This window comes from Pseudomonas sp. ES1, assembly GCF_050586605.1.
Lineage (GTDB): Bacteria > Pseudomonadota > Gammaproteobacteria > Pseudomonadales > Pseudomonadaceae > Aquipseudomonas > Aquipseudomonas sichuanensis.
Genome location: NZ_JBOBDM010000053.1, coordinates 1 through 42,248 on the forward strand (window position 1 = coordinate 1; position 42,248 = coordinate 42,248).

Consider the following 42,248-nt stretch of genomic DNA (forward strand, 5'->3'; position numbering starts at 1 on the left):
AGCAAGCTCAGCGTGGTCTACAGCTACGACGCCCTGGGCCGCCGCCTGCATAAACACTCGAGCGCACGCTATCAGGACGATTCCCGTTCGGGCAGCGGCTGGAACCGGATGCAGCGGGCCAAGCGCCAGCGTGAACTGGGGTGTGGCTACACCCTGTATGGCTGGGATGGCGACACCCTCGCCTGGGAAAGCTCGCCGCCGCAAGACGAAGGCGAGACCGGACGGACCGTGCACTACCTGTACGAGCCGGGCAGTTTTGTGCCGGTGGTCCAGGCACTGCGCAAGGCGCCGATTCGCCTGCTACGCCAGCCGGACTGGAGCAGTCGGGAATACGACTTCGATCAGGACCCGTTGTGGCACACCGAGGTCAAGGCGCAGCCGTTCGATTTGATTGCTTGGTACCAGTGCGATCACCTCGGTACACCGATGGAGCTCACCGACCACAACGGTGAGGTGGCGTGGACGGCGCAGTACAAGGCTTGGGGTGAAGCACGCGAGGCGCGTTCGGAGTGGGCCAGGCAGGTCGGGATGACTAACCCGATTCGATTCCAGGGCCAGTACCACGATCACGAGACGGGGCTGCATTACAACCGCTATCGGTACTATGATCCGAGGGTTGGGCGGTTTATCAACCAGGACCTGATCAGTTACGCAGGGGGTATAAATCTCTATTCCTATGGAGATAACCCAGTTTATTGGTCTGATCCGTTAGGGCTGGCTGGGAACCCCGCGACTGCTACCCACATAACCTATAGAGGCCTAGATGCTGAAACTGGCAAACCTTACCTTGGATATGCCAGCATGCAAGGCCAACAGTCTCCAGAGAAGGTGTTGAATTACCGATACAGTAGCTTTGACAGGTTCGGTGGCAATGCACCTGAAATCCTATACAGCGATTATGGACAGCAGGGGAAGGACACTGCCCGAGGTCTGGAGCAGCGCTACTACGAAAGTTACGAGAGCGTGAAAAAAGGCTCTACAGCGAATAGACAGAACCCGGTTGGCGCGCAGAACCAAAGGCGAGATGAGTACCTAGCCGCTGCAGACTTGCACCTATCGGGTGCTTCGAAAGGTTGTCCTATTTAAGGTGGAGGAATGAGCGTGGGAAAGCGAATTACTTGGAGAGACGGTGATTTCATTGTTCTCAAGCTGAGAGACGATCTTTTTACTGCCGCTCGTATGGAAAGGCAGGCGGAAATGTGTTTTTTCAATATTTTTCAATCTCACGATGATTGGAGCAATGTTGATTGGGATGGCGTTCTACCAATATTTCATGGATTTGTTGGGTCAGTTGTATTAAAGCGGCTTGGTTACAGAAAGCTTGATGTGACCGGCTCGATTTTAGGATTCCGCCCCCAGGACCTTTGGATCAAATCATATTCCATCTTTGATCCTGGGCATTTTGAGGGCGACATTGAATCGTTCCCGATGCTAGGGGGGAGACTGATTGACTTAAGAGGCGGCATGTTTGATACGAATAGCGCACCTGTTGTTAAGCATGACCTGAAAGTCTTGCAGGACAGGCAACAGATCGAAAAGTATGAGCTTGTGAATATGTGGGGAGATCTAGATCTTACAGATCGCCTTATCCGCTATCACGAGACTGGCATTAATAGAGATGATCTTAAGTTTGAAGTATTCCCGGGACTTTGGGATGACAGGGAAAAATTGCGCCCACTAACAAGAAGATTGCCTGTTCCATTTCGTTAGATATTTACATCTGAGATGAATCTGAAAATGGTAGGCGGCAGTAAAGTTATGTAACCTTCACAAGCCGAGTTGTAACTTTTTCGTAGTTTTGCCATTGATCGATCAAGGCCGTGGGCAACGTGGTCAAGAGCAAGGAACGCCAGGTGCTCGACTGCAGCGTGCCTAGCGCCAGCGCGAACGGGGCTGTAGCTACACCCTGTACGGTTGGGACGGCGAGACCCTCGCCTGGAAAAGCTCGCCGCCGCAGGATGACGGCGAGACCGGGCGCACCGTGCACTACCCGTACGAGCCGGGCAGTTTTGTGCCGGTGGTCCAGGCACTGCGCAAGGCGCCGATTCGCCTGCTACGCCAGCCGGACTGGAGCGGTCGGGAATACGATTTCGATCAGGACCCGTTGTGGCACACCGAGGTCAAGGCGCAGCCGTTCGATTTGATTGCTTGGTACCAGTGCGATCACCTCGGTACACCGATGGAACTCACCGACCACAACGGTGAGGTGGCGTGGACGGCGCAGTACAAGGCTTGGGGTGAAGCACGCGAGGCGCGTTCGGAGTGGGCCAGGCAGGTCAGGATGACCAACCCGATTCGATTCCAGGGCCAGTACCACGATTACGAGACCGGGCTGCATTACAACCGCTATCGGTACTATGATCCGAAGGTTGGGCGATTTGTAAGTCAAGATCCAATTAGCTACGCGGGTGGGATTAACCTCTATAGCTACGTGGATAACCCAACGGAATGGTTTGACCCGTTGGGACTTGCTAGAAAAAGTGCACACGGGAGCAGGCCTGGTAAAGATTTCACTAAGGCTGGAAAGAGTGACGTAAAGCAAGAAAATATTGACCGCCACGGCAGATTGACTTGTGAAAACTGCAATGTTCAGGCAGTCAATGCAATCAGACACGAACGTGGCGTGCGACCTCCTGAAAATGAGGCACATGTTGATCATGTAATTCCAAAATCGAAAAGTGGTTCTGGAACACCAGAAAATGGACAGGTTCTATGCAGGGTCTGTAATATTGAAAAAGCGACTCTTGTGACTTCTAGGTGATAACAACGGAAAAAGTCTTTATCGAGTTGGAGATTGCTGATGACTACCCCCCTGTAGGAGTGGAAAGTGTATGAGCGGAAAAATTAGATGAGAACATCTATAAAATAAAAAACATACCCTTCTACTCTAAGGAAATTTGCCTGAACGATGAAGTTATAACTTCAAGGGGCAGTAATGGTGAGGCGTTTTTTACCGACGTCATTGGTGACGAAGGAAATAGCACGATAAGGATAATATTTTTTGATGATAGTGAAGACTTGTCAGAGTTGGTCATGGCGGAAATTTTGAGCATGGGCTGCTCTTGGGAAGGTATGAGTAAAAAGTTTTTCTCTGTAAATATCCCTACCAATGTTGATTTTGATGCCATTTCTGGATATCTAGAGAAAAAAAGCGAAGCAGGGATATTGAATTATGACTATGGCATGATGCGTCAATAGTTATAGTTTTTTCTGGCGAGGCAGATGTGTTCCAAGCAGTGCTGGCTTTAAACTTACTGGAGGCGGTGCTCCATCATTTTGTAAGGCTTGGCTGAGTCTGGCGTTTGGCGAAGAGGCAAACGCGATGCAATCTCTTTGCCCGCACGCTGCATTTATCTAATCGTACTGTGGTTCAGTACTTTGCACTCAGGACGATCCCCGTTCAGGCAGCGGCTGGAACCGAATGCAGCGGCCCAAACGCCAACGTGAACTGGGGTGTGGGCGTCGATACCTTCGCCTTCGACCCGGCCGGCAACCTGCTGGACGACAACGCCCAGCAGCTCAACCGCCCGCTGGAACACGACCCACGCCGCAACAAGCGCATGGACAACCTGCTGCGCGAGTACGCCGGCACCCACTATCAGTACGATGAGCGCGGCAACCTCGTCCACCGCCTGCTTAACGGCGACCCAGTCCCTGACAAGAGCAAGGCCAAAGCTCGCTAAATAAGCTCATCGCCCGCTATTAGAAAATGCCAGTTCAGCCCTCCCCCACTGCCGGATGCCAGTCAGATAAGGTTTCATCGCCACTAATGGGGCTGCTTTGCAGCCCTTCGCGGGTAAACCCGCTCCCACAGAACTTCTCGTATAAACCCTAGCCCGAGGATGCGCTACCACAGGGCAATGTCGTAAGTCAGGTAGATGCGGTTGCTGTCCCGACCACGGGCGAAGTCCGCCCGGTACACATAGTTGCGCAGCTTCACCCCCAGGCCTTTGAAGCTGCCCGACTGCACCACGTACGCCAGCTCCATGTCGCGCTCCCACTCGCTCAGGCCCGCCGTGCCGGAGCGGCCATTGTCGCCACTCAGGTAGCGGGTCATGAACGTCAGCCCCGGCACGCCGGCAGCGGCAAAGTTGTAGGCATAGCTGGCCATCCAGGTTTTCTCTTCTTCCTCGATGAACTTGCCGATGCCGACGTTGCTGAACGAATACACCGTCGCCCCGCTGACATAAGGCAGCCCTGCCTCGCCGTCGAGCACCTGGTAGCCCGCGCCCAGGGTGTGGCCGCTGTGGCTGTAGGCCAGCTGGCCGCTGAACATGTCGTTGTCGATGCGGCCACCGTAGGCCGCACCGCTGTCGTGGCTCTTGAAATAGCGCAGGTCGGTGGTCAGCACGCCGCCCGCCAGCGCCAGGTCATGCTGGACCCCGCCGAAGTCCTGGCGATAGAAGTGTTCCAGCTCGCCGTGGAAGTAGCTCAAGCGCAGCTGCTTGCTGACCGCGTACTCGGCGCCGGCGTAGGTGAAGTCACCCGATTCGCGACCGCCGTAGCCGTCGGCATACAGCCCGGTGCTGTCGGAAGAGTCGCGCTGTTTGAAGCGGTCGAGGTGGCCGGCGCTCAGGGTCAGGCCGCGGATGTCGGTGCTGACCAGCTGGGTGCCCTGATAGGTCTGCGGCAGCAGGCGGGCGTCGTTGTAGACCAGCACCGGGGTTTTGGGCAGCAAGCTGCCGTGCTTGACCACGGTGGCGCCCAGCCGGGCCTTGGCGGTGACCCCGGCACTGGCGAATTGGTCCGCCGCACGGCCATCGTCATGCACCGGCAGCAGGCCGGTGCCACTGCGCCCGCGCCCCGAATCGAGCTTGACCCCGACCAGTGCCAGGGCATCCACCCCCAGGCCCAGCGGGCCTTGGGTGAAACCGGACTGGTAGTCCAGCAGGAAACCCTGCGCCCATTCCACCCGCTCGCTCTTGGCGTTGGCGGCGGCGCGGGCGCTCAGGCCCTGCTCGTCGCGAAAGTTTTCGTTGAAGTACACATTGCGCAGCTGCAGCTTGAGGCTGGCGTCATCGATGAAACCGGCCGCCTGGGCCGTAGGCAAGGTGCAGAACAGCAGGCCGCAAGCGGCCCCACGCTGAAGGGCTCGTGTCATGTTCGGGGACTCTTTTATTGTTATTGGCGCGTAACCGGGCGGCCGCTCGGCCACCCGTCAGGGAGGGTCAGACGAAGAAGGACAGGGCCCCGGTCAGCAGGGCCAGCGCGGTGATCACCAGCGAAGTCAGCACCGCCCACTTCACCGTGGCTTTCTGGAACTCGCCGATGTCGCGGTCGACCATGCCGACCAGCAGCAAGGTGGACGCCACCAGCGGGCTCATCAGGTGCACCGGCTGCCCAAGCACCGAGGCGCGGGCGATCTCCACCGGGTCGATGCCATAGGCGGCGGCCGCGTTGGCCAGGATCGGCACCACGCCGAAGTAGTAGGCGTCGTTGGACAGCACGAAGGTCAGCGGCATGCTGGTGATCGCCACCACCAGCGGGAACCAGTGGCCCCAGGCTTCAGGGATCCAGTCGACCAGGGTCTGCGCCAGCGCATCGACCATCTTGGTGCCGGAGAAGATGCCGGCGAAAATACCGGCGGCGAACACCAGCAGCACCACGGTCATGGCGTTGCCGGAGTGCGCGAGGATGCGTTCTTTCTGCAGCTCGAGCTGCGGGTAGTTGATCATCAAGGCCGCGACGAAGCCGATCATGAACAGGATTGCCGCATGCATCAGGCCCATCACCAGCGCGACCATCACCGCGATCACCAGCACCAGGTTGACGTAGGCCAGGCGCGGGCGCTTGTGCGGAGTGTCTTCCAGGATCGCCTTGATGTAGCAGTTGCCGCCGCCGGATTCGAGCTTGATGTTACCGATGCGCTTGCGCTCGGCGCGGCCCAGCAGGAAGGCGGTGAACACCACCCAGGCCGCGCCGCCGACCATGGTCGGCAGCATCGGGATGAAGTACTCGCTGGCATCCAGGCCCAGGGCGGCGATGGCCCGGGTGGCCGGCCCGCCCCACGGGCTCAGGCCGCTCATGATGCTCAGCGACAGCATGGCGATGGTCGCCAGGATCATCGGGTTCATGCCGATGCGCTTGTACAGCGGCAGCATGGCGGCGCAGGTGATCATGTAGGTGGTGGTGCCGTCGCCGTCGAGGGCCACCAGCAGCGACAGCAACGCGGTGCCCATGGCGATCTTGATCGGGTCGCCGTTGACCCGCTTGAGGATCTTGCGGATCAGCGGGTCGAACAGCCCGGCATCGATCATCAGGCCGAAGAACAGGATGGCGAACAGCAGCAGGGCGGCGGACGGCGCGACCGTTTTCAGGCCGTCGAGCATCATCTTGCCAAGGTCCGGGGCAAAGCCACCGATCACGGCGAAGACAATGGGCACTACGGTGAGCGCAACGATCGGCGACAGGCGTTTGCTCATGATCAGGTAGGTGAAGGTCACCACCATGACCAGGCCAAGCAATGCGAGCATGGGAATATTCTCTTGTTTTTATGAGGTGTGGCCGCCGCGAGCGCGAACGGCCCCTGCCCCACCCGCGCCTCGCGGCGCTGGGTGGAAGTTTATGTCATTGAGTGCTTGTAAGCGGGTGGGCTAGCTGTGCTGGCGCGGCTCACCGGCCGGCCAGTGGGCTGGGCTGTCAGCGCTGGCGGCGGGCTGCGGGCCTTCGGCCAGGGTGCGCATCAGCGTCTGCCGGTCACAGGCGTTTTCCGACAGCGAGATCACCACCGTGGCTACCGCGTTGCTGGCCAGGCTGGTCAGCGCCCGCGCCTCGGACATGAAGCGGTCGACACCGATCAGCAGCGCCAGCCCCGCCAGCGGGATGTCGTGAATCACGGTCAGGGTCGAGGCCAGCGCAACGAAGCCGCTGCCGGTCACCCCCGCCGCGCCCTTGGACGACAGCAACATGATTGCCAGCATGGTCAGGGTCTGGCCCAGGGTCAGGTCGATGTTGCAGGCCTGGGCGATGAACACCGCAGCCAGCGACAGGTAGATGGCCGTGCCGTCGAGGTTGAACGAATAGCCGGTGGGCAGCACCAGCCCTACCACGCCCTTCTTGCAGCCCAGGGCTTCCAGCTTCTGCAGCATGCGCGGCAGCACCGGCTCGGTGGACGAAGTACCGAGCACCACCAGGAACTCTTCGCGCAGGTAGCGCAGCAGCTTCCACAGGCTGAAGCCATTGGCCCGGCACACCCCGCCAAGCACCACCAGCACGAAGAAGGCGCAGGCGATGTACAGGGTCATGACCAGCTTGGCCAGCGCGCCGAGCGAGCTGATGCCGTACTGCCCCACGGTGAACGCCAGGGCGCCGAAGGCACCCACCGGGGCGAAGCGCATCAGGTAGCCGAAGATCTTGAAGACCATCTGCGATGCTGATTCCAGCACATTAAGCACCGGCTGGCCGCGCTCTCCCATGGCCGACAGGGCAAAACCGCACAGCACGGCGAGGAACAGCACCGGCAGCACTTCGCCTTTGTTGAAGGCGCCGATGAAGGTGTCGGGGATGATGTGCATGAAGAAGTCGACCACACCCAGCTTGGCCGCCGAGTCGGTGTACTGGCTCAGGCCTTGGGTGCTGAGGGTCGACGGGTCGATATTCATGCCCTCGCCCGGGCGGAAGATATGCACCGCCGCCAGGCCGATCGCCAGGCTGATCACGGTCAGCACCAGGAACAGCAACAGCGTCTTGCTCATCAGCCGGCCCAGCGAGCGCCGATCGCTCATGCCGGCGATGCCGGTGACGATGGTGCAGAACACCACCGGTGCGATCATCATCTTGATCAGCTTGATGAAGGCATCGCCCAGCGGCTTCAGGGCGACTGCCTGTTGCGCCCAGAAGTGCCCGACCACCACGCCCAGCAGGACGGCGCAGAGGATCTGGAAGTACAGCGATTTGACCAGTTTCATGAGGCATCACCCATTGTTGGATTTGTGCGGATGCGCTGTGTCGTCCTTGGGTACAGCGGCTCAGCCAGCCAGCCGCCGTGCCGTTGGCGCGTAGACGAAACCTGAGAACAGCCGGCGGGCGGTACGCACCACGGACGCCTGGATCGTCTTGCCACCCGGCCCGCTGCGCGTAAGCGCCACATCAATGCCGCCGCTGGGGTGCTCGAGGCGCACTTGCTGCAGGCCTTGGGCCGCATCGCCAAGCAGGTTAATGGTGACGGTGCCGGGGCTGACGCAGGCGGTCGCCAGCCCGATTGCTCCGGTGATGGCCAGCGCCCGGTGGCAGTTGTGCGGCATGAAGTAGCGCACCTGCAGCGTGCCGCCGAACTTCGCCGGGCTGACCAGCACCGGCTTGGGGATGACCATGCCGCTGACATCGCCCAGGCCCATGGCTCGCCCGGCTTTGAGGCGCAGCGCTTCCAGGCGTTTGAGCAGGCGGCTGTCGGCATCCAGCTCGGCGGGGCTTTCGCCGCCGTCCAGGCCCAGCTGGCTGGCCTCGACGATCATCATCGGCATGGCCATGTCGATGCAGGTCACTGGCACGCCGTCGATCACATCGCAGGCTTGGCCGGTGGGGAACAGCTGCCCGGTCTTGCTGCCGACCGCGTCGAGGAAGGTCAGGTGGATCGGCGCCGCCGTGCCCGGCACGCCATCGATGGCCGTGCGGCCTTCGTAACGGACGATGCCGTTGGGCGTCTCGACCAGGGAATTGACGAAGGTGTTGGTGTTGAGATTGCGGATGCGCACCAGGGTCTTGCCCTCGACGGCCTTGACTAGGCCCTGCTCGATGGCGAACGGGCCCACGGCGCAGAGCATGTTGCCGCAGTTGGGCGCGGTGTCCACGCGGCGCTGGGCCACCATCACCTGGACGAACAGGTAGTCGACATCGGCGTCGGCGTGCAGCGACGGGCTGACGATCGCCACCTTGCTGGTCTGCGGGCTGCCACCACCGATGCCGTCGATTTCCAGCTCGTGGCCGGAGCCCATCAGGCGCAGCAGCACTTCATCACGCTCGACCACATTGGTAGGCAGATCCCAGGCATGGAAGATGGGGCCTTTGGAGGTGCCGCCGCGCATGAGCACACAGGGGATTCGTTGCATGTCTAGTGACTCTTGTTGATCAATCGGCTGAATTGATGTTGTGATCGAAAGAGTGACAGGCATGGATAAATCAATCCAATGCAAAGATCGTAGCTATTATTGCGTTTGGCAAATCAATCAAACGTTGCTGTTGATCCCGTGTGAAACCCCTGTTTTGTGTGACGAGCACTGGCCTCATCGCCGGCAAGCCGGCTCCCACAGGGTTAGCGCATTGCTTGAGCTGGCGCGATCCATGTGGGAGCCGGCTTGCCGGCGATGGGCTGCAAAGCAGCCCTGATCGCTATATCAAGAACTAAACCGAGAGTCGCCATGGAATACGAGCTCCAAGACATCAGATCTTTCGTGAAAATCGCCGAACTGGGCAGCTTCCACGAGGCCGCGGAAGTGCTGCACCTGTCGCAGCCGGCGCTGAGCAGGCGTATCAAGAAGCTCGAAGAGGGCCTGGGCACGCCGCTGCTCGAACGCACCACCCGGCGCGTCAGCCTGACCAGCGTCGGCCGAGATTTTTTGCCCAAGGCACGCCGCCTGCTCGATGATTTCGAGGACTCGATCCTGAGCATCCGCGAGCTGGCCGAGCGCCAGAGCGGCCAGGTCACCCTCGCCTGCATCCCCACGGCGGCCTTCTACTTCCTGCCCTCGGTGATCCGCCTGTACAACCAGCAGTACCCGAAGATCCGCATCCGCCTGCTCGACCTCAGCGCCAACGACGGCCTGGAGGCGGTGCTGCGCGGCGAAGCGGACTTCGGCATCAACATGATGAGCGGCCAGCACTCGGACATCGAGTTCGTCTCGCTGGTGCAGGAGCCGTTCGTCCTGGCCTGCCGGCGCGACCATGAACTGGCATCGCGCAAAGCGGTGACCTGGTCGGAACTGGCCGACTACCGGCTGATCGGTGTTGGCCGCCTGAGCGGCAACCGCATGCTGCTGGACCACGCATTGAGCGGGCTGAGCCTCAGGCCCAAATGGTTCTACGAGGTGCAGCACCTGTCCACGTCGCTGGGGATGGTCGAGGCCGGGCTGGGGGTTTCGGCCATGCCCAGCCTGGCGATGCCCGGGCCCGACCACCCGACCCTGGTCAGCGTCCCGCTCACCGAGCCGGAGGTCACCCGCACCCTGGGCCTGGTGTACCGGCGCGGCGCCTCGCTGTCGCCGGCGGCGGAAAAGTTCGTGGCGATACTGCTGGAGAAGTGGCGCAGCGGCTGAGCCTTTACAGCTCCAGTGCGCCCCTGAGCAAGGCCGCAAGCTTGGGCCCGGCCTCGGCGCCCTGCCCCTCCAGCAGCGCCAACGGGATGCCCTGCAACAGCGAGGCAAACTCGGCCAGGCCGTCGCCCAGCAACGCCATCGGGCAGGCGACCTCCATCTGCAGGCTACGCAAGCGCGTGGCCAGGGCTGGGCTGATCGGGCCCTGCACCTTGATCACCAGTGCCGCCGGGCGCATGGCCACGCACAGCAGCGGCAGCTCGTCCAGCGGCTGGCCGTTGCCGAGCACGTCGATACGCTGCTGTTCCCCCCCTAGCAACAGGGCGCTGCACAGCAGTTCCAACTCACTGACACCACCGACTGCGCTCAACAGCACGCGCGGGGCGGCGGCCTGGTTCAGTTGCAGGCGCAGTAACAGCCGGGCGCGCAGGAATGTATCGAGGAACAGCCACTGGCTGCGCTGGCCGAACGCCGTGCCAGCGGCCAACTGGCGCCACACCGGCATCAGCACTTCGCGCAGCGCGACAGTTTTGGGGAACAAGGTGAACACCTGGCCATGCAGCGCTTCGAGCGCCTGCCCATCGAAGGCCTGGGTGGCACGCAACACGGCAGCGCGCCAGTCGTCGAAGGCCTCGCTGCCCTGCTCGACCGCCCGGCCCCCCTGCTCGTGCTGACGGGCCAGCAATTCGCCGACCTTGCTGATCGGCAGACCGCTGCCCGTCCAGTGCAAGATGTCGCGGATGCGCTGCACATCCTCGGGCGTGTACAGGCGATGGCCGCCTTCGGTGCGCTGGGGGCTGATCAGCCCGTGGCGGCGCTCCCAGGCGCGCAGGGTCACCGGGTTGATGCCGGTCAGGCTCACCACATCGCGCATGGGCAGCAAATCAGGGGAAATCGCTTCGGTCATCGGGCACGTGGGGGTCTAGGGGCCGGGGACGCCATTCTAAACCCATCCCCCGCCTTTTGCGCCGAGCGTTCGTGCGTCATCATGGCGGCCAGCGCGCACGCCACCATTACCCGAGGTTCACATGATCGACGCAAAGCTGCTGCAACTGATGGTCGAGACCTCCAACGACGGCATCGTCGTCGCCGAACAGGAAGGCAGCGACAGCATCCTGATCTACGCCAACCCGGCATTCGAACGCCTGACCGGCTATGCCGTCGACGACATCCTCTACCAGGACTGCCGCTTCCTGCAGGGCCAGGACCATGACCAGCCGGGGCTTGCGAAGATCCGCGAGGCGATCCGCGACGGCCGCCCTTGCCGCGAAGTGCTGCGCAACTACCGCAAGGACGGCAGCCTGTTCTGGAACGAGCTGTCGATCACCCCGGTGCACAATGAGGCCGACCAGCTGACCTATTTCATCGGCATTCAGCGTGACGTCAGTGCTCAGGTATCCGCCGAGCAGAAAGTCCGCGAGCTGGAAGCCGAGGTGGCGCAGTTGCGTCAGCAGTTGGCCACCAGCAACCACTGATGTACACGCCTGTGGGAGCGGGCTCCTCTAAAACTGTACAAGAAGGTTGACTTGTACAGTTTTAGACATAGGCTTCAGGTATACCTGTACAAAAATCGTTCCGTGTACAGGATTGCCTGGAGCCGCGCATGTCCGACTACCTGCAAACCTTCGCCGAACGCTTTGCCGGCTTGAACGCTGGCAACCTGCAGCGCCTCGACGAGCTGTACAGCGAAGCAGTGACCTTCCGCGACCCCCTGCACCAGATCGACGGCCTGCCTGCCCTGCGTGCCTACTTCGCCACGCTGTACGCCAACGTGCAGGACATCCGCTACGATTTCCACGGCGCCGACCAGGTACAGCCGGGCCACGGCTACTTGCGTTGGACCCTGCATTTTTGCCACCCGCGCCTGGCCGGCGGCAGGGCGATCAGCCTTGACGGCTGCAGCCACCTGCGCTGGCGCGAGCACGTCGAATTTCACCAGGACTACTTCGATGCCGGCGCGCTGCTGTACGAGCACGTGCCCGTGGTCGGTGGGCTGATCGGCTGGCTCAAGGGCCGGCTGGCATGAGCCGCTGCTGGTTGACCGGCGCCAGCAGCGGTATCGGCGCCGCCCTGGCGCTGCGCTTGCTGGAACAAGGCCATCAGGTCGCGCTGGGTGGCCGCCAGGCTGGCAGCTTGCAAGCGCTGGCCGAGCGCTTTGCAGGCCAGACGCTATTGGCCGTCGGTGATATCAGCGAGGCGCCGCAAGTGGCGCAGATCGCCGTGGATATCGAGCAGCACTGGGGCGCCCTCGATCTGGTGATCCTCAACGCCGGCACCTGCGAGTACCTGGAGCCCGGCCACTTCGACCCGGCCCTGGTCGAACGGGTGATGCGCACCAACCTGCTGGGCCTGTGCCACTGCATCCAGGCCGCCCTGCCCCTGCTACGGCGCGGCCAGCGGCCACATCTGGTGGTGGTGGGCAGTTCGGTGAGCTGGCTGGCGCTGCCACGGGCCGGTGCCTACGGCGCGTCCAAGGCGGCGGTGCGCTACCTGGTCGAGTCGCTGCGCATCGACCTGATCAACGAAGGCATCGATGTCACCCTGGTCAGCCCCGGCTTCGTCGATACGCCGCTGACCCGGCGCAACGATTTCGCCATGCCGCAAATGTGGAGTGCCGAGCACGCCGCCCGGTATATCGCCGCACGCCTGGCGCAGCGGCCACTGGAGATCAACTTCCCCGGCCTGTTCACCTGCGTGTTGCGCCTGCTCGGCGCGCTGCCGGTGCGCTGGCGCCTGAAGCTGGGCCAGCGCATGGCCCGCCGTGAACAGGGGTAGCCGACCATGCGGATCGCCATCATCGGCAGCGGCATCGCCGGCCTGACCTGCGCCCACCTGCTGTCGCGCCGGCACCAAGTCACGGTGTTCGAGGCCGCCGACTGGATCGGTGGCCACACCCACACCGTCGATGTGCAGTGGCGCGGCCAGCACTATGCCGTGGACACCGGGTTCATCGTGTTCAACGACTGGACCTACCCCAGCTTCATCCGCCTGCTGGGCTATCTGGGGGTGGCCTCACGGCCCACGCAGATGAGCTTTTCAGTGCACGACCCAGTGACCGGCTGCGAGTACAACGGCCACACCCTCGACAGCCTTTTCGCTCAACGTCGCAACCTGCTGTCACCGGGCTTCTGGGGCATGCTGCGGGACATTTTGCGCTTCAACCGCCAGGCCCTCGCCGACCTGGACAACCAGCGCATCGAAGCCACCACCACCCTTGGCGACTACCTGCGCACGCAGCGCTACGGCCAGCGTTTCATCGACCACTACATCGTGCCCATGGGGTCGGCGATCTGGTCGATGTCACGCAGCGACATGCTGGGCTTCCCACTGCAGTTCTTCGTGCGCTTTTGCCGCAACCACGGCTTGCTGTCGGTCAGCCACCGCCCGCAATGGCGGGTGGTCGAAGGCGGTTCGCGCAGTTACCTGGCGCCGCTGTGCCGGCCGTTCGCAGAGCGCATTCGCCTGAACTGCGCGGTCAGCCGGGTCTGCCGTGACGAGAGCGGCGTAACGCTGAACAGCACGGCCGGCAGCGAACGGTTCGACAGCGTGGTGTTCGCCTGCCACAGCGACCAGGCCCTGGCGCTGCTGGAGGCCCCCAGCGCCGAGGAACGCGCGGTGCTCGGCGCCATCCGCTACGCCAGCAACGATGTGCTGCTGCACACCGACACCCGCCTGCTGCCAAGGCGGCGCAAGACCTGGGCCAGCTGGAACTACCGCCTGGGTGGCAGCGAACAGGCCCCCGCCGCGCTGACCTACGACATGAACATCCTGCAGGGCATCGAGGCACCGGTGACGTTCTGCGTAAGCCTGAACCAGACCGCCCTGGTGGACCCGGCGCAGATCCTCGCCCGCTTCCAGTACGCCCACCCGCAATACAGCCTGGCGGCGCTGGCCGCCCAAGCCCGCCAAGGCGAGTTGCAGGGGCGCCAGCACAGCTATTACTGCGGTGCCTACTGGGCCAACGGCTTTCACGAGGACGGCGTGGTCAGCGCGCTGCAAGTGGCCGAACATTTTGGAGAGCGCCTGTGAACAGCAGCCTGTGCCGCGGCTGGGTCAGCCACCGGCGCCTGACCCCGCGCCCGCATGCCTTTCGCTACCGCATCGGCATGCTCTACCTGGACCTGGCCGAACAGCCCTGGCTGCTCGGCCTGTCGCGCTGGCTCGGGCACTCGCGCCTGGCCCCGCTTTGCTGGCGTGAAAGCGACTACCTGCCGGCCCTCACCCGCAGCGGCATGCCGCTGGCCCAGGCCGCCCGCCAGCTGGTCGGCCAGGCTACCGGGCAGGCACCCGAGGGCGCCGTGCACCTGCTCACCCAGCCACGCTGCTGGGGGTTGTCGTTCAACCCGGTGAGTTTCTACTTCTGCCATGACCGCGAGGGCCAGCTCGCGGCGATCCTGCTGGAGGTGCGCAACACCCCTTGGCGCGAACGCTTCCACTACGTGCTGCCGGTGCAGCCAGGCCAGCCCAGGCAGTTCTGCGTGGCCAAGGCCTTCCATGTGTCGCCGTTCATGCCGCTGGACATGGAGTACCGCCTGCGCTTTTTCCTTGATGCCCAGCGGCTGCGCATCCACATGGAAAACAGCCGCGAAGGCCAGCCGGTGTTTGCCGCCGACCTGGCCCTGGAGCGCCGGGTGCTGAACCGCAGCACCTTGCACCAGCACCTGCTGGCCTTCCCGTGGATGAGCCTGCGCACGCTGTCGGCCATCTACTGGCAAGCCCTGCGCCTGCTGTTCAAGCGCACGCCCATCCACGATCACCGCGCAAGCCAGGGCAACCTGCGCCTTGGCCAGACCACCTGCGAGGAGCCCAAACATGCCCGAACCCACGTTGAGCGTTAGCAAATCGGCGGGCCTGACACCGCTGCTCGGTGGCCTGGTCAGGAGCGCGGTGCTGGCCCAGCTACGCCGGATCAGCCGCGGCCAGTTGCGGCTGATCGGCAATGACCAGCAATGGACCTTCGGCGAAACCGGCAGCGCGCTGTACGCCGAAGTCGAGATCCTGGACGAGGCCGCCTGGGGCATGGTTGCCGGCAATGGCTCGATTGGCGCCGGCGAAGCCTATATCCACGGTTACTGGCGCAGCCCTGACCTGGCGGCAGTGACCCGTCTGTTCGTCGCCAACCTCGACGTACTCGATGCCATGGAACGCGGACTGGCGCGCTTCGGCCGCCCGGCCCTGCGCCTGCTGCACAGTCTGAACCGCAACAGCCGGCGCGGCGCGCGGCGCAATATCCTGGCCCATTACGACCTGGGCAATGCCCTGTTCGAACGCTTGCTCGACCCGACCATGATGTATTCCGCGGCGCAGTTCGACAGCGCCGAGCAAAGCCTGGAACAGGCGCAGTTGAACAAGCTCGAACGCATCTGCCAGAAGCTCGAGCTCAAGCCCCACGACCACTTGCTGGAGATCGGCACGGGCTGGGGCAGCCTGGCCATCCACGCCGCCACCCGCCATGGTTGCCGGGTCACCACCACCACGCTGTCGCAGGCGCAGTACAGCCATACCCTGCAGCGGGTCAAGGCGCTGGGCCTGGAGCGGCGCATCAGCGTGCTGTGCGAGGACTACCGAGACCTGCGCGGGCGCTTCGACAAGCTGGTGTCGATCGAGATGATCGAGGCCGTGGGCCACCGCTACCTGCCAGCCTATTTCCGCCAGTGCGCCGCGCTGCTCAAGGACGACGGCCTGATGCTGCTGCAGGCCATCACCATCCGCGACCAGCGCTACGCCCAGGCGCGCCGTTCGGTGGACTTCATCCAGCGTTACATCTTCCCCGGCGGCGCCTTGCCCTCGCTCAGCGTGCTGCTCGACACCGCCAGCCGGCAGACCGCGTTGAACCTGCTGCACATGGAGGACTTCGGCCAGGACTATGCACGCACCCTGCGCCACTGGCGCGACAACCTGCGCCAGGCGCGCGCGGCGCTCAGCGAAATGGGTTACGACGACACTTTCCAGCGGCTGTGGGAGTTCTACTTGTGCTACTGCCAGGGCGGCTTCGAGGAGCGGGTCATCGGTGTGGCGCAATTGCTCTGGGCCACACCCCAGGCACGCCGGGCACCGCTGCCGGGCGCCTGAGCATGCCCCGCGCCTGGCTGCTGGGCAATGCGCTGTGGCTGCAGGTTGGCTGGTGGGCTTGCGTGTTCGGTGCAACGCGGCCCTGGCTGTTGCTGCTGGTGCCTGCCGGGCTGGCGCTGCACCTGCGCTATTGCCACGACCGCGTGGGCGAGGCACGGGCGCTGTTGCGCGTGACGCTTGCCGGTTGCCTGCTCGACAGCCTGCTGGGCGCACTGGGGCTCTTCAGCTTTACGCAATGGCCGCTACCCGGCTGGCTGGCCTTGCTGTGGCTGGTGCTGGCCAGCGGCTTGCGCCACAGCCTGGCCTGGGCCGCGCGACCGGCCTGGCGCGGGGTGCTGCTGGGTTTGCTGGGCGGCCCGCCGGCCTATCTGGCCGGTGCGCAGCTTGCGGGCGTCGGCCTGCCGCTGGGCTCACTCGCTACGGCCCTGGTGCTGGCGCCACTATGGGCGCTCGCCTTGCCGCTGGCCTTGCGCCTGGCCGCGTGGCGCTGAGCGACGGCAGCGCTCGGAGCAGTAGCGCACCTGCTGCCAACAACGCGCCCAGCGCTTGCGCCAGGTGAACGGCCGGCCGCAGGCCGCGCAGACTTTGCTCGGCAACAGGCTTTTGTTCATCCGCCGGCCTGGGGCAAACGCCGGAAGAACAAGGTGATCTGCCCGATCTCCACGCCGAACTTGCGCATGCTCGAGCGGTTGATCAGGGTGTCTTCATCCATCAGGTACATCCAGTCGTCCAGGTCCACCTGCCAGTGGCTGCCATCCACCGGCAGATCCAGGCGGTATTGCCAGCGCAGCGCATTGCCCGCTACCTCGCCACGGGCCTCGCCGATCACGTCCCCTGCCCGTCCGCGCCAGCGCCCGGGGCCTTCGGGAGTGAGCGTCCAGGTGCGCTGCTGGCGGGTGCCGTCGCTGTAGACAAAGTGCTCGTCGAGGATCAGCCGCTCGCCTTCACGGCGGCTGTCGATGCGCACGTGGAAGCGCTTGACCACTTCGCCGTTGCGTTTCTGGAACATGCCCCAGGCTTCTACCGGTTTGGCAAAGAACGCCGCCAGGTCCAGGCCCGGTTGCTGCCCGCGGTAATGTTCGACGCCGACATTGCCGCAACTGCCGAGCAGCAGGCAGGCAAGCACGAGTACAAGGTTACGCATGGTCAGCCTCCGCGATCTTCTTCAGCCAGCCCGAGCAGGCGTTGGCGCAACTGTGGGTCTCGGGCTCGCGGGTCCAGCCAGATGGCGAAGAACGCCTGGGCGAAGGCCGGGTCGGCGACCTCGGCGCGCAGTTGGCCATCGACATAGAAGCGGCAGCCCTGCCCGGGCAGGTAGAGCCCGGTGATGCGCATGCCCGGGCGCACGTCGACGAACGCGGCGCGCATGCTGTGTGCCCAGCGCTCGAGGGTTTGCGGGCTCGGCGGCTGCGTGGCCAGGCGGCGCATTTCGGTGAGGCTGGCGTCGACCAGGGTGTCGCGGGACAGTGCCCGGTGGTAGCGCAGTTCGAGGGCGAAGGGTTCATCCCAGCTTTGCGGCGAACCGGCACTGAACAGGCGGGCGCTGTACAGGCGCAGGCCGAACCAGCTGAAGTCGCCGCTGCCGGTCAGGTGGACCTGTGGCAGGGTGGTGCGCCAGTCTGCGCAGGCGGGCTGGGACAGGGCCATGGCCAGGAGGATGGCCAGGGTAATCAGCGTTTGCCTTGCGGGGCTGGGGGCCATTTAGCGAACACCCGGGCGTGTGCGGATACTGTACAAGTATATTTTTTGTATAGATATTCCCAGGTGAAATCTTGCTTTTGTATAGATTTTTGGGTGAGAGCCAGGCTTGGGGCCTAGTGGCCGTGTGACGCCCAAGGGCCTGTCTTGAAATCGCATGTGGGCCATCAGGTGCATGGCGACAGATTTGCAGCGCCTATGAGATCGAGCGCCGCCCGCGCGGCGCATCGCTGGCAAGCCAGCTCCCACATCTGTTTCGGGCCAATCATGCCTGTGAAGGTACCGCTGCACGCCTTGGTGCATGTCTCAAGTCGGGTGAAGCGCCAGTAGTGCCCACCTCAATACCGCGTCGTACCAACAAGGCGGACAGCGATGAAATCACAGGAGTGACTGGCCCGAAACAGATGTGGGAGCTGGCTTGCCAGCGATGCGCCGCGCGGGCGGCGCTCGATCTCACAGGCGCTGCAAAACCATCGCCATGCACCTGGTGGCCTTCGCCCAATATCCTGGCAGGCACCTTGTGTGCCCTCACCCACTCTCCCGCCATGCACCTACCCAGACATGAACGAATCTTCATCTTCGCTGTGCGCCCCTGCCAGCAGGGCTCCACGCCCCTCCCCGGCGCTGCACGCCAGCCCCCGCCTTGAGCCCCGCCGCACGCCCGCGTAGCATCGCCGCCCCGCACGTACCGCCCTGACCGACCCGCCACTGCCCATGCCACAACCCATCCCCCTCAAGGACCACGAAACCGAAAAGCACCTGGTCAACCGCCGGTTGCTGGCCTGTGCCCTACTGGTGTTCAGCCTGGTGGCGGTGCTGGTGGGCCGCCTCTATGTGCTGCAGGTGGTGCAGCATGACCAGCAGACCGCAGTGTCGGAAAACAACCGCGTGCACGTGCTGCCGATCCCGCCCGAGCGCGGGCTGATCTATGACCGCAATGGCGTGGTCCTGGCCGACAACAAACCCAGCTTCAATCTGACCATGACCCGCGAGCGGGCCGGTGATTCGGCCAAGGTGCTCGACGCCCTGGCACAGGTTCTGTCCCTCGGCGAAGACGACCGCCACCAGTTCGACAAGGACTTGCGCCGTGGCCGCAAGCCCTTCGAACCAGTCACCCTGATGGTCGGCCTGAGCGAGGAACAGATTGCCCTGATCGCCGTCAACCAGTTCCGCCTGCCGGGGCTGGAGGTGGAGCCGCAGTTCATCCGCGAGTACCCGCTGGCCGAGCACTTCGCCCATTCGGTGGGCTATGTCGGGCGGATCAACGAGAAGGAAGCCAAAACCCTCGACAGCACCGAATACCGGGGCACCCAGTCGATCGGCAAGACCGGCGTCGAGCGCTTCTACGAACACGAACTGCACGGCCAGGTGGGTTACGAAGAGGTCGAGACCAACGCCCAGGGCCGGGTGATGCGCGTGCTGCGCCACCACGACCCGGTGCCGGGCAAGTCCATCGTGCTGAGCCTGGACGCCCACCTGCAGCAGGCCGCGGAAAAAGCCCTGGGTGACCGACGTGGCGCGGTGGTGGTGCTGGACCCGGCCAACGGCGACGTGCTGGCGATGGTCAGCAACCCCAGCTTCGACCCCAACCTGTTCGTCAAGGGCATCAGCTCCAAGCAGTACTCGGCACTGCGCGATTCGATCGACCGGCCATTGTTCAACCGCGTGCTGCGCGGCCTGTATGCCCCCGGCTCGACGGTCAAGCCGGAAGTGGCCATCGCCGGCCTCGACAGCGGCGTGATCACCCCCGGTAGCCGGGTGTTCGACCCCGGTTACTACGAACTGCCCAACTACGACCACAAGTACCGCAACTGGAACCACAGCGGCGATGGCTGGGTGGACATGTACACCGCGATCATGCGCTCCAACGACACCTACTTCTACGACCTGGCGCACAAGCTGGGCATCGACCGGCTGCATGACTACATGGCCGAATTCGGCCTGGGCCAGAAGGTCTCGCTGGACATGTTCGAGGAAGCCCCCGGGCTGATGCCGTCGCAAGCCTGGAAACGCGCCACCCGCCGCCAGGCCTGGTTCCCCGGCGAAACGCTGATCCTTGGCATCGGCCAGGGCTACATGCAGGTCACCCCGCTGCAACTGGCCCAGGCCACCAGCCTGCTGGCCAGCAAGGGTGCCTGGCACCGCCCGCACCTGGCGATGACCGTCGGCGGCCAGGCCCCCATCGACCCCAACCCGATGCCGGACATCGTGCTGCACGACAAGCGCGCCTGGGACCAGGTCAACCAGGGCATGCAAATGGTCATGCACGATGCCCGCGGCATCGCCCGCGCCGCCGCCGCCGGGGCCCAGTACCGCATCGCCGGCAAGAGCGGCACCGCGCAGGTGGTGGCGATCAAGCAGGGCGAACGCTACAACCGCAACAAGACCCTGGAACGCCACCGCGACAATGCCCTGTTCGTCGGTTTCGCCCCGGCCGACCACCCGGCCGTGGTGGTGGCGGTGATGATCGAGAACGGCGAGGCCGGTGGGCGGGTGGCGGGGCCGGTGGTGCGCGAGGTGATGGATGCCTACCTGCTGGATGATCAAGGGCACCTGAAGGCGCAGTACGCAGGCGGTACTGGGCAAGCGGTTGTGCCTCATACCTAGGCCTTCAGGCTTACCCCCGTGCAGGAGCGCCCCGGCAACACCGCTCCTACAAGGGATGCCTTCCTGCGTATAATCGGCGCTTTTTCCGACGTCGATCTACCTCCATGAAAAGACTGTTGTACGCAGCATCCCTGTGCCTCGCCCTCATCCCCCCCGCCTTCGCCACCCCGCCGGCAACCTTCACCGAAGCCAAGGTCATCGCCAAGCAGAAGATCTACCTCGACCAGGCCAACAGCGCCCAGGGCGACCTGTACTGTGGCTGCAAATGGACCTGGGTCGGCAAGTCGGGCGGGCGCGTCGACCCGGCCTCCTGCGGTTATGAAACCCGCAAGCAGCAGAGCCGCGCCGAGCGCACCGAGTGGGAACACATCGTCCCGGCCTGGACCTTCGGCCACCAGCGCCAGTGCTGGCAGAACGGCGGCCGCGAAGCCTGCGTCGACAAGGACCCGGTGTTCCGCGCCATGGAGGCCGACCTGTTCAACCTCTACCCGGCCGTGGGCGAAGTGAACGGTGACCGCAGCAACTTCAACTACGGCATGGCCGCAGGCGTTGCCCCGCAGTACGGCCAGTGCACGACGAAAATCGACTTCCAGCAGAAAGCCGCCGAACCGCGTAACGAAGTCAAAGGCCTGGTGGCGCGCACCACCTTCTACATGTTCGATCGCTACCAGCTGAGCATGTCGCGCCAACAACAGCAGTTGCTGATGGCGTGGGACAAGCAGTACCCGGTTACCCCCTGGGAGAAGGAACGCGACCGTCGCATCGCGGCGGTGATGGGGCATTCCAATCCGTTCGTGACCGGTGAGCGCAGCTGGACACCGGGTTACAAACCAGCGGGTGCCGCCCCGGTGGTGAACGCCGCCGCGCAACCTGCCAAGCCCAGCCCGGCCAGCACGGCGGCGCACGGTGCCGTGCTGGGCAACCGCAACAGCCAGGTCTACCACCTGGCCAGCGGCTGCCCGGGTTATGCGCAGGTGGCGGCGAAGAACCAGGTGGCATTCGACTCCGAAGCCGCGGCGCAGGCGGCCGGCTACCGCAAAGCCGGTAACTGCAAGTAGCACCTGCGCGGGCTCCCGGCACATCGACCGCCGGGAGCCTGCAGCGGTTTCAGCTTGACGTTTACGTCAAGCTCACTTTAGGTTAACGCTGATCCCACCCCCCGAGCATCAGCATGACCAGCCAGACCTACAGCATCTCCGACCTGTCCCGCGAGCTGGACATCACCACCCGCGCCATCCGCTTCTACGAGGAGCAGGGCCTGCTCAGCCCCGAGCGCCGCGGCCTGGAGCGCATCTACTCGGCCCGCGACAAGGTCACCCTCAAGCTGATCCTGCGCGGCAAGCGCATCGGCTTCTCGCTGGCCGAGTGCCGCGAGCTGATCGAGCTGTACGACCCCACGGGCGGCAACCTCAAGCAGCTCAACAGCATGCTCGGCAAGATCGCCGAACGGCGTGCCCAGCTGGAGCAGCAGATGCTCGACATCCAGCAGATGCACCTGGAGCTGGACACTGCCCAGGAACGCTGCGAGCAGGCCCTGGCCGCCACCTTGAACCAGCAGCCCCACAACCGTTGACCTGCCACAGGAAGCCCGCCATGTCATTGCCCAAGAACGTCCGCCTGGTCGAAGTCGGCCCCCGCGACGGCCTGCAGAACGAAGCCCAGCCCATCAGTGTCGCCGACAAGGTGCGGCTGGTGGACGACCTTACCGACGCTGGCCTCGCCTACATCGAAGTAGGCAGCTTCGTCTCGCCCAAGTGGGTACCGCAGATGGCCGGCTCCGCCGAGGTGTTCGCCGGTATCCAGCAACGTGCCGACGTGACCTACGCCGCGCTGGCGCCCAACCTGCGTGGTTTCGAGGATGCCTTGGCGGCGGGGGTGAAGGAGGTGGCGGTGTTTGCGGCGGCGTCCGAAGCCTTCTCCCAGCGCAACATCAACTGCTCGATCAGCGACAGCCTCAAGCGCTTCGAGCCAATCATCGAAGCTGCCCAAGCGCAGGGGGTGCGGGTGCGCGGTTACGTGTCCTGCGTGCTGGGTTGCCCTTATGAAGGGCGGATCAGCGCCGAGCAGGTCGCGCCGGTGGCCCGTGCCCTGCACGAGATGGGCTGTTACGAGGTGTCGCTGGGCGACACCATCGGCAGCGGCACTGCCGGCGACACTCGCCGGTTGTTCGAGGTGGTTTCAAGGCAAGTGCCACGCGAACAACTTGCCGGGCACTTCCACGACACCTACGGCCAGGCCCTGGCCAACGTGTATGCCAGCCTGCTCGAAGGCATCGCGGTGTTCGACAGCTCGGTCGCAGGCCTGGGTGGCTGCCCCTACGCCAAGGGCGCCACTGGCAACGTTGCCAGCGAAGACGTGCTGTACCTGCTGCAGGGCCTGGGCATTGAAACCGGCATAGACCTCGACCGCCTGATCGCCGCAGGCCTGCGTATCAGTGAGGTACTGGGCCGCGCTACCGGTTCGCGGGTGGCACGGGCACGCAGCGCGGGCTGAGTCACACCGGTGTCACATAAGTGTGGGTGGAGTGTTACCGCCCACACCGCCGGCAGCAAAAAATCGGGTAACAGGGAAACAAATCGACAAAATTTCAGGTGCCAGGATTTCTCTAAAATCTTCAAGCCATTGATTTTAAAGGGTTTTAAAAAGTTGGCACGGCACCTGCTATATCTCAGGCACAACAAGAACAAAAAAAAGCGACATCTAATAAAAACAACATGAAACGGTTCTGACATAACAAGAACAACACGGCAGAAGCGTAGCAAGCAGATTTTTTTGGAGTCGACGTGCTTTCCAGGGAAGCTTTCGCAGAAAAGCCCCGCAGCCTGACACAGAACAATAAAACTACCTGAAGGTAGCGACAGTCACGGTTGGATCACACACGTTGCATGAACGCAGGTCAGCGCTCAAAAAAATACGTTTGCTCTTGGCCCCGGGTAGGGGCCCCGCAGTACCGAGACAAAAGCCGACAAAAACAACAACAGGCCCGTCTCCAATAATAAGAAAAGAGCAGGCAACAACGCTTATGAGGGGAGCTTCGGCTCCCCTCAGTGCTTCCTGCCCTCCTCCTCGCTTTTCTCCTCGCTCCCGCCCTCCACCTTGTCCACCAGCAGCGGCATCGTGCCCAGCACCAACAGCGCCAGCACCGTGCTGAGCAGCGCCGTGGCCTCGCGCCCCATGCCGGCGGCCGTGCCGATGGCCGCGGTCATCCACAGCCCGGCGGCGGTGGTCAGGCCCTTCACATGGCTGGTGTCCTGGCCGTGGCCCTTGAGGATGGTGCCTGCACCGAGAAAGCCGATACCCGCGACAATGCCCTGGATCACCCGGCTCAGCGCCTGTTCGTCGGCCCCGGCCATGCTCGGGGCCAGCACGAACAGCGCCGCGCCCAGGGATACCAGCATATGCGTGCGCACCCCGGCCGCCTTGCCTTTGCTTTCGCGTTCGAAGCCCAGCACCGCGCCCAGCAGCGCCGCCATCAGCAGGCGTACGAGGATGCGGGTGATCTCCTGTTCGTCTGTAATGTCGGCGAACTCAGACTGAATGGTCGAGAGGATCGTTTCCATCGGATGTACTCCTGCACTTGTCCCGCGACAAGGCCCTTACTGAAGCTGACCGCCCCCTCCCCCAGGAGTGCCACCGGGCATAAAGTTGCAGCATCCACGCCCGGCCTGTGGTCACACCCTGTAACCGCCCCAGGAGGACGCCACCATGCCCATCGAAGTCGACGAAACCACCCGCCACTGCACCTTGATCGGCGACCACATCCGCCTGGAAGGCACCGGCCCCGAGATCGAGATCGTCACCGACGAACAGCTGCGCATGTCGGTGGCCATCCTGGCCGGCGAACGCGTGCCCATCACCGAAGCCGAGGCCGACGCACTCACCGTCGCAGGTGCGGTGGATAGCCGCAGGCATCTGAAGGCCAGCGTCCCAGGCTCGGTAATCTAGGGCCCCGGGGCTTCAAAGGAGAATCTGATACGGTTTTTATCGCCATAGCTGAGTCTGTGCTGCAAACAGATCGGGGGCCATAGTGCCCGGGCCTGATCGAGGCCTGATGAGCGATGAACCATGAGTGACAGAATCCCCTTCCGAGTCATCGAGATTGCCCCCGCCGCCGTCAAAAAGAGCAAAAGCCAGCCGGACGGCGGCATCCACACCCGCAGCTTCAGCGGCTTCTACCGCAACCTGCGGATTACCTTTGCCGGTGCACTGTTCCTGCTGTTCTTCGGCACCGCCTGGCTGCAGTGGGACGACCGCCAAGCGGTGTTGTGGGACCTGGCCGACAGCAAGTTCCACATCTTTGGCGCGACGTTCTGGCCGCAGGATTTCATCCTGCTCTCGGCGCTGCTGATCATCTGCGCCTTCGGCCTGTTCGCCATCACCGTGTTCGCCGGCCGTGTGTGGTGTGGCTACAGCTGCCCCCAGAGCACCTGGACCTGGCTGTACATGTGGTGCGAAAAGGTCTGTGAAGGCGACCGCAACCAGCGCATCAAGCTGGCCGCCGCGCCCTGGGGTATCAACAAGCTCGCCCGGCGCAGCCTGAAGCACACATTGTGGCTGGCCATCGGCCTGCTCACCGGGCTGACCTTCGTCGGCTACTTCACCCCGATCCGCCCCCTGGCCGCCGAGCTGTTCAGCCTGCAGCTGAGCGGCGTGGCGCTGTTCTGGGTGCTGTTCTTCACCGGCGCCACCTACATCAATGCCGGCTGGCTGCGCGAGGCGGTGTGCATGCACATGTGCCCCTATGCGCGCTTCCAGGGCGTGATGTTCGACAAGGACACCCTGGCGGTGGCCTACGACCCAAGCCGCGGTGAAGCCCGTGGCCCGCGCAAGAAAGGCAGCATCCCCGGCGAGCAGGGCCTGGGCGACTGCATCGACTGCACCCTGTGCGTGCAGGTCTGCCCCACCGGCATCGATATCCGCGACGGCCTGCAGATGGGCTGCATCGGCTGCGCGGCGTGTATCGACGCCTGTGACGAGGTCATGGACAAGATGGGCTATGCCCGCGGCCTGATCGGCTACAAGTCCGAGCACAACCTGCAAGGTGGCACCACCCACTGGCTGCGCCCGCGCCTGCTGGGTTACGCCGCGGCGCTGGTGGTGATGATCGGCGCGCTGGTCATGGCCTTGCAACTGCGCCCCATGGTGTCGATGGACGTGATCAAGGACCGCGGCCTGTTCCGCGAGAACGCCCTGGGCCAGATCGAGAACATCTACCTGCTCAAGATCATCAACAAGACCAGCGAGCCGCAGCACTATCGCCTGCGCCTGGTCGACGCCGACGGTTTCGAGCTGCACGGGCGCACCGAGTTCAGCATCGCCGCCGGCGAGATGAGCGAGCTGCCCGTGTCGGTGGCGCTGCTGGCCGACCGCCCGAGCAGCAGCTCGCAGGAGCTGACCTTCGAGCTCCAGGACAGCGACCAGCCTGGGGTGCGCAGCATCGCCCACAGCCGCTTCGTCGCGCCGATGAACCGCTGATCCCTTACACTGCCCATGACCTTGCCCGTGCAGAACACCATGAAACGCTATGAACGCTTCGCCGACGACATTGCCGAACTGATCCGCACCGGGGTGCTTGGCCCCGGCCAGCGGGTGCCCTCGGTACGCTATGCCAGCCAGACCCACGGGGTCAGCCCGTCCACGGTATTCCAGGCCTACTACCTGCTGGAACGCCGCGGCCTGATCCGCGCCCGGCCGCGCTCGGGCTACTTCGTCAATGCCCACGCCCCGCGCCCGTTCAACGAACCACAGGTGCAGGCGCAGGCCACCGAGTCCACCGATGTGGACGTCAGCGGCCTGGTGTTCTCGATCCTCGACTCGATCAAGGACCCGCACACCGTGCCGTTCGGCTCGGCCTTCCCCAGCCCCACGCTGTTCCCCCTGCAACGCCTGTCCCGCTCCCTGGCCAGCGCCAGCCGGGCCATGGACCCGCGCATGGTGGTCACCGACCTGTCGCCGGGCAACCCGCAACTGCGCCGGCAGATCGCCCTGCGCTACATGGTCGGCGGGCTGATGCTGCCGATGGAGGAGCTGCTGATCACCAACGGCGCGCTGGAGGCTCTCAACCTGTGCCTGCAGGCCGTGACCCAGCCGGGCGACCTGGTGGCCATCGAGGCACCGGCTTTCTATGCCTGCCTGCAGGTGCTCGAACGCCTCAAGCTCAAGGCCGTGGAAATCCCGGTACACCCGCGCGAAGGCATGGACCTGGCGGTGCTGGCACAAACCCTGGACAAGCACCCGGTGAAAGCCGTGTGGTGCATGACCAACTTCCAGAACCCGGTGGGCGCGAGCATGCCCGAGGCGAAGAAGCAGGAGCTGGTCGAACTGCTGCGCCGCCACCAGGTGCCGCTGATCGAAGACGACGTCTACGCCGAGCTGTACTACGCACAGCAGGCGCCCAAGCCGGCCAAGGCCTTCGACACCGAGGGCCTGGTGATGCACTGCGGCTCGTTCGCCAAGAGCCTGGCCCCGGGCTACCGCATCGGCTGGGTAGCCGCCGGGCGCTTCGCGCAGAAGATCGAGCGGCTCAAGCTGATGACCTCGCTGTGCGCCTCGATGCCGGCCCAGGCGGCGATCGCCGATTACCTGCAGCACGGCGGCTACGACCGCCACCTGCGCAAGTTGCGTTACGCCCTGGAAGGCCAGCAGGTCAACATGCTGGCGGCCATCGCCCGGCACTTCCCGGCCCAGACCCAGGTCAGCCACCCCTCCGGCGGCTACTTCCTGTGGCTGGAGCTGCCCGAGCAGATGGACGCGCTCAAGTTGTTCCACATGGCGCTGGCGCAAGGCATCAGCATTGCCCCGGGGCCGATCTTCTCGCCGACCCGACGCTTTGGTAACTGCATCCGCCTCAATTACGGCAGCCCCTGGGGCGACGGCGCCGAACAGGCCATGGAGACCCTCGGGCGCATCGTGCGCTCGTTCTAGCGGCGCGCGGGCCGGCAGGCTACAGTGGCGCCAGGCCCGACGCTGGACACCTGCATGCCCGACCGCAATCTGCCCGCCCTGCAGCGAGAGCTGCAGGCGCTGCGCCAACGCAACGCCGAACTCGAGGCGCGCTTCGAGCAGCAGGCGCACGCCGATGGCGATCTGTACCGCTTCCTGTTCGACACCATGGACGAAGGCTTCTGCGTCATCGAGTTCTTCGATGGCCCGCACGGCCCGCTCAGCGACTACGTGCATGTCCTCGCCAACGCTGCCTACGCCCGCCATGCCGGCATCCCCAACGTGGTCGGGCAGACGCTGAGGGAACTGGTACCGGACGAAGCCGATGACTGGGTCGCCCGCTACGGCGAGGTGCTGCGCACCGGCCAGCCGTTGCAGTTCGAGCAGGAACTGGTGGCCACCGGGCATGTGCTGTCGGTGACCACCTTCCGCATAGAGCCTGCCGAGAAACGCCAGGTAGCGGTGCTGTTCAAGGACGTGACCATGCGCCATCGCGCCGAGGATGCCCTGCAACAGCTCAATGACCAGCTCGAACAACGGGTCAGCGCGGCCCTGGCCGAACGCGGGCTGTTCGCCGGGCTGGTCGAGCGCAGCGTGGCCAACGTGCATGTACTTGATACCGACCTGCGCTGGCTGGCCATCAACCAGCAGGCCCAGCGGGATTTTCAACGCCTGTTCGGCAGGAGGCCGCAGGTGGGTGACAGCCTGGCGGAGTTGATGCGCGAACGCCCCGATAGCCTGGCCGAAAGCCTGCGCCTGTGGCAACGCGCCCTGGCCGGAGAAACCTACGTGCAGACCGCCGCCTTTCCTGACGGCGCGAAGACGAGCTACTTCGAGCTGCGTTTCAGCCCAATGCGCGCCCCCTCGGGCGACATCATCGGTGCCAACCTGTTCGCCTATAACATCACTGAGCGGGTATCCGAACAGCAGCAACTGCTCAAGGCCGAGGAGGCCCTGCGCCAGGCACAGAAAATGGAAGCAGTGGGCCAGCTCACCGGCGGTATCGCCCACGACTTCAACAACCTGCTGGGCGGCATCCTCGGCGCCCAGGAGCTGGTGCGCCAGCGCCTGGAACAATCGCGTCTGGATGAAATCCCCGGCCTGCTCGACACCGCCAGCAATTCGGCCCGCAGCGCCGCAGCGCTGGTCCATCGCCTGCTGGCGTTCTCGCGGCGCCAGACCCTGTTGCCCCAGGCGACGGCGGTGGGTGGCCTGGTGCAGACGATGGAAGAACTGATCCGCCGTAGCGTCGGCCCGGCCATTCAGCTCAGTGTCCACTGTGCCGATGACCTGTGGCCCACCTTCATCGACCCGCCGCAGCTGGAGAGCGCCCTGCTCAACCTGTGCATCAACGCCCGCGACGCCCTGCCCGCCGGCGGCCTGATCGACATCCAATGTGCCAACCAGCTGGTTGACGAGGAACGTGCCGCGCTGCTCGACCTGCCCGCTGGCGATTACCTGTGCCTGAGCGTGCGCGACAACGGTCGCGGCATGCCCCTGGAAGTGGCGGAGCGCGCCATCGATCCGTTCTTTACCACCAAGCCTCTGGGCCAGGGCACCGGGCTCGGGTTGTCCATGGCTTACGGTTTCGTGCGCCAGTCTGGTGGCCAACTGCTGATCCACTCGACCTTGGGTGCAGGCACGCTGGTCGAGCTTTTCCTGCCGCGGCATTTCACAGCACCCTTGGTAGGCGAGCAGCGGGTGAGGATCGCCGATCAGGTTCGTCAGCAGGGAGCACAGATTCTATTGGTAGAGGACCAGACGGCCTTGCGCCTGGTGATCAGCGAAGTGCTCGAAGAGTTCGGCCATCAGGTGCACAGCGTGGAGAACGGCGCGCAAGCCCTCGAGGCCATGGCGCGCGGGGTCTTGCCGGACTTGCTGATCAGCGACATCGGCCTGCCCGGAAGTCTCAACGGTCGGCAGGTGGCCGAGGCGTGCCGTGCCCGGCATGCGGATCTGCCGGTTATGTTCATCACCGGTTACGACGAAAGCGCGGCGCTCAGCGACGGCGTGCTGCCGCCGCGTACGGCGGTGTTGCTCAAGCCGTTCGAACTCGGCGACATCGCCGACAAAGTGGCCGAACTGCTCACGCTCGGCGGGCTCAGCGCCCACCGCCCAGGTCGATGAAGCTGCCGGTGGAGTAGGACGCCTTGTCCGACAGCAACCACAGGATCGCCTCGGCAACTTCCTCAGGACGACCGCCACGCCCCATCGGCAGGCCGGGCTCGAGCTTGGCGACCCGGTCCGGGTCACCGCTCAGGGCGTGGAAACCGGTGTGGATGTAGCCGGGGCGCACGCCGTTGACCCGCACCCCCTCACCGGCCACTTCCTTGGCCAGGCCGACCGTGAAGGTGTCCAGCGCGCCCTTGGACGCGGCGTAGTCGACGTATTCGTTGGGCGAGCCCAGGCGCGCGGCCACCGACGACACATTGACGATCGCCCCGCCCTGCCCGCCGTGGCGGCGCGACATGCGCAGCAGCGCGTGCTTGGCGCACAGCATCGGCCCGACCACGTTGGTTTTCATCATCTTGAGCAGGCGGAATTCGGACATCTCCTCAACCCGACTCTGCTGGCCGATGGTGCCGGCGTTGTTGACCAGTGCGGTGACCGGGCCGAGTTCATGGTCGACGCGCAGGAACAGCTGCGCCACTTCGTCCTCGACACTGGCATCGGCGCGCACCGCAATGGCGCTGGCGCCTACCTCGCGAACTTGCGCCAGCACTGTTTCGGCGGCCTGGTCGTCGGCGTGGTAGTTGATGCAAATGCGGTAACCCTGCTGCGCCGCCAGCAACGCGGTGGCGGCGCCGATGCCCCGGCTGGCGCCGGTGATAACGATGACCTTGTCCATGAATCGGTCCGGATGACTGGAAAAGGCCTACGAGATTAGGGGAAAAGCGTTGAGCGGAGCAATGGTGATGGCGTAGGGGCGGCCAGGTGCATGGCGATGGATTTGCAGCGCCTATGAGATCGAGCGCCGCCCGCGCGGCGCATCGCTGGCAAGCCAGCTCCCACATCTGTTTCGGGCCAGTTACTCCTGCAAGGCCATCACTGTCCGCCTTGTTGGTACGACGCGGTATTGAAGTGGGCACTACTGGCGCCTCGCCCATCTTGAGACATGCGCCAAGGCGGGCAACGGTACCTTCACAGGCATAATTGGCCCGAAGCAGATGTGGGAGCTGGCTTGCCAGCGATGCGCCGCGCGGGCGGCGCTCGATCTTGAGGGCAACACAAAACCCCCGCCATGCACCCAATGCCCATTCACCAGACCAGCTTTTTCAAAGCCCCCCTCGTTACCCCGCACATTTGCTTGTATGGTGTTGTCCAAGAAGGATGTTTTACCCGCACAGGAACGACTTAGATGCCCCAACGCAATGTCATCAACGCCTCCGTCAGCCCCAAAGGCAGCCTGGAGACCCTGTCGCAACGTGAAGTCCAGCAACTGAGCGAAGTCGGTACCGGCAGCCTCTACACCCTGTTCCGCCAGTGCGCCCTGGCAATCCTCAATACCGGCGCCCATGTCGACAATGCCAAGACCATCCTCGAGGCCTACAAGGACTTCGAGGTGCGCATTCATCAACAGGACCGCGGCGTGCGCCTCGAGCTGCTCAACGCCCCGGCCGATGCCTTCGTCGATGGCGAGATGATCGCCAGCACCCGTGAAATGCTGTTCAGCGCCCTGCGCGACATCGTCTACACCGAAAGCGAGCTGGCCAGCCAGCGCATCGACCTGGAGAGCTCGCAAGGCCTCACCGACTACGTCTTCCACCTGCTGCGCAACGCGCGCACCCTGCGCCCGGGCGTCGAGCCGAAAATGGTCGTGTGCTGGGGCGGCCACTCGATCAGCAGCGAGGAATACCAGTACACCAAGAAGGTCGGCCACGAGCTGGGCCTGCGCAAGCTGGACGTCTGCACCGGCTGCGGCCCGGGGGTGATGAAAGGCCCGATGAAGGGCGCCACCATCGCCCACGCCAAGCAGCGCATGCACGGCAGCCGTTACCTGGGCCTGACCGAACCGGGCATCATCGCCGCCGAGGCGCCCAACCCGATCGTCAACGAGCTGGTGATCCTGCCGGACATCGAGAAGCGTCTTGAAGCCTTCGTCCGCGTCGGCCACGGCATCATCATCTTCCCCGGCGGCGCCGGCACCGCCGAGGAGTTCCTCTACCTGCTCGGCATCCTCATGCACCCGGACAACCATGAGCTGCCCTTCCCGGTCATCCTCACCGGGCCGCGCAGCGCCGAGGCGTTCCTGCTGCAACTGCACGCCTTCGTCGGCGCCACCCTTGGCGAAGCCGCGCAACGCCACTACCAGATCATCATCGACGACCCGGCCGAGGTGGCCCGGCAGATGGTCGAAGGGCTCAAGGCGGTCAAGCAGTTCCGTCGCGAGCGCAACGATGCGTTCCACTTCAACTGGCTGCTGAAGATCGCCGAAGGCTTCCAGCACCCGTTCGACCCCACCCATGAAAACATGGCCAACCTGGCCCTGCGCCGCGACCTGCCGCCCCATGAGCTGGCCGCCAACCTGCGCCGGGCCTTCTCCGGCATCGTCGCCGGCAACGTCAAGGACAAAGGCATCCGCCTGATCGAAGAACACGGGCCGTACCAGATCCGCGGCGACGCGGCGATCCTCGACCCGCTGGGCCGCCTGCTGCAGGCGTTCGTCGACCAGCACCGGATGAAACTGCCGGGCGGCGCGGCCTATGTGCCGTGCTACCAGGTGGTGAGCTGAACAACCCCGGGGCCGCGCAAGCGGCCCCGGCTGCATTCAGGCCAGGTTCCCTGGCGCAGATGAATTTTTCTTAAATCGCCGTTTGTCTATTCTTTGGCACAATCAGTCATCCCCTTTGCGCCCAGGAACCCGCATGCCACGCGTACTGACCATTGAAGACGACGCCGTCACCGGCCAGGAAATCGTCGCCGAACTCTCCAGCCACGGCCTTGACGTGGACTGGGCCGACAATGGCCGCGAGGGCCTGGCCAAAGCCATTGCCGGCGGCTACGACCTGATCACCCTGGACCGCATGCTGCCGGAGGTGGACGGCCTGACTATCGTCACCACCCTGCGCAACCTGAAGATCGCCACCCCCATCCTGATGATCAGTGCCCTGTCCGACGTCGACGAGCGGGTGCGCGGCCTGCGGGCCGGCGGCGACGACTACCTGACCAAACCCTTCGCCTCCGACGAGATGGCCGCCCGGGTCGAAGTACTGCTGCGCCGCAACAGCACGCCCATGACCCAGACCCGCCTGACGGTGGCCGACCTGGAGCTGGACCTGATCAGCCACGAAGCCCGCCGCGGCGAGCAGGCGCTGAACCTGCTGCCCACCGAATACAAGCTGCTGGAATACCTGATGCGCCACGCCGGCCAGGTGATCACCCGGATGATGATCTTCGAGGAAGTCTGGGGTTACCACTTCGACCCGGGGACCAACCTGATCGACGTGCACATCGGCCGCCTGCGCAAGAAGATCGACTCCCCCGGCCAGACCCCGCTGATCCGTACCGTGCGGGGCTCCGGCTATGCCATTGCCGAACCCGTCTAAGGGCTGGAGCTCGTCGACCAGCCGCCTGCTGGCGCTGTACAGCTTCCTCTTCGTGGCCTGGAGCAGCATCCTCATGGGGGTGCTGTACTTCGAGGTCTCCAGCTACCTGAACAAACTCACCCGCCACTCGATGATGCAGCGCCAGCACCTGTTCGCCCACATGAGCGGCAAGCAGCTGGACGACGCGCTGATCGCAAGCCAGGCCTTCGAGGAACGCAGCTTCGACGCCTACGGCCTGTTCGACCCGCAACTCAACCCGATTGGTGGGCGCATCCGCAGCATCCCGCCGGAGCTGGGCCTGGACGGCAAGATCCATGAGCTCAAGCGCTGCCTCGACGCCGACGACCCGCACCTGCCGCGCGACAGCTGCGACGCCGTGGCGATTCGGGTGCAAGACGGCCGCTGGCTGGTGCTGGTGCGCGACAACGGCTCGCTGTTCGTGGTCACCCGGATCATCCTGCATGCGCTGCTGTGGGGCATCTCGCTGACCCTGATCCCGGGCTTTGCCGGCTGGTACCTGCTGCGCCGCCGCCCGCTCAAGCGTATCCGCGCGATCCAGGCCCAAGCCGACCTGATCGTGGCCGGCGACCTGACCCACCGCCTGCCCCTGTCAGCCCGGCGCGACGAACTGGACATGCTGGCCGCCATCGTCAACGCCATGCTCGACCGCATCGAGCGCTTGATGCATGAAGTGAAAGGCGTATGCGACAACATCGCCCACGACCTGCGCACCCCGTTGACGCGCCTGCGCGCCCAGCTCTATCGCATCCGCCAGCAGAGCGGCGCTGGCTCGCCCGAGGGGGAAGCGCTGGACCAGGCGATCGGTGAGACCGACACCCTGATGGCGCGCTTTCGCGGCTTGCTGCGCATCAGCGAACTGGAAGACCGCCAGCGCCGCGCCGGCTTCGTCCAGCTCGACCCGCACGCGCTGCTGGTGGAACTGCACGATTTCTATCTACCGCTGGCCGAAGACGGCGGCATTCGCCTGAGCCTTGAGCAACCCGCGCAGCTGGCCGCGCTGCATGGCGACCGCGAATTGCTGTTCGAGGCCCTGGCCAACCTGGTGGGCAATGCCATCAAGTTCACCCCTGAAAGCGGCGCGGTGCGCATAGCTGCGAGCCAGGATGAACAGGGTGTGCATATCGCCGTCGAGGACAGTGGCCCCGGCATCCCTGCGGATGAGCGCGAGGCTGTGCTCAAACGCTTCTACCGCAGCGAGGAAGGCCACCGCCACGCGGGCTTCGGCCTGGGGCTGTCGATTGTCGCGGCGATCGTCGATCTGCATGGGTTTGGGTTGCAGGTGGATGCCAGTCCCTTGGGCGGTGCCAGGTTGGTGCTGCATTGCCCATTGGCGGGGCCTGCAAAATAGCGCCGCTGCTCAGCGTGATCTGACTTTTGACTTAAGCCCGGGTCGAGATCGGGTTCAGGCTCTCGGGATTTCCTGGAGAGCCTAGAACTCCACCTTGCCCCGACCCGCCTTGACAGTACTGCGCCTGGCCTTTCCTTCGAGGCGGCGGGTCTTCGAGCCGAGGGTCGGCTTGGTGGGGCGGCGCTTCTTCTCGGTCTTGCCGGCAGCGATGATCAACTCGGCAAGGCGCGTCAGTGCGTCAGCACGGTTCTGCTCCTGGGTGCGGTACTGTTGGGCCTTGATGATCAACACGCCGTCGCCGGTGATGCGGCTGTCACGCAGCGCCAGCAGCCGCTCCTTGTAAAACTCGGGCAACGACGAGGCGGGAATATCGAAGCGCAGGTGCACGGCGCTGGACACCTTGTTGACATTCTGCCCACCTGCGCCTTGCGCGCGGATGTATGTCAGTTCGATCTCGGCATCTGGCAGATGCACGTTATTGGAGATGGTCAGCATGGCATGGCCCTTGTGATTGCCCGCCATTATCACAGCCTTTGCCGCTCGCCCACAGGACAAAACACGTTTGACCTCGACCGCCCTGCTCCGCCATTGCCAATTCTGGACCTGGAGCGTAATCCATAGGCTCGCCTGGCACTTCGCCCATCAAGCAGCCCGCCGCACCCACCGAAACACCTGCCCTACCAGCAACAGGTTCACTAGCGCCAGGGCGATCAGACTGTACAGCACCCCATACGCCCCCAGGTGCTCGAACAGGTACCCACCCACCAACGGCGTCAACGCCTGGCCAATCAGCGCCGGCCGCGACATGCGCCCCATCAGCAGCACATATTGCGCAGGCGGCAGCATGGCCAACGGCAACAACCCCCGCACGATGGCGCGCAGGCCATTGCCGCAGCCGAAGATCAACAACCCGATCGCCGTCGCCGCCGGGGCCAGCGTCACCAGCAGCAACCCCACCAGTACCAGGCCGGTCCACGCCAGCGCGGTCCACACCGGGTGCCGCCGGCCCACCAGGATCTGCAGCAGCCGTGACGCCACCTGACTCGGCCCGAGCATCGCCGCCAGGCCGATGGCTGCTGCCAGCGAATGCCCCATGCCCTGGAGCACCGAAACCAACTGCACGGCAATCGCCGTCATGATGATCGCGCCGATGGCGAAGATCGTCGTCAGCAGCAAGTACAAGCGCCGGTCGATGCCCTCGCCCGCCTCGCCGGCCTGGGCCTTGCGCTCAACCAACTGGCCGCCGGGGGGCAGCACCTTCCAGTACAGCGGCGCCACCACCAGCAACAGCACCACGGCATACAGCGCACATGCCTGGCGCCAACCCAGCTGTTCGATCATCAGCGCCACGGTGGGCCAGGACAGCGTCGAGGCAAAGCCTGCGATCAGCGTCACCCCAGTGATCGCCCGGCCCGCGCCCTCGGCATACAGCGCCCCAAGGGTGGCGAACAGCGCCTCGTACAAACCCATGGCCATACCCACGCCGATCACTGCCCAGGCCAGCAAAAACACCCCCAGGTTGGGGCTGACGGCCATCAGCAGCAGCCCAAGCGCCACCACCGCGCCGCTGGCAGCCAACTGCGGGCGCCCGCCGTAACGGGCGATCAGGCGGCTGGAGAGCGGCGCCAACAGTGCCGAAACCAGCAGGCTCAGCGACAGCGCGCCATACACCCATTGGCTGGGCCAGCCGGTATCGCGGCTGATCGGCGCGGCCATCACCGCTATCAGGAAGAACGAGCCGCCCCAGACCAGGATTTGCAGGACACCGAGCCAGACGATGGCGAGGTTGGACGGGGATTTGACGGTGGAATTCACGGTGTTGCCTGTGTTGAAACAGTGATGTTTGGCGCCCATCGCGGGCTATGGGAGTGGTATGCACCGCTGTGGGGCTGGCGCTGGCAACGCATTCTAAATGTATTTGCCTCGCAGTCGGGCAATCGCTTCGAATGGCCTTGGCTTCACCTCGGTAGCCACAAAGGATACTGCTCGAAGTCGTACTTGCGCTGGCTCCAGTCCGGCATCTTGTGCAGCCGGATCGGGCTCTTGCACAATGTCAGGGCGACCGGGATGAAGCTAAGTGGCTAGGGTCGCGCGACCTGATAAGCAGGGTCACTCAAGCCATTTAGCAGCCGTTTCCAGAAGCTCTTGTAGATTTAGTGAGCCGCCATATGCTTGAAATGCTGTGTCGTCTGCGTTGATTATTATCCAGTCCGTGTCGCTTCTTTCAATATTGATATTTAGGTTGCTTTTGCTATTTGCGCCAGTGATTTTAATTTTCCAGCCTGGGTTGTCAATGTTGGAGATCTCAATGCCGAATGAATGTTCCCAAACATCATTGCATTGACTGCTGTACCAGCTTTGTAGTTTTTCGATCAGGTTTTCCAACCGCAAAATCCTTGCCGTCATGAGAGTTCTCTGAAGCAGCCGAAACTTGCCGGCGGCATCAGTCTTTAAACCACACCTCGGATGCAATGACATATTGTGGGGTCACGCGCCCAGATAGACCACTCAGAGCTATCGGCCGCCTCGATAAATATTTCGACATTACTGAGATTTTTAGCTTCTATTTCTTCGCGACAGAGGATTGCTCCAGCTTTTGCTGCAGTCAGTTGCAGGTCTATTGTCTGCTCCAATGAACGTGCAAAAAATCTCAGCTCAGGCCATGTCATGGAAATTCCATTACTCGAAGATCGGATGTTCTCTTCAAAATAGTCCATTGAGTTTCCTGATGGAGGGCAACCCATCCCGTAAAAATCGAATATATACCAACTCCATGAATTATCAGGGATGAACCCTAGCACATCTTCAAGTGAAATCTTCGAGCCACTCGGACTATACATAGGAAATGAGAGCATTTGCATCATGGCATCTCCATAGGGATTGCGGTGCCGTGCTGCCGTGTTCCCCCTGTAGGGTTCGGGAGCCAGTTATGCTGATGTGGGCACGGGTGGTTTTGAGGACGGCCATGATCAGTAAAATCAATGTCACGGATGGGAACAAGGTTTCCGTTCTCATATCCCCATTCACGGGCCTGATTATAAGCACCTCTGCGTCCATCTCTCCTACCCAACTGCGTGTGTGGTGCATCTACATCGGGCTAGGGGGGGGGGGATTTATTTTCTCTACATGAGGCCATTAAAAAAATAAAGCCATTCCCCGCCACTCAATTATTTATATGGCATATGCGCAGAAGCTCCTCAATGTCGTCGTCATTGTGTGAGTAATAGTGCTTTCCAAGTAGCTCAATCTCCATCTCCTCTATTGAAGATAAATAGTTCTGAATTCTCCAGGCATCAAACTTTCTTGGGCTTTTCTCCATGTCGTCATGGGCGTCTATTAGTTCGCCAGTAGCGCACTTTGTAAAGCATACTCCTGCTCCGTGCTTTTTGAACCCCCAAGACTCCTGATTAATTTTTATAACCCCATGTTTTGGCCAGTTTTTTTCATTCTTTGTCAGTGTCAGGTAGGCGTATACTAATTGCTGCTGAATGTCCGAAAAATCTTTCGTTATCTCAATGAATTCTTTTTCTGTAATTTTTTTCATGAACACCTCGATTCATACATGTCACTCTCAAGTTTCTTTGCGGTTCCCGGATCAACTTCATACACTATAACTGGAGCCTTGGGTATACCCGCTTTGCTCGCAGCCTGAGCTCTATGATGCCCATCGATTATTATTATCTGGCCATTGACCTCTGCTACATCCACCGGGTGATCATGATCGTAGCCGCTCCTTCGCATCTTTGAAGCAAGTTTGTCAACTTTATTTCGCGACATTTCTGCGCGAGTCTGCCTGGACCTTAGGTTTCTTGGGTCAATTTCTTTCGGTTTGTCGGGGCAGATCTCACAGCTGCATACTGTGTCACCCATTTTTTTAGATAGACCTAGCGGGTCGATCCAGGAAATAGGATTGGGGGAGTAGACAAATAAATTTAAGCCGCCAGAATATTTTATAAGGTCGCTGCTTATAAACCTGCCAAATTGGAAGTCAAAATATCGATAGCGATTGTAGTGCAGCCCCGTCTCATGGTCGTGGTACTGCCCCTGGAAACGCAGCGGGTTTCCCAGGCCATGCTGTTTGGCCCACGCCGAGCGCTCTTCACGGACTTCGCCCCAAGCTTTGTACTGCCCCGCCCATGCAATGCGGCCCTGCTCATCGGTGAGCTCCATCGGCGTGCCGAGGTGGTCGCAGTGGTACCAGGCGATCGCCTCGAACGCCTGTGGTTTCACCTCGGTATGCCACAACGGATCCTGATCGAAGTCATACTCGCGCTGACTCCAGTTCGGTTGCTTGTGCAGGCGGATCGGGCTCTTGCGCAGGGCCTGAGCCACCGGCACGAAGCTGCCCGGTTCGTACAGGTGATGCAGGGTGCGGCCAGTGTCGCCTTCGTCGCGTGGCGGTGAGCTCTCCTAGGCCAGGGTGTCGTGATCGGCAGGAAGAACTGGTTGTTCAGCGATACATCGAAAGACGCGGTAGCCAGCGCACAACTGTACAGCCCGGTTGAAACCGCCAAATCCAACGGCCAGGAGCCCTTTGCGTGGCGGCGCCACGCACTGGAACAGCTACCATTTGCTTCGACGGCTGGTGACTACGAAGCATTGTTGCAGTGGAACTGTGAGCCGGTAATGCCACGGTAAACTGAGACTTCACATTGCGGTAGGTGGGGTTCATGGGTCGCATACAGTTGTCCTGCCTCCGCTGACAATAGAAATATTTCTCCACAGTCAACCAACAGGGTCTCTCGGAGCTAACTCATAGCTGATGGAAAATGCACCGTTGATGTTTGACTCAGGCTCTCTATCTGTCAGTGCCAAGAATAGATCATATGCATAGCCACTTTTGTCGTGAATCTCATCAAGCGGAATTTCATGTGGGATAACGCTCTCCCAATACTCTTCGCACTTATTTAGAGTGCACAAATATTCCAACGCGTCAACTATAGAGGCTTTCGTGACGCTTCCGTAGCTATCGAACCGAACTCTCATCTCGGAAAAAAGAGCCTGCCTGTCTTCTTTATCGTTTATGTCAAACTCGGCAATTTCATCGTCGGTCATTGACAGCAGGTAATAGTAGAGCTTGTGCAGAGAGCGCAGATAAATTGTTTTGTTCATAGGTTAGGATACGCCGTGACAATGTTATTATTTCGGCGAATAATTACTGCCTTGGAAGTTGTCTGCAAGTCGCCACCTCCAGCTTTGTATCCTTCGCCGATGTTCCTGCTCATCTCAATTTCCGCAATATTTTCTCCACGTGCGTTCATAGCTGCTTTCCCTCCGTTGTGCAGGCGATGGATCAGGTTGCCGCGTTCGTCGTATTTGTAGTGGGTCCCGGCTTACTCGCGCAGCAGGTTGTCCATCAGCTTGTTACGGCGTGGATCGGCTTCCAGCGGGCGATTCAGCTCCTGAGTCTTCTGGTCCAGCAGGTTACCGGCCGGGTCGAAGGCAAAGGTTTCCGCGCCCAGGCGGCTGGTGGCCTTGAGCAGGCGGCCCACCGGGTCGTACTGGTATTCCAGTTGGCCACGGCGGCGGTCGTGGATACCGGTCAGCTGGCCGGCCACGTCGTAGCGGTACTGACGCTTGAGCAACGTGGACTGGCCGTCATGGCTGCCCAGCAGCTGTTCCTGCAAACGCCCGGCCGGGTCCCAAGCCTGGGTCTGCATCAGCTTGTTGCCCTGATGCCGCACCACCTCGCGGTGCAGATCATCGCGCTCGTAGGCCAGCATCTCGTGCTGGTCGAGGGTCATGCCAAGCAGGTGGCCGCTGCCGTAAGTCAGCCAGCTGACCTTGTGGCCGTCCGGGCGAATCGTCGCGGTGCGCTGGTTGAGGGCATCGTATTGGTGCTGCCACACCGCAACCATCGGCGTGCCGGTGGCCATACAACCTTGCAAAGGCCATTTAGACCAACTACTACCACTGAGGAATATCGGAAACCGCCTTCAACCTAACGACCGGACTCCTATCAGAGATTCTTATCAATGTGTTAATGAGAAAATCGATATCATCAGCAAATGCGGTGAACGCACCCCACCCGTACTCGCCCGCTATATTCGCGACACATACAAACTCACAGCTACCAATAAAATCTTCGTAAAGATTACGACCTATACAAGAACTTGAATCCTCCAAAAACACAGACAAATTTGTCGCACTTGGCGCCTCGATATCTTTGTACTTTGCAAGAAAATTGTATCTCTTCAGAGCCACCAGGTATTCATTATGCTCATCTACAATCGCCTTGAACCTACCACCTCGATCCTTGAAGATAAACATAGGCATACCACCACCATGATACTCTCCAGGCAAGTACAACCTCCCTGATTGATCAGCACAATAACAAATATCAATAAAGCTCCGCAGCACATCTTTAGATTCAGCGCAAGAATCAAACCCAATCTCGGCACTTCCATTCATCGCAGTCACCAAAGCAAAAGAATCTCGATCATTCGCAGGGATTGACTGTATACGCTCGCTGGCAAGCCTCTTGAATTCAGCAAATTGCGCCATACAATATACTATTTTGAACATTTTATTTATCTCGGATATGTAACGATAATTGACACACCCTTTTTATTGGTAGCATGAACGTGCGGATCACTGTGGTGATCGGGATGTCCGCCCCCACCATGTGAGGGTGCCCATCAAGATGGTCAAACACTTCAGAGCTGTCATACCGACTTCTTCTACCCAAAGTACTTATGCCTTTAGCAAGTAAGCATGAGCATTGTTTCCCTCGTCTCCCCGAATTTAGTTCCGAAGACAATATCTCTTCCCCTCCCTTCCGAACTCTCGGCACCTGAGCGTGTTGCTGGGCTACTCGCATCGCCTCTCGTCGACTTTTTGCAGCAATGACCTTAGCTAAACCCAGCGGGTCAATCCAATCGATAGGATTCGGTACGTATGTAGCTAAATTCAGACCACCCGCGTAGCTTATTGGATCTTGGCCAACAAATCGCCCAACCGCCGGGTCATAGTACCGATACCGGTTGTAATGCAGCCCGGTCTCATGGTCATGGTATTGCCCTTGGAAGCGAATCGGGTTGCCTAGACCGTGCTGTTTGGCCCACAGCGAGCGCTCTTCGCGCACCTCACCCCAGGCCTTGTACTGACCGGCCCAAGCGACATTGCCTTGCTCATCGGTCAGTTCCATCGGCGTACCGAGGTGATCGCAGTGGTACCAGGCAATGGCCTCGAACGCCTGTGGTTTCACCTCGGTATGCCACAACGGATCCCGATCGAAGTCATACTCGCGCTGACTCCAGTTCGGTTGCTTGTGCAGGCGGATCGGGCTCTTGCGCAGGGCCTGAGCCACCGGCACGAAGCTGCCCGGTTCGTACAGGTAATGCACCGTACGCCCGGTATCGCCTTCATCGAGAGGCGGTGAGCTTTCCCAGGCCAGCGTGTCGCCATCCCAACCGAACAGGGTGAAACCGCAACCGAGGTCGCGTTGACGCTTGGCCCGCTGCAGCTGGTTCCAGCCGGTGCCCGCTTCAGGGCGATCCCAGAAGTGCGCCACTGAATGTTTGTGCAGACGTCGACCCAGGGCGTCGTAGCTGTAGTCGACCTTGAGCTTGTCGTCGTTGTAACTGGCCAGCCGGTCGAACAGGTCCCAGGTGAAGTGGGCATGGGAACCGTTGTGCAGGCGGTGGATCAGGTTGCCGCGTTCGTCGTATTTGTAGTGGGTACCGGCATACTCGCGCAGCAGGTTGTCCATCAGCTTGTTACAGCGTGGATCGGCCTCCAGCGGGCGATTCAGTTCCTGAGTCTTCT

The 42,248-nt window shown here is 62.5% G+C and carries 39 protein-coding genes and 7 pseudogenes; 26 read left to right on the plus strand and 20 right to left on the minus strand.

What is annotated here, in order from left to right:
* The 6 genes and pseudogenes from ACQ4N9_RS20345 to ACQ4N9_RS20370 form a co-directional block, all read left to right on the plus strand.
* Positions 1 to 1,086 (plus strand): RHS repeat-associated core domain-containing protein (locus ACQ4N9_RS20345; RefSeq protein WP_430933581.1); only part of this gene is annotated, 1,086 nt, incomplete at its 5' end.
* A gap of 9 nt (positions 1,087 to 1,095) precedes the next feature.
* Positions 1,096 to 1,710 carry a hypothetical protein gene (locus ACQ4N9_RS20350; protein ID WP_390971196.1) on the plus strand — a complete coding sequence of 205 codons (615 nt, stop codon included), beginning with the start codon at positions 1,096 to 1,098 and terminating at the stop codon, positions 1,708 to 1,710.
* Positions 1,711 to 1,852: 142 nt separating this feature from the next.
* A pseudogene (locus tag ACQ4N9_RS20355) lies at positions 1,853 to 2,473 on the plus strand (RHS repeat-associated core domain-containing protein); the annotation flags it as partial.
* Positions 2,474 to 2,644: 171 nt separating this feature from the next.
* Positions 2,645 to 2,761 (plus strand): annotated as a pseudogene (locus ACQ4N9_RS20360) (HNH endonuclease); the annotation flags it as partial.
* A gap of 86 nt (positions 2,762 to 2,847) precedes the next feature.
* Positions 2,848 to 3,198 (plus strand): annotated as a pseudogene (locus tag ACQ4N9_RS20365) (DUF4265 domain-containing protein); the annotation flags it as partial.
* Between the two features lie 257 nt (positions 3,199 to 3,455).
* Positions 3,456 to 3,644, plus strand: a pseudogene (locus tag ACQ4N9_RS20370) (hypothetical protein); the annotation flags it as partial.
* Between the two features lie 203 nt (positions 3,645 to 3,847).
* On the opposite strand, the gene ACQ4N9_RS20375 reads toward ACQ4N9_RS20370, so the two are convergent.
* The 4 genes from ACQ4N9_RS20375 to ACQ4N9_RS20390 all read right to left on the minus strand — a co-directional run bounded on the left by ACQ4N9_RS20375 (position 3,848) and on the right by ACQ4N9_RS20390 (position 9,047).
* Positions 3,848 to 5,101, minus strand: a complete 1,254-nt coding sequence (locus tag ACQ4N9_RS20375) for an OprD family porin (RefSeq protein ID WP_390971194.1) — start codon at positions 5,099 to 5,101, stop codon at positions 3,848 to 3,850.
* A 67-nt stretch (positions 5,102 to 5,168) separates the two neighbouring features.
* The gene (locus ACQ4N9_RS20380; RefSeq protein WP_110994842.1) at positions 5,169 to 6,473 is read right to left on the minus strand and encodes a CitMHS family transporter; all 1,305 of its coding nucleotides are present in this window, start codon (positions 6,471 to 6,473) and stop codon (positions 5,169 to 5,171) included.
* Positions 6,474 to 6,593: 120 nt separating this feature from the next.
* The gene (locus ACQ4N9_RS20385; protein ID WP_390971192.1) at positions 6,594 to 7,907 is read right to left on the minus strand and encodes a dicarboxylate/amino acid:cation symporter; all 1,314 of its coding nucleotides are present in this window, start codon (positions 7,905 to 7,907) and stop codon (positions 6,594 to 6,596) included.
* Positions 7,908 to 7,967: 60 nt separating this feature from the next.
* A complete protein-coding gene (locus tag ACQ4N9_RS20390) occupies positions 7,968 to 9,047 on the minus strand; it encodes a 4-oxalomesaconate tautomerase (protein ID WP_390971191.1) in 1,080 nt (359 codons plus the stop codon).
* Positions 9,048 to 9,356: 309 nt separating this feature from the next.
* Here ACQ4N9_RS20390 and ACQ4N9_RS20395 point away from each other — a divergent pair, with 309 nt between their 5' ends.
* Positions 9,357 to 10,250, plus strand: a complete 894-nt coding sequence (locus ACQ4N9_RS20395) for a LysR family transcriptional regulator (protein WP_110994839.1) — start codon at positions 9,357 to 9,359, stop codon at positions 10,248 to 10,250.
* Positions 10,251 to 10,254: 4 nt separating this feature from the next.
* On the opposite strand, the gene ACQ4N9_RS20400 is transcribed toward ACQ4N9_RS20395, so the two are convergent.
* On the minus strand, positions 10,255 to 11,154 hold the full coding sequence (locus ACQ4N9_RS20400; protein WP_390971188.1) for a MerR family transcriptional regulator: 900 nt from the start codon (positions 11,152 to 11,154) through the stop codon (positions 10,255 to 10,257).
* A gap of 121 nt (positions 11,155 to 11,275) precedes the next feature.
* On the opposite strand from ACQ4N9_RS20400, the gene ACQ4N9_RS20405 reads away from it, so the two are divergent.
* From ACQ4N9_RS20405 to ACQ4N9_RS20435, 7 genes are all read left to right on the plus strand, one after another.
* Entirely contained in the window at positions 11,276 to 11,722 is a 447-nt protein-coding gene (locus ACQ4N9_RS20405; RefSeq protein ID WP_390971186.1) for a PAS domain-containing protein, read from the plus strand.
* Between the two features lie 128 nt (positions 11,723 to 11,850).
* Positions 11,851 to 12,273, plus strand: a complete 423-nt coding sequence (locus ACQ4N9_RS20410) for a nuclear transport factor 2 family protein (protein ID WP_390971184.1) — start codon at positions 11,851 to 11,853, stop codon at positions 12,271 to 12,273.
* On the plus strand, positions 12,270 to 13,022 hold the full coding sequence (locus ACQ4N9_RS20415; protein WP_390971182.1) for an SDR family NAD(P)-dependent oxidoreductase: 753 nt from the start codon (positions 12,270 to 12,272) through the stop codon (positions 13,020 to 13,022). Before ACQ4N9_RS20410 ends, ACQ4N9_RS20415 begins: the two co-directional genes overlap by 4 nt.
* Positions 13,023 to 13,028: 6 nt before the next feature.
* Positions 13,029 to 14,276, plus strand: coding sequence for an NAD(P)/FAD-dependent oxidoreductase (locus tag ACQ4N9_RS20420; protein ID WP_390971180.1), 1,248 nt, complete (start codon positions 13,029 to 13,031; stop codon positions 14,274 to 14,276).
* Positions 14,273 to 15,085 carry a DUF1365 domain-containing protein gene (locus ACQ4N9_RS20425; protein WP_390971178.1) on the plus strand — a complete coding sequence of 271 codons (813 nt, stop codon included), beginning with the start codon at positions 14,273 to 14,275 and terminating at the stop codon, positions 15,083 to 15,085. The genes ACQ4N9_RS20420 and ACQ4N9_RS20425 overlap by 4 nt, the downstream gene beginning before the upstream one ends.
* The gene (locus tag ACQ4N9_RS20430; protein ID WP_390971176.1) at positions 15,060 to 16,319 is read left to right on the plus strand and encodes a class I SAM-dependent methyltransferase; all 1,260 of its coding nucleotides are present in this window, start codon (positions 15,060 to 15,062) and stop codon (positions 16,317 to 16,319) included. Before ACQ4N9_RS20425 ends, ACQ4N9_RS20430 begins: the two co-directional genes overlap by 26 nt.
* A 2-nt stretch (positions 16,320 to 16,321) precedes the next feature.
* Positions 16,322 to 16,810: a DUF2878 domain-containing protein gene (locus tag ACQ4N9_RS20435; protein WP_390971174.1), complete on the plus strand. Its 489-nt coding sequence runs from the start codon at positions 16,322 to 16,324 to the stop codon at positions 16,808 to 16,810.
* Here the strand turns inward: ACQ4N9_RS20435 and ACQ4N9_RS20440 are convergent.
* The 3 genes from ACQ4N9_RS20440 to ACQ4N9_RS20450 are packed head-to-tail and all read right to left on the minus strand — an operon-like array spanning position 16,760 to position 18,020.
* Complete coding sequence (locus ACQ4N9_RS20440) at positions 16,760 to 16,930, minus strand: DUF2256 domain-containing protein (protein ID WP_258706364.1); 171 nt, start codon at positions 16,928 to 16,930, stop codon at positions 16,760 to 16,762. The genes ACQ4N9_RS20435 and ACQ4N9_RS20440 overlap by 51 nt on opposite strands.
* The gene (locus tag ACQ4N9_RS20445) at positions 16,927 to 17,463 is read right to left on the minus strand and encodes a DUF3833 domain-containing protein (protein ID WP_390971172.1); all 537 of its coding nucleotides are present in this window, start codon (positions 17,461 to 17,463) and stop codon (positions 16,927 to 16,929) included. Before ACQ4N9_RS20445 ends, ACQ4N9_RS20440 begins: the two co-directional genes overlap by 4 nt.
* Positions 17,464 to 17,465: 2 nt before the next feature.
* Positions 17,466 to 18,020, minus strand: a complete 555-nt coding sequence (locus ACQ4N9_RS20450) for a chalcone isomerase family protein (protein ID WP_390971170.1) — start codon at positions 18,018 to 18,020, stop codon at positions 17,466 to 17,468.
* Between the two features lie 711 nt (positions 18,021 to 18,731).
* Between ACQ4N9_RS20450 and mrdA the strand changes: the two genes are divergently transcribed.
* From mrdA to ACQ4N9_RS20470, 4 genes are all read left to right on the plus strand, one after another.
* Entirely contained in the window at positions 18,732 to 20,624 is a 1,893-nt protein-coding gene (gene mrdA, locus ACQ4N9_RS20455; RefSeq protein WP_390971168.1) for a penicillin-binding protein 2, read from the plus strand.
* A gap of 104 nt (positions 20,625 to 20,728) precedes the next feature.
* Positions 20,729 to 21,682 (plus strand): endonuclease, encoded by a 954-nt coding sequence (locus ACQ4N9_RS20460; RefSeq protein ID WP_390971166.1) that lies wholly within the window; start codon positions 20,729 to 20,731, stop codon positions 21,680 to 21,682.
* Between the two features lie 113 nt (positions 21,683 to 21,795).
* Positions 21,796 to 22,197 (plus strand): MerR family transcriptional regulator, encoded by a 402-nt coding sequence (locus ACQ4N9_RS20465; RefSeq protein ID WP_110994597.1) that lies wholly within the window; start codon positions 21,796 to 21,798, stop codon positions 22,195 to 22,197.
* Positions 22,198 to 22,217: 20 nt separating this feature from the next.
* Complete coding sequence (locus tag ACQ4N9_RS20470; protein WP_390971164.1) at positions 22,218 to 23,117, plus strand: hydroxymethylglutaryl-CoA lyase; 900 nt, start codon at positions 22,218 to 22,220, stop codon at positions 23,115 to 23,117.
* A 551-nt stretch (positions 23,118 to 23,668) separates the two neighbouring features.
* Here ACQ4N9_RS20470 and ACQ4N9_RS20475 read toward each other — a convergent pair.
* A complete protein-coding gene (locus ACQ4N9_RS20475; RefSeq protein ID WP_390971162.1) occupies positions 23,669 to 24,184 on the minus strand; it encodes an MgtC/SapB family protein in 516 nt (171 codons plus the stop codon).
* Positions 24,185 to 24,329: 145 nt separating this feature from the next.
* Between ACQ4N9_RS20475 and ACQ4N9_RS20480 the strand changes: the two genes are divergently transcribed.
* From ACQ4N9_RS20480 to ACQ4N9_RS20495, 4 genes are all read left to right on the plus strand, one after another.
* Positions 24,330 to 24,569, plus strand: a complete 240-nt coding sequence (locus ACQ4N9_RS20480; protein ID WP_110994600.1) for a DUF3203 family protein — start codon at positions 24,330 to 24,332, stop codon at positions 24,567 to 24,569.
* A gap of 120 nt (positions 24,570 to 24,689) precedes the next feature.
* A complete protein-coding gene (ccoG, locus tag ACQ4N9_RS20485; RefSeq protein WP_390971160.1) occupies positions 24,690 to 26,099 on the plus strand; it encodes a cytochrome c oxidase accessory protein CcoG in 1,410 nt (469 codons plus the stop codon).
* Between the two features lie 39 nt (positions 26,100 to 26,138).
* Entirely contained in the window at positions 26,139 to 27,548 is a 1,410-nt protein-coding gene (gene mapR, locus ACQ4N9_RS20490) for a GntR family transcriptional regulator MpaR (protein ID WP_125858342.1), read from the plus strand.
* Between the two features lie 54 nt (positions 27,549 to 27,602).
* Positions 27,603 to 29,693, plus strand: a complete 2,091-nt coding sequence (locus ACQ4N9_RS20495) for a PAS domain-containing protein (RefSeq protein ID WP_390971158.1) — start codon at positions 27,603 to 27,605, stop codon at positions 29,691 to 29,693.
* Here ACQ4N9_RS20495 and ACQ4N9_RS20500 read toward each other — a convergent pair.
* Positions 29,668 to 30,414 carry an SDR family oxidoreductase gene (locus ACQ4N9_RS20500; protein WP_390971156.1) on the minus strand — a complete coding sequence of 249 codons (747 nt, stop codon included), beginning with the start codon at positions 30,412 to 30,414 and terminating at the stop codon, positions 29,668 to 29,670. The genes ACQ4N9_RS20495 and ACQ4N9_RS20500 overlap by 26 nt on opposite strands.
* Before the next feature lie 510 nt (positions 30,415 to 30,924).
* Here ACQ4N9_RS20500 and ppnN point away from each other — a divergent pair.
* The 3 genes from ppnN (at position 30,925) to ACQ4N9_RS20515 (ending at position 34,481) form a co-directional block, all read left to right on the plus strand.
* A complete protein-coding gene (gene ppnN, locus ACQ4N9_RS20505) occupies positions 30,925 to 32,298 on the plus strand; it encodes a nucleotide 5'-monophosphate nucleosidase PpnN (RefSeq protein ID WP_125463733.1) in 1,374 nt (457 codons plus the stop codon).
* 133 nt (positions 32,299 to 32,431) lie between these two features.
* Entirely contained in the window at positions 32,432 to 33,112 is a 681-nt protein-coding gene (locus ACQ4N9_RS20510; protein WP_110994605.1) for a response regulator transcription factor, read from the plus strand.
* Entirely contained in the window at positions 33,090 to 34,481 is a 1,392-nt protein-coding gene (locus ACQ4N9_RS20515; protein ID WP_390971153.1) for a sensor histidine kinase, read from the plus strand. Before ACQ4N9_RS20510 ends, ACQ4N9_RS20515 begins: the two co-directional genes overlap by 23 nt.
* Positions 34,482 to 34,562: 81 nt before the next feature.
* Here the strand turns inward: ACQ4N9_RS20515 and arfB are convergent, their stop codons facing one another.
* The 6 genes and pseudogenes from arfB to ACQ4N9_RS20545 all read right to left on the minus strand — a co-directional run.
* Positions 34,563 to 34,976 carry an alternative ribosome rescue aminoacyl-tRNA hydrolase ArfB gene (gene arfB / locus ACQ4N9_RS20520; protein WP_125463731.1) on the minus strand — a complete coding sequence of 138 codons (414 nt, stop codon included), beginning with the start codon at positions 34,974 to 34,976 and terminating at the stop codon, positions 34,563 to 34,565.
* Between the two features lie 147 nt (positions 34,977 to 35,123).
* Positions 35,124 to 36,296, minus strand: a complete 1,173-nt coding sequence (locus ACQ4N9_RS20525; RefSeq protein ID WP_390971151.1) for an MFS transporter — start codon at positions 36,294 to 36,296, stop codon at positions 35,124 to 35,126.
* Positions 36,297 to 36,590: 294 nt separating this feature from the next.
* Positions 36,591 to 36,866 carry an Imm53 family immunity protein gene (locus ACQ4N9_RS20530; protein WP_390971149.1) on the minus strand — a complete coding sequence of 92 codons (276 nt, stop codon included), beginning with the start codon at positions 36,864 to 36,866 and terminating at the stop codon, positions 36,591 to 36,593.
* A gap of 65 nt (positions 36,867 to 36,931) precedes the next feature.
* Complete coding sequence (locus ACQ4N9_RS20535) at positions 36,932 to 37,345, minus strand: hypothetical protein (protein WP_390971147.1); 414 nt, start codon at positions 37,343 to 37,345, stop codon at positions 36,932 to 36,934.
* A 299-nt stretch (positions 37,346 to 37,644) separates the two neighbouring features.
* Positions 37,645 to 38,025 (minus strand): DUF6896 domain-containing protein, encoded by a 381-nt coding sequence (locus ACQ4N9_RS20540; protein ID WP_390971145.1) that lies wholly within the window; start codon positions 38,023 to 38,025, stop codon positions 37,645 to 37,647.
* Positions 38,022 to 38,891: pseudogene (locus ACQ4N9_RS20545) on the minus strand (RHS repeat-associated core domain-containing protein); the annotation flags it as partial. The pseudogene ACQ4N9_RS20545 and the gene ACQ4N9_RS20540, both read right to left, overlap by 4 nt.
* Positions 38,892 to 38,906: 15 nt before the next feature.
* Here ACQ4N9_RS20545 and ACQ4N9_RS20550 point away from each other — a divergent pair.
* A pseudogene (locus ACQ4N9_RS20550) lies at positions 38,907 to 39,119 on the plus strand (transposase domain-containing protein); the annotation flags it as partial.
* Positions 39,120 to 39,206: 87 nt separating this feature from the next.
* Here the strand turns inward: ACQ4N9_RS20550 and ACQ4N9_RS20555 are convergent.
* From ACQ4N9_RS20555 to ACQ4N9_RS20570, 4 genes and pseudogenes are all read right to left on the minus strand, one after another.
* Positions 39,207 to 39,593 (minus strand): hypothetical protein, encoded by a 387-nt coding sequence (locus ACQ4N9_RS20555; RefSeq protein ID WP_390971143.1) that lies wholly within the window; start codon positions 39,591 to 39,593, stop codon positions 39,207 to 39,209.
* A 152-nt stretch (positions 39,594 to 39,745) separates the two neighbouring features.
* Positions 39,746 to 40,366 (minus strand): annotated as a pseudogene (locus ACQ4N9_RS20560) (RHS repeat-associated core domain-containing protein); the annotation flags it as partial.
* Between the two features lie 22 nt (positions 40,367 to 40,388).
* Positions 40,389 to 41,006 (minus strand): hypothetical protein, encoded by a 618-nt coding sequence (locus tag ACQ4N9_RS20565; RefSeq protein WP_390971141.1) that lies wholly within the window; start codon positions 41,004 to 41,006, stop codon positions 40,389 to 40,391.
* A gap of 1 nt (position 41,007) precedes the next feature.
* On the minus strand, positions 41,008 to 42,248 hold a 1,241-nt coding region (locus ACQ4N9_RS20570; protein ID WP_430933596.1), incomplete at its 5' end, for an RHS repeat-associated core domain-containing protein.

Bases quoted from the DNA above. Each gene is read 5' to 3' on its own strand.
- ACQ4N9_RS20350 (WP_390971196.1), top strand. From the start codon at position 1,096: ATGAGCGTGGGAAAGCGAATTACTTGGAGAGACGGTGATTTCATTGTT.
- ACQ4N9_RS20375 (WP_390971194.1), bottom strand. From the start codon at position 5,101: ATGACACGAGCCCTTCAGCGTGGGGCCGCTTGCGGCCTGCTGTTCTGC.
- ACQ4N9_RS20380 (WP_110994842.1), bottom strand. From the start codon at position 6,473: ATGCTCGCATTGCTTGGCCTGGTCATGGTGGTGACCTTCACCTACCTG.
- ACQ4N9_RS20385 (WP_390971192.1), bottom strand. From the start codon at position 7,907: ATGAAACTGGTCAAATCGCTGTACTTCCAGATCCTCTGCGCCGTCCTG.
- ACQ4N9_RS20390 (WP_390971191.1), bottom strand. From the start codon at position 9,047: ATGCAACGAATCCCCTGTGTGCTCATGCGCGGCGGCACCTCCAAAGGC.
- ACQ4N9_RS20395 (WP_110994839.1), top strand. From the start codon at position 9,357: ATGGAATACGAGCTCCAAGACATCAGATCTTTCGTGAAAATCGCCGAA.
- ACQ4N9_RS20400 (WP_390971188.1), bottom strand. From the start codon at position 11,154: ATGACCGAAGCGATTTCCCCTGATTTGCTGCCCATGCGCGATGTGGTG.
- ACQ4N9_RS20405 (WP_390971186.1), top strand. From the start codon at position 11,276: ATGATCGACGCAAAGCTGCTGCAACTGATGGTCGAGACCTCCAACGAC.
- ACQ4N9_RS20410 (WP_390971184.1), top strand. From the start codon at position 11,851: ATGTCCGACTACCTGCAAACCTTCGCCGAACGCTTTGCCGGCTTGAAC.
- ACQ4N9_RS20415 (WP_390971182.1), top strand. From the start codon at position 12,270: ATGAGCCGCTGCTGGTTGACCGGCGCCAGCAGCGGTATCGGCGCCGCC.
- ACQ4N9_RS20420 (WP_390971180.1), top strand. From the start codon at position 13,029: ATGCGGATCGCCATCATCGGCAGCGGCATCGCCGGCCTGACCTGCGCC.
- ACQ4N9_RS20430 (WP_390971176.1), top strand. From the start codon at position 15,060: ATGCCCGAACCCACGTTGAGCGTTAGCAAATCGGCGGGCCTGACACCG.
- ACQ4N9_RS20435 (WP_390971174.1), top strand. From the start codon at position 16,322: ATGCCCCGCGCCTGGCTGCTGGGCAATGCGCTGTGGCTGCAGGTTGGC.
- ACQ4N9_RS20440 (WP_258706364.1), bottom strand. From the start codon at position 16,930: ATGAACAAAAGCCTGTTGCCGAGCAAAGTCTGCGCGGCCTGCGGCCGG.
- ACQ4N9_RS20445 (WP_390971172.1), bottom strand. From the start codon at position 17,463: ATGCGTAACCTTGTACTCGTGCTTGCCTGCCTGCTGCTCGGCAGTTGC.
- ACQ4N9_RS20450 (WP_390971170.1), bottom strand. From the start codon at position 18,020: ATGGCCCCCAGCCCCGCAAGGCAAACGCTGATTACCCTGGCCATCCTC.
- mrdA (WP_390971168.1), top strand. From the start codon at position 18,732: ATGCCACAACCCATCCCCCTCAAGGACCACGAAACCGAAAAGCACCTG.
- ACQ4N9_RS20460 (WP_390971166.1), top strand. From the start codon at position 20,729: ATGAAAAGACTGTTGTACGCAGCATCCCTGTGCCTCGCCCTCATCCCC.
- ACQ4N9_RS20465 (WP_110994597.1), top strand. From the start codon at position 21,796: ATGACCAGCCAGACCTACAGCATCTCCGACCTGTCCCGCGAGCTGGAC.
- ACQ4N9_RS20470 (WP_390971164.1), top strand. From the start codon at position 22,218: ATGTCATTGCCCAAGAACGTCCGCCTGGTCGAAGTCGGCCCCCGCGAC.
- ACQ4N9_RS20475 (WP_390971162.1), bottom strand. From the start codon at position 24,184: ATGGAAACGATCCTCTCGACCATTCAGTCTGAGTTCGCCGACATTACA.
- ACQ4N9_RS20480 (WP_110994600.1), top strand. From the start codon at position 24,330: ATGCCCATCGAAGTCGACGAAACCACCCGCCACTGCACCTTGATCGGC.
- ccoG (WP_390971160.1), top strand. From the start codon at position 24,690: ATGAGTGACAGAATCCCCTTCCGAGTCATCGAGATTGCCCCCGCCGCC.
- mapR (WP_125858342.1), top strand. From the start codon at position 26,139: ATGAAACGCTATGAACGCTTCGCCGACGACATTGCCGAACTGATCCGC.
- ACQ4N9_RS20495 (WP_390971158.1), top strand. From the start codon at position 27,603: ATGCCCGACCGCAATCTGCCCGCCCTGCAGCGAGAGCTGCAGGCGCTG.
- ACQ4N9_RS20500 (WP_390971156.1), bottom strand. From the start codon at position 30,414: ATGGACAAGGTCATCGTTATCACCGGCGCCAGCCGGGGCATCGGCGCC.
- ppnN (WP_125463733.1), top strand. From the start codon at position 30,925: ATGCCCCAACGCAATGTCATCAACGCCTCCGTCAGCCCCAAAGGCAGC.
- ACQ4N9_RS20510 (WP_110994605.1), top strand. From the start codon at position 32,432: ATGCCACGCGTACTGACCATTGAAGACGACGCCGTCACCGGCCAGGAA.
- ACQ4N9_RS20515 (WP_390971153.1), top strand. From the start codon at position 33,090: ATGCCATTGCCGAACCCGTCTAAGGGCTGGAGCTCGTCGACCAGCCGC.
- arfB (WP_125463731.1), bottom strand. From the start codon at position 34,976: ATGCTGACCATCTCCAATAACGTGCATCTGCCAGATGCCGAGATCGAA.
- ACQ4N9_RS20535 (WP_390971147.1), bottom strand. From the start codon at position 37,345: ATGATGCAAATGCTCTCATTTCCTATGTATAGTCCGAGTGGCTCGAAG.
- ACQ4N9_RS20540 (WP_390971145.1), bottom strand. From the start codon at position 38,025: ATGAAAAAAATTACAGAAAAAGAATTCATTGAGATAACGAAAGATTTT.
- ACQ4N9_RS20555 (WP_390971143.1), bottom strand. From the start codon at position 39,593: ATGAACAAAACAATTTATCTGCGCTCTCTGCACAAGCTCTACTATTAC.
- ACQ4N9_RS20565 (WP_390971141.1), bottom strand. From the start codon at position 41,006: ATGTTCAAAATAGTATATTGTATGGCGCAATTTGCTGAATTCAAGAGG.